The sequence below is a fragment of the Neorhizobium sp. BETTINA12A genome (assembly GCF_023006485.1).
Lineage (GTDB): Bacteria > Pseudomonadota > Alphaproteobacteria > Rhizobiales > Rhizobiaceae > Neorhizobium.
This window is the reverse complement of the sequence record NZ_JALBGW010000014.1, coordinates 1-56,360: the sequence shown is the minus strand read 5'-3', so window position 1 is coordinate 56,360 and position 56,360 is coordinate 1. Positions and strand designations below refer to the sequence as shown.

The 56,360-nt window shown below is 61.2% G+C and carries 55 protein-coding genes and 1 pseudogene (1 of these 56 running past the window's edge); 18 read left to right on the top strand and 38 right to left on the bottom strand.

What is annotated here, in order from left to right:
• On the bottom strand, positions 1–172 hold the beginning of the coding sequence (locus tag MOV61_RS06605) for an SDR family oxidoreductase (protein WP_247136008.1). 689 nt of this gene lie to the left of the window's left edge; the window shows 172 of its 861 coding nt (coding positions 1–172); the start codon lies at positions 170–172; its stop codon lies off the left edge, out of view.
• A 107-nt stretch (positions 173–279) separates the two neighbouring features.
• Here MOV61_RS06605 and MOV61_RS06600 point away from each other — a divergent pair, with 107 nt between their 5' ends.
• Positions 280–1,170, top strand: a complete 891-nt coding sequence (locus MOV61_RS06600; protein ID WP_247136007.1) for a LysR family transcriptional regulator — start codon at positions 280–282, stop codon at positions 1,168–1,170.
• A 97-nt stretch (positions 1,171–1,267) separates the two neighbouring features.
• Here MOV61_RS06600 and MOV61_RS06595 read toward each other — a convergent pair whose 3' ends face one another.
• The 5 genes and pseudogenes from MOV61_RS06595 to MOV61_RS06575 form a co-directional block, all read right to left on the bottom strand.
• Positions 1,268–1,693, bottom strand: coding sequence for a CBS domain-containing protein (locus MOV61_RS06595; protein WP_038543186.1), 426 nt, complete (start codon positions 1,691–1,693; stop codon positions 1,268–1,270).
• Positions 1,694–1,710: 17 nt separating this feature from the next.
• On the bottom strand, positions 1,711–2,175 hold the full coding sequence (locus tag MOV61_RS06590; RefSeq protein WP_247136006.1) for a YbhB/YbcL family Raf kinase inhibitor-like protein: 465 nt from the start codon (positions 2,173–2,175) through the stop codon (positions 1,711–1,713).
• A 14-nt stretch (positions 2,176–2,189) separates the two neighbouring features.
• Positions 2,190–2,324 (bottom strand): annotated as a pseudogene (locus MOV61_RS06585) (DUF2267 domain-containing protein); the annotation flags it as partial.
• Positions 2,325–2,426: 102 nt separating this feature from the next.
• On the bottom strand, positions 2,427–3,476 hold the full coding sequence (locus tag MOV61_RS06580) for an AI-2E family transporter (RefSeq protein WP_038543193.1): 1,050 nt from the start codon (positions 3,474–3,476) through the stop codon (positions 2,427–2,429).
• A gap of 151 nt (positions 3,477–3,627) precedes the next feature.
• Positions 3,628–4,155, bottom strand: coding sequence for a DUF4142 domain-containing protein (locus MOV61_RS06575; RefSeq protein WP_038543195.1), 528 nt, complete (start codon positions 4,153–4,155; stop codon positions 3,628–3,630).
• A 165-nt stretch (positions 4,156–4,320) separates the two neighbouring features.
• Between MOV61_RS06575 and MOV61_RS06570 the strand changes: the two genes are divergently transcribed.
• Entirely contained in the window at positions 4,321–4,539 is a 219-nt protein-coding gene (locus MOV61_RS06570; protein ID WP_247136005.1) for a hypothetical protein, read from the top strand.
• A 59-nt stretch (positions 4,540–4,598) separates the two neighbouring features.
• The gene (locus MOV61_RS06565; protein WP_258718803.1) at positions 4,599–5,651 is read left to right on the top strand and encodes a cytochrome c; all 1,053 of its coding nucleotides are present in this window, start codon (positions 4,599–4,601) and stop codon (positions 5,649–5,651) included.
• A gap of 206 nt (positions 5,652–5,857) precedes the next feature.
• On the opposite strand, the gene MOV61_RS06560 is transcribed toward MOV61_RS06565, so the two are convergent.
• From MOV61_RS06560 to MOV61_RS06550, 3 genes are all read right to left on the bottom strand, one after another.
• A complete protein-coding gene (locus MOV61_RS06560) occupies positions 5,858–6,160 on the bottom strand; it encodes a hypothetical protein (protein ID WP_247034537.1) in 303 nt (100 codons plus the stop codon).
• Positions 6,161–6,333: 173 nt separating this feature from the next.
• Entirely contained in the window at positions 6,334–6,777 is a 444-nt protein-coding gene (locus MOV61_RS06555; protein WP_247136003.1) for an SRPBCC family protein, read from the bottom strand.
• Positions 6,778–6,944: 167 nt separating this feature from the next.
• Entirely contained in the window at positions 6,945–7,835 is an 891-nt protein-coding gene (locus MOV61_RS06550) for a LysR family transcriptional regulator (protein WP_247136029.1), read from the bottom strand.
• A 190-nt stretch (positions 7,836–8,025) separates the two neighbouring features.
• On the opposite strand from MOV61_RS06550, the gene MOV61_RS06545 reads away from it, so the two are divergent.
• Positions 8,026–9,327 (top strand): MFS transporter, encoded by a 1,302-nt coding sequence (locus MOV61_RS06545; protein WP_247136028.1) that lies wholly within the window; start codon positions 8,026–8,028, stop codon positions 9,325–9,327.
• Positions 9,328–9,584: 257 nt separating this feature from the next.
• On the top strand, positions 9,585–11,264 hold the full coding sequence (locus MOV61_RS06540) for a Na/Pi cotransporter family protein (protein WP_247136002.1): 1,680 nt from the start codon (positions 9,585–9,587) through the stop codon (positions 11,262–11,264).
• Here MOV61_RS06540 and MOV61_RS06535 read toward each other — a convergent pair.
• The gene (locus tag MOV61_RS06535; protein WP_038549243.1) at positions 11,261–11,794 is read right to left on the bottom strand and encodes an NUDIX hydrolase; all 534 of its coding nucleotides are present in this window, start codon (positions 11,792–11,794) and stop codon (positions 11,261–11,263) included. The two genes, MOV61_RS06540 and MOV61_RS06535, sit on opposite strands and share 4 nt — an antisense overlap.
• Positions 11,795–11,885: 91 nt before the next feature.
• Here MOV61_RS06535 and MOV61_RS06530 point away from each other — a divergent pair, with 91 nt between their 5' ends.
• Complete coding sequence (locus MOV61_RS06530; RefSeq protein ID WP_038543225.1) at positions 11,886–12,530, top strand: DUF47 domain-containing protein; 645 nt, start codon at positions 11,886–11,888, stop codon at positions 12,528–12,530.
• Positions 12,530–13,534 carry an inorganic phosphate transporter gene (locus MOV61_RS06525; RefSeq protein ID WP_038543227.1) on the top strand — a complete coding sequence of 335 codons (1,005 nt, stop codon included), beginning with the start codon at positions 12,530–12,532 and terminating at the stop codon, positions 13,532–13,534. Before MOV61_RS06530 ends, MOV61_RS06525 begins: the two co-directional genes overlap by 1 nt.
• Before the next feature lie 16 nt (positions 13,535–13,550).
• Here the strand turns inward: MOV61_RS06525 and MOV61_RS06520 are convergent, their stop codons facing one another.
• Positions 13,551–17,384 (bottom strand): ATP-binding protein, encoded by a 3,834-nt coding sequence (locus MOV61_RS06520; RefSeq protein ID WP_247136001.1) that lies wholly within the window; start codon positions 17,382–17,384, stop codon positions 13,551–13,553.
• A 357-nt stretch (positions 17,385–17,741) separates the two neighbouring features.
• Here MOV61_RS06520 and MOV61_RS06515 point away from each other — a divergent pair, with 357 nt between their 5' ends.
• Positions 17,742–18,428: a fumarylacetoacetate hydrolase family protein gene (locus tag MOV61_RS06515; protein ID WP_247136000.1), complete on the top strand. Its 687-nt coding sequence runs from the start codon at positions 17,742–17,744 to the stop codon at positions 18,426–18,428.
• A gap of 24 nt (positions 18,429–18,452) precedes the next feature.
• On the top strand, positions 18,453–18,980 hold the full coding sequence (locus tag MOV61_RS06510) for a gamma carbonic anhydrase family protein (protein ID WP_247135999.1): 528 nt from the start codon (positions 18,453–18,455) through the stop codon (positions 18,978–18,980).
• Here MOV61_RS06510 and MOV61_RS06505 read toward each other — a convergent pair.
• Genes MOV61_RS06505 through MOV61_RS06495 form a run of 3 tightly spaced genes read right to left on the bottom strand, consistent with a single transcriptional unit; the run spans position 18,977 to position 21,139 of the window.
• On the bottom strand, positions 18,977–19,417 hold the full coding sequence (locus MOV61_RS06505; RefSeq protein WP_038549247.1) for a Fur family transcriptional regulator: 441 nt from the start codon (positions 19,415–19,417) through the stop codon (positions 18,977–18,979). The genes MOV61_RS06510 and MOV61_RS06505 overlap by 4 nt on opposite strands.
• On the bottom strand, positions 19,417–20,241 hold the full coding sequence (znuB, locus tag MOV61_RS06500; RefSeq protein WP_247136027.1) for a zinc ABC transporter permease subunit ZnuB: 825 nt from the start codon (positions 20,239–20,241) through the stop codon (positions 19,417–19,419). Before znuB ends, MOV61_RS06505 begins: the two co-directional genes overlap by 1 nt.
• On the bottom strand, positions 20,234–21,139 hold the full coding sequence (locus tag MOV61_RS06495; RefSeq protein ID WP_247135998.1) for a metal ABC transporter ATP-binding protein: 906 nt from the start codon (positions 21,137–21,139) through the stop codon (positions 20,234–20,236). Before MOV61_RS06495 ends, znuB begins: the two co-directional genes overlap by 8 nt.
• 95 nt (positions 21,140–21,234) lie before the next feature.
• Between MOV61_RS06495 and MOV61_RS06490 the strand changes: the two genes are divergently transcribed.
• Entirely contained in the window at positions 21,235–22,236 is a 1,002-nt protein-coding gene (locus MOV61_RS06490; protein ID WP_247135997.1) for a zinc ABC transporter substrate-binding protein, read from the top strand.
• 96 nt (positions 22,237–22,332) lie between these two features.
• On the opposite strand, the gene MOV61_RS06485 is transcribed toward MOV61_RS06490, so the two are convergent.
• The 10 genes from MOV61_RS06485 to MOV61_RS06440 form a co-directional block, all read right to left on the bottom strand.
• Positions 22,333–22,665, bottom strand: a complete 333-nt coding sequence (locus MOV61_RS06485; protein ID WP_247034551.1) for an RcnB family protein — start codon at positions 22,663–22,665, stop codon at positions 22,333–22,335.
• Between the two features lie 125 nt (positions 22,666–22,790).
• Positions 22,791–24,404 carry a glycoside hydrolase family 43 protein gene (locus tag MOV61_RS06480; RefSeq protein WP_247135996.1) on the bottom strand — a complete coding sequence of 538 codons (1,614 nt, stop codon included), beginning with the start codon at positions 24,402–24,404 and terminating at the stop codon, positions 22,791–22,793.
• A 178-nt stretch (positions 24,405–24,582) separates the two neighbouring features.
• Complete coding sequence (mgrA, locus tag MOV61_RS06475; protein WP_247135995.1) at positions 24,583–25,626, bottom strand: L-glyceraldehyde 3-phosphate reductase; 1,044 nt, start codon at positions 25,624–25,626, stop codon at positions 24,583–24,585.
• 68 nt (positions 25,627–25,694) lie between these two features.
• Positions 25,695–26,828, bottom strand: coding sequence for a Gfo/Idh/MocA family protein (locus MOV61_RS06470; RefSeq protein WP_247135994.1), 1,134 nt, complete (start codon positions 26,826–26,828; stop codon positions 25,695–25,697).
• Between the two features lie 23 nt (positions 26,829–26,851).
• Positions 26,852–27,613, bottom strand: coding sequence for a sugar phosphate isomerase/epimerase (locus MOV61_RS06465; protein WP_038543243.1), 762 nt, complete (start codon positions 27,611–27,613; stop codon positions 26,852–26,854).
• A gap of 24 nt (positions 27,614–27,637) precedes the next feature.
• Positions 27,638–30,070, bottom strand: coding sequence for a glycoside hydrolase family 2 protein (locus MOV61_RS06460; protein ID WP_247135993.1), 2,433 nt, complete (start codon positions 30,068–30,070; stop codon positions 27,638–27,640).
• Between the two features lie 259 nt (positions 30,071–30,329).
• Complete coding sequence (locus MOV61_RS06455) at positions 30,330–31,442, bottom strand: ABC transporter ATP-binding protein (protein WP_247135992.1); 1,113 nt, start codon at positions 31,440–31,442, stop codon at positions 30,330–30,332.
• 5 nt (positions 31,443–31,447) lie between these two features.
• The gene (locus MOV61_RS06450) at positions 31,448–32,377 is read right to left on the bottom strand and encodes a carbohydrate ABC transporter permease (RefSeq protein ID WP_247136026.1); all 930 of its coding nucleotides are present in this window, start codon (positions 32,375–32,377) and stop codon (positions 31,448–31,450) included.
• Between the two features lie 10 nt (positions 32,378–32,387).
• Positions 32,388–33,290 carry a carbohydrate ABC transporter permease gene (locus MOV61_RS06445; RefSeq protein WP_247034563.1) on the bottom strand — a complete coding sequence of 301 codons (903 nt, stop codon included), beginning with the start codon at positions 33,288–33,290 and terminating at the stop codon, positions 32,388–32,390.
• A gap of 99 nt (positions 33,291–33,389) precedes the next feature.
• Positions 33,390–34,625: an ABC transporter substrate-binding protein gene (locus MOV61_RS06440; RefSeq protein ID WP_038543251.1), complete on the bottom strand. Its 1,236-nt coding sequence runs from the start codon at positions 34,623–34,625 to the stop codon at positions 33,390–33,392.
• A 415-nt stretch (positions 34,626–35,040) separates the two neighbouring features.
• On the opposite strand from MOV61_RS06440, the gene MOV61_RS06435 reads away from it, so the two are divergent.
• Positions 35,041–36,093 (top strand): LacI family transcriptional regulator, encoded by a 1,053-nt coding sequence (locus tag MOV61_RS06435; protein ID WP_038543253.1) that lies wholly within the window; start codon positions 35,041–35,043, stop codon positions 36,091–36,093.
• A 52-nt stretch (positions 36,094–36,145) separates the two neighbouring features.
• Here the strand turns inward: MOV61_RS06435 and gndA are convergent, their stop codons facing one another.
• Positions 36,146–37,579, bottom strand: a complete 1,434-nt coding sequence (gene gndA / locus MOV61_RS06430; RefSeq protein ID WP_247135991.1) for an NADP-dependent phosphogluconate dehydrogenase — start codon at positions 37,577–37,579, stop codon at positions 36,146–36,148.
• Between the two features lie 184 nt (positions 37,580–37,763).
• Here gndA and MOV61_RS06425 point away from each other — a divergent pair, with 184 nt between their 5' ends.
• The 3 genes from MOV61_RS06425 (at position 37,764) to MOV61_RS06415 (ending at position 39,369) form a co-directional block, all read left to right on the top strand.
• On the top strand, positions 37,764–38,528 hold the full coding sequence (locus tag MOV61_RS06425; RefSeq protein WP_247135990.1) for a helix-turn-helix domain-containing protein: 765 nt from the start codon (positions 37,764–37,766) through the stop codon (positions 38,526–38,528).
• 67 nt (positions 38,529–38,595) lie between these two features.
• Entirely contained in the window at positions 38,596–39,003 is a 408-nt protein-coding gene (locus tag MOV61_RS06420; protein ID WP_038543259.1) for an SRPBCC family protein, read from the top strand.
• Between the two features lie 9 nt (positions 39,004–39,012).
• Positions 39,013–39,369, top strand: a complete 357-nt coding sequence (locus MOV61_RS06415) for a VOC family protein (RefSeq protein WP_038543260.1) — start codon at positions 39,013–39,015, stop codon at positions 39,367–39,369.
• A 3-nt stretch (positions 39,370–39,372) separates the two neighbouring features.
• Here the strand turns inward: MOV61_RS06415 and MOV61_RS06410 are convergent, their stop codons facing one another.
• The 8 genes from MOV61_RS06410 to MOV61_RS06375 all read right to left on the bottom strand — a co-directional run bounded on the left by MOV61_RS06410 (position 39,373) and on the right by MOV61_RS06375 (position 46,699).
• A complete protein-coding gene (locus MOV61_RS06410) occupies positions 39,373–40,086 on the bottom strand; it encodes a PAS domain-containing protein (RefSeq protein WP_038543262.1) in 714 nt (237 codons plus the stop codon).
• 169 nt (positions 40,087–40,255) lie between these two features.
• Positions 40,256–41,185: a lipid A biosynthesis lauroyl acyltransferase gene (locus tag MOV61_RS06405; protein WP_038543264.1), complete on the bottom strand. Its 930-nt coding sequence runs from the start codon at positions 41,183–41,185 to the stop codon at positions 40,256–40,258.
• Positions 41,186–41,195: 10 nt separating this feature from the next.
• Positions 41,196–42,224 carry a zinc-binding dehydrogenase gene (locus MOV61_RS06400; protein ID WP_038543266.1) on the bottom strand — a complete coding sequence of 343 codons (1,029 nt, stop codon included), beginning with the start codon at positions 42,222–42,224 and terminating at the stop codon, positions 41,196–41,198.
• Between the two features lie 59 nt (positions 42,225–42,283).
• A complete protein-coding gene (locus MOV61_RS06395; protein ID WP_247135989.1) occupies positions 42,284–43,570 on the bottom strand; it encodes a beta-ketoacyl-ACP synthase in 1,287 nt (428 codons plus the stop codon).
• Positions 43,571–43,581: 11 nt separating this feature from the next.
• Positions 43,582–44,781 (bottom strand): beta-ketoacyl-ACP synthase, encoded by a 1,200-nt coding sequence (locus tag MOV61_RS06390; protein WP_247135988.1) that lies wholly within the window; start codon positions 44,779–44,781, stop codon positions 43,582–43,584.
• A gap of 39 nt (positions 44,782–44,820) precedes the next feature.
• Positions 44,821–45,294, bottom strand: coding sequence for a 3-hydroxyacyl-ACP dehydratase FabZ family protein (locus MOV61_RS06385; protein ID WP_037082199.1), 474 nt, complete (start codon positions 45,292–45,294; stop codon positions 44,821–44,823).
• A gap of 31 nt (positions 45,295–45,325) precedes the next feature.
• Positions 45,326–45,610, bottom strand: a complete 285-nt coding sequence (locus MOV61_RS06380; protein ID WP_092662234.1) for an acyl carrier protein — start codon at positions 45,608–45,610, stop codon at positions 45,326–45,328.
• Between the two features lie 117 nt (positions 45,611–45,727).
• Positions 45,728–46,699 (bottom strand): nucleoside hydrolase, encoded by a 972-nt coding sequence (locus MOV61_RS06375; RefSeq protein WP_247135987.1) that lies wholly within the window; start codon positions 46,697–46,699, stop codon positions 45,728–45,730.
• 177 nt (positions 46,700–46,876) lie between these two features.
• Between MOV61_RS06375 and MOV61_RS06370 the strand changes: the two genes are divergently transcribed.
• Positions 46,877–47,662 carry a TSUP family transporter gene (locus MOV61_RS06370; RefSeq protein WP_247135986.1) on the top strand — a complete coding sequence of 262 codons (786 nt, stop codon included), beginning with the start codon at positions 46,877–46,879 and terminating at the stop codon, positions 47,660–47,662.
• On the opposite strand, the gene cobU is transcribed toward MOV61_RS06370, so the two are convergent.
• Positions 47,659–48,180: a bifunctional adenosylcobinamide kinase/adenosylcobinamide-phosphate guanylyltransferase gene (gene cobU, locus MOV61_RS06365; protein WP_247135985.1), complete on the bottom strand. Its 522-nt coding sequence runs from the start codon at positions 48,178–48,180 to the stop codon at positions 47,659–47,661. The two genes, MOV61_RS06370 and cobU, sit on opposite strands and share 4 nt — an antisense overlap.
• A 691-nt stretch (positions 48,181–48,871) precedes the next feature.
• Here cobU and MOV61_RS06360 point away from each other — a divergent pair.
• From MOV61_RS06360 to MOV61_RS06350, 3 genes are all read left to right on the top strand, one after another.
• Entirely contained in the window at positions 48,872–49,867 is a 996-nt protein-coding gene (locus tag MOV61_RS06360) for an ABC transporter substrate-binding protein (RefSeq protein WP_247135984.1), read from the top strand.
• 120 nt (positions 49,868–49,987) lie between these two features.
• Positions 49,988–51,001, top strand: coding sequence for a betaine--homocysteine S-methyltransferase (gene bmt, locus MOV61_RS06355; RefSeq protein WP_247135983.1), 1,014 nt, complete (start codon positions 49,988–49,990; stop codon positions 50,999–51,001).
• Positions 51,002–51,026: 25 nt separating this feature from the next.
• Positions 51,027–51,371 (top strand): hypothetical protein, encoded by a 345-nt coding sequence (locus tag MOV61_RS06350; protein ID WP_038543281.1) that lies wholly within the window; start codon positions 51,027–51,029, stop codon positions 51,369–51,371.
• A gap of 10 nt (positions 51,372–51,381) precedes the next feature.
• Here the strand turns inward: MOV61_RS06350 and MOV61_RS06345 are convergent, their stop codons facing one another.
• The 4 genes from MOV61_RS06345 to MOV61_RS06330 form a co-directional block, all read right to left on the bottom strand.
• On the bottom strand, positions 51,382–53,457 hold the full coding sequence (locus tag MOV61_RS06345) for a von Willebrand factor type A domain-containing protein (protein ID WP_408962358.1): 2,076 nt from the start codon (positions 53,455–53,457) through the stop codon (positions 51,382–51,384).
• Positions 53,454–53,981 carry an RNA polymerase sigma factor gene (locus MOV61_RS06340; RefSeq protein ID WP_247038688.1) on the bottom strand — a complete coding sequence of 176 codons (528 nt, stop codon included), beginning with the start codon at positions 53,979–53,981 and terminating at the stop codon, positions 53,454–53,456. Before MOV61_RS06340 ends, MOV61_RS06345 begins: the two co-directional genes overlap by 4 nt.
• Positions 53,982–54,067: 86 nt before the next feature.
• Complete coding sequence (locus MOV61_RS06335) at positions 54,068–54,745, bottom strand: ferredoxin (protein WP_247135981.1); 678 nt, start codon at positions 54,743–54,745, stop codon at positions 54,068–54,070.
• A gap of 101 nt (positions 54,746–54,846) precedes the next feature.
• Positions 54,847–56,360: trimethylamine methyltransferase family protein (locus MOV61_RS06330; protein WP_247135980.1), on the bottom strand; the 1,514-nt coding region annotated here is incomplete at its 5' end.

Genomic DNA, 56,360 nt, shown 5'->3' with positions numbered 1-56,360 from the left:
TGCGCAATGAGTCGATGTCGAGGAAGTCGCCCTGCACGACGCTGACGCCCGCCGGGAAAACCGCTTTCGATGGGTCGCGGACAAGAGCACGTACATCGGCGCCGCGCTCGACGAGGTGTTCGACGACTTGGCGGCCGATATTGCCTGTAGCGCCGGTAACAAGAATGGTCATGGGATTTATCTCCGGGTTGGTATTGCTTGACACCCCGAATATGTGTGGTTCATTGATGACCCGATAGACCGGCAATTTGGACACACTGTCTCACAGGTGGAACAGCAATGGATCTCGTCGCGCTTGCCGATTTTAATCTCGTTGCCCGCCATGGCGGCTTCGGCAAAGCGGCAAGGGCCACCGGCCGGCCGAAGGCGACCCTCTCGCGGCGTGTCGCCGAGCTGGAAAGCGGTCTCGATCTGCGGCTGTTTGAACGGGGTGTGCGTAACCTGAAGCTCACCGAAGAAGGACGGGCGCTTTTCGAGCGGACGGGGGCGTTGCTCGCAGAACTGGACGAGACGGCTTCGGCGATTGCCTCGGGCGGTCAGAGACCCAAAGGGAGATTGCGGATCAGCGCACCTTTACATTTTTCGCAGACCGCAATGGGAAGGATCGCCGCGGGCTTTGCCCTTAAGTATCCGGAGGTGAGGCTTGAGGTGACGAGTGAGGACCGGCCTGTGGACATGATCGAGGAAGGCTACGATCTGGTCATCCGGGTCAATCCAGATCCGGATGAAAGCCTGGTCGGACGAGCATTTCTCCGCGACCGGCTGGTTGTGGTGGCGAGCCCCGCTCTACCCCGCCCGAACCGAGACCACCCTGCTCCCGCCGTTGCACGCGGCCCAGGCGAACCGCAAACATGGCAGGTGAAGACACCCGGTGGCCGCTCGACGATTAGAATCGAGCCGGTGCTCACTTTGTCTACGCTCATCACGATCCGGGACGCGGTGCGAGCCGGCGTCGGTGCAGCACGTCTTCCCATTTCGTTGGTGAGCCACGACCTGGCTGACGGCACACTGGTACATTGGGGGGATATCGACGGTCCCGAGATCGCTCTATGGACTCTCTACCCGTCTCGGCGCCTGCTCAGCGCACGAGTATCGGCGTTCTTGGACTTTCTAAAACAGGTCTTTCCAAATGGGACGCCGGACGAACTGGCGGCCTATATCGGCAGGTGACGACAAAACACGCTTTTGAGAGCCGGCAAAGGCGAGCGCGGAGGACCTGCGGCTGCCGGTTTAGTCCCGATGCGCTACGCCGATTCTGCGTTCCTTGTCAGTGCGCGTGAGCGCCGCCCGGACGGGAGACCTTCTTCAATCCAGCTCCCGCGGCGGCGGTGTCCGCCAGGGCGGCATCACCGAGCGAGATGACCCCCGTCAGGCGTTTGTCGCGGTTGACGACGGGAAGACGGCGGACCTGAACCTTGCCCATGTTGCGCGCCACGTCGTCGACATCATCGTCTTCGAAACAGTACTTTACGTCACGCGTCATCACCTCCCGGATCTTGGCATCGCCTCCAAGCCCGTCGGCAAGCCCGCGGATGACCAGATCCCGGTCCGTGACCGTTCCAACGAGCTTGTCGTTGTCACCGACGGGCAAAAAGCCGATCTGCCTGTCGGCCATGCACCTGGCGATTTCGGCGACGGTCTGGTGGGGACTGGCGATCTCGACATCGCGCGACATGATCTCTGACACTTTCATGGTCTTTCCTCGTTCGTTTAGTGGACGTCGAATGTTCCGGTGAGACTGGTCTCCGAGAGGATGTGGTGGCGCGCCTCGTTCCACATCGCCTCCACCCCAGCGGGATCCGGCACCTTGAGGTTTGGGACGTCGAGTGCGGCAAGACGGAACCGGTAATGGTGCAGGCCGTGGCCTTTCGGCGGCTGCGGGCCGTCGTAACGGGCGTTGCCGAAGTCGTTCTCGGAGAAACGCGGACCGCCGCCGGGCGCCGTATCCGCGCTCTGGCCCAGCCGGTTCCAGTCCTTGGGAATATTGAAGACACCGCAATGGCGGAAGATCCCGTTCGGTGCGTCCGGGTCCTCCACGATCAGCGCGAAGCTTTTAACCTCCTCGGGCGCACCGCCCCATTTCAAGGGCGGCATCAGGTTTCCCCCAAGGCGGGTATACTTGTCCGGCAAGCGTTCGCCTTCGGCGAAAGCGGGGCTGGTGAGGGTCATGGTCATTGGTCGATCCTCCCGAGCGTGTGACGAGCCGCCCCCACCACATGCCAGGCGAGATGCCGGTCAGGTCCCTGATCGGCCATCAGATCGTCCAGCCATATATGGGTGGTTTGCAACGTCTTGTCGAAAACGGCTATACCCGAAGCACTCATGGTTTCACCTCCATGATGATGGTTCGAATCCCCCAAACCACTCAGGACGACAGATGTTCCGGAGGCTGTCGTTAAATTGCCCGGCGCGGGTCGTTGACCTCATCAGGCATCCGATGTGCCCTCTTCCTCGACGAATATTCCCCATGCGGCAATGAAGAGGGCGGCAACCAGCGGTCCGATGACGAAACCGTTGATGCCCACAAGCGAAATGCCGCCGACGGTGGAAATCAGGACCACATAGTCGGGAAGCTTGGTCTCCCTGCCGACCAGGGGCGGCCTCAAAAGATTGTCCACAAGGCCGATGACCAGGGCGCCGACAGCAACCAGCACGATGGCCCTCAGCCAAAAGCCGGCGAGCGCCAGGTAGATGGCCGCGGGCATCCAGATCAAAGCGGCGCCGACTGCCGGCAGCAGCGACAGGAAACTCATCAGAACGCCCCACAGCAGGGCCGGCTCCACGCCGAGGAACCAGAACGCAACGCCGCCGATCGAGCCCTGGATGATGGCAATGATGATATTGCCCCGCACCGTCGCATGAATGACCGCGGTGAATTTGGAGGCGAAGCGAAGGGTATGCGCGTCGCTGAGGGGGAGCGCTTTTCTGACGGCGCGGGCAAGCAGCTGGCCGTCCCGGAACACGAAGAACAGCAGATAGAGCATCACGCCGAAAGTGACGAAGAACTGCAAGGTGTTCTGGCCAAAGCTCAAGGCGCGTCCCGCAAAGAAACCTCCGCCCTGCATCAGCGCCGGGGAGATACGATCCTGCAATGCACCGAAGCCATCCAGCTCGATCCGTTCGAGCCAACTGCGGACGAACAAGGGGAGCGTCTCCTGGAGCTCCTGGAAAAACCTTCGCACATCGATCTCGCCGTTGTCGATACGTTGGTAGAGGAGGTTCCCCTGTTGGACGAGCGAGCTGAGGACGACCAGCCCGGGAATGATGACGACGCAAAGGCAGATCAGCACGGAGAGCGCTGCAGCGGCATTTTTCCGCCCGCCCAGCAGCGCTTCCATACGCAGGTGAAGAGGAAAGAAGATGATGGCGAGGACGACGGCCCATAATATCGCCGAGTAGAACGGCAGGACGACGGCGACGAACGCAATGGTCACAAGGACCAGAAGCACATAAAAACTGATGCGCTGAAGGGGCATGCGACCTTTCCGCTTCGAGACTGCGCCGATGGTAGCACAGATGCAGCCGCAGCGCTCGGCTCCCGGTTCTTACCCTCCTGTCGAATTTGCGTCCACGGTTTCACGACCGCCGCATAAGCGGCAGCCGTCGTCTGAAGCCGTGCAATAGCCGCTACTTGTTCAAGTCCTTGGCCATCTGCAGATGATGTTCGAGCGCAGGCGTGGTCTTTGCAGCCCATGCCTTCAGGTCGGCATTCTCGCCTTCCTTGCCATATCGCTTGAACAGGTCGACGGCATCTTTGTGGGCGTCTTCCTGGTCCGAATGATATTGCTTGGTGAACTTTGCGCCTTGGAGGCCCTTGAGCTTGTTGAGTGATCTCCCTTGCGCCCTGGTCATCGCGGTTGGCAGTTTGGCTTTCACCTTGCCGCCGTCGACGAGCTGTTTCAGTTCCGTCGTCGTCTTCTGGTGGTCCTGAATCATCTGCTGCGCGAACGTCTTCGTGGGCGCATCGGCCCGTTCGGCGGCCAGCTTGCTGGACTCGATCTCGAACATGTCGCTCGTAGCAGCTTCCGTCACGAAATCCTGGGTCTTCGGAGCAACGCCCACGAGCGAATTGACGCCTGATTTTTCTGCCGCCGACTGAGCGAACGCCGATGTCGTTACCATTGCCATGGCAGCCATGAGTGCGATCTTCTTCATGAAACTCTCCTTTCCATCAACAAATTCCGATTTCGCATCAACGCGAACAACGCATTCCTCCTGTTGTTCCAACACCTGCGGAAAATCTCGTTTCGATCCCGGAAAGGCTGAATGCCATGGCACAAAACGGCCTCTTGAGTGTTTGAATGCTCAATGGAGGCTGAAATGAGCACTGAAAAGCAGACGACCGGCCTGAACGACAGGCCCAAGGACGCACCGATCGGCCAGACCGCCGAAGGTTTGCCCGATGACAGCGGGCGCCCTGTCGAAGTGGACGACGAAACGATCGAAAGAACGCGCCGCAAGCTCTCGGACAATCCTCGCGAAAAACTTCTGAAGGACGTGCGGGAACAGGAAGACGCTTCGCGGCTGGGGTCCGAATGAGCTCATCCTCCGCCGTCCAAATAGGCCGACCCAGGCTTATCGCCGTTACCCGATGGAACATGCGCGGCGGGACAGGCGATATACGGTGGGCCTCGTTAATAGCAGCGGCCCTCGGAGTGGTGATCTCCATATTTCTCGGACTTTGGTGGGTGACGGCCGCAGTGCCCCGCTTTGACCCTCACGATCCGGCGTTGCGGAGCGGGAATGCGGCGCACGGGCGGCTGGTATTTGCTGCAGGCAACTGCGCCGCCTGCCACGCGACGCCGGGCCAGTCGGACCCGCTGGAACTGGGCGGCGGTCTGGCGCTCGCCTCTCCCTTCGGAACCTTCAGGGTTCCCAATATTTCCTCTGATGCCACCGACGGTATAGGCTCGTGGTCGGTCGCCGATTTGGCGAACGCGCTGATCGCCGGCGTCTCCCCGGCAGGCCAGCATTATTATCCGGCCTTCCCTTATTCCAGCTATACCGGCATGCGCCTCGAGGATGTCGAGGATCTCTATGCCTATCTCAAAACCCTGCCCGCGGTTTCAGGCCGCCCGCCACCGCACGACCTGCCTCCCCTTTTCCGTTTCCGTCGCGGCCTGGGTCTGTGGAAGCTGTTGTTTTTCGAGGACGGTCGGAGCGAGGCGCGGCTGAACGGCGATCCGGTCCACGACCGCGGCGCCTATTTGGTAGAAACCCTCGGCCACTGCGCCGAATGCCATTCCGCCCGCAATGCGCTCGGGGCGATTAAGCCCGAGACGCGGTTCGCCGGAGGTGTCGATCCGGAGGGCACCGGTTTCGTTCCGGCGGCCACCAAAGCGGGCTCCACCTCAACCAAACGCGATGTCTTCGGCCGAGCGTTCGATATCCTGCCGACGATGCCTTTTGGGGCGCCCTCTCCCGGCCAGCATGAAATCAAGCTCTGCGGCGAACGGTCCGAACCGGTCGATGACCCGCTGGGCTTCCTGGGCGCTCAAGCCATAGGTTTTTACGAGATCCTGCCGCGTATATTTCGCTCTGGCAGCCTTTCCGTGCCGGTTCGGATTTGTCGCCGCCTCCGGCAGGCGATCAGATGGCTCTTCGAAGATCGACGGGACAGGATTGGCTGCGGACGACACTGCAGGATGTGAGGCGGGAACGGGTTCTTTCGGTGGCTGCTGCATGACTTTCTTCTCTTTCGAAAGTCAACAAGACAGAGCTGAGATAGTTCCAGACCAATATTCGCCGGGCTCGATCGCAGAGCGGCGTACCCATCGGCATGCGCAATGCCGATGGCGGCCGTAGCTTGTCTGTACGTGATGCTGGAAGGCGGTCGAAAAGGCCGCTGTGCCTCGACTTACTTCACGCAGCCGGCGGATGCATTGTTTTGATTTGGCCTGGAATTGTCCTTGGCTGCCTGTGCAGGGTCGCACTTGTTCGGCGGCTGGCGTGTGTCGCTCTTGGTGCTGCCCGTTTGAGTCTGGTCGAGAGGTCCGCCCGTGCCGGCGGTCGGTCCGCCAGTGTCTCCCGTATTGCCCGGTCCGTCGATGGCTCCCGTGGCGCCACCTGCGGCATTGCCGGGGCTCGGTGTCGTTTGAGCGGTCGCGCTGCCGGCCGTGAAAAGAGTGACGATGATGGCTGTGGCTATGAGCTTGGTCATGTGAGGTCTCTCGGTTGCTGCTCGAACCGAACCAAGACCGTGGCTTCCGGTTCCAGCAAACAAGAGCCACATTTCCGGAAGCAGGACGGTTTTAGTCGACAACAAAGCCGAGGCCGGATCGCGAAAAATCGTTGACGCGATCCGGTCACGGCCGATTATTCGATCCTGATACCTTATTCGTTGATCTCAGGCTCGACGACCTTTGCAAGGTTCCGCAGCGACTCCTGCCAACCGAGATAACAAGCCTCGGGCGGGATGACGTCCGGCACCCCTGCCTGGGTAATATTGACCTCGGTCCCGACCGAAACCTTCTTCAGCGTCACCGTGACTTCCATCTCGCCGGGCAGGTTGGGATCGTCGAATTTGTCGACGTAGCGGAGGCGCTCGCCGGGAACGAGTTCCAGATATTCGCCGCCGAAGGCATGGCTGTTGCCCGTCGTAAAGTTCCTGAAGGACATTTTGAACTTTCCGCCGACCGTCGGTTCAAAGTGATGGACGGTGCACAAAAAGCCGTTGGGCGGAAGCCATTTGGCGAGTGCGTCAGCCTCGATGAACGCCCGATAGACCTTCTCCGGGCTGGTGGCCAGAACGCGATGCAGGGTTATGGTATTCGGCATGGTCGTGATCCTTTATGAATTGCCGTGGACGACTCTAAGGACGAACGGAATTTTGCCAATCCGACATCGGATCGATTTTTTTGGCGCAGGAATTATCCGGGTGTTCCGGCTGCAGGGTTGGGCCAAGCTCGCCTGCCAGGGCAGGTTATCGCCGCCACGGCGGGCTGTCACCTGAATGCTTCGAAGATCAATCCTCGCAGCCAGCGGTGAGCAGGGTCCGCGTCCATGCGCGGATGCCAGGTCTGCGCGATCGAAAAACCGGGCGTCGCCACCGGCAGGTCGAACATCTGGGTCTGGTCTGTACCCCCCGCCTGGCAGTACGAGCGCGGCACCAACCCGACAAGATCGGATGCCGCCGCAACGGCAAGCACTGCCGGATAGCTCGGCACCACGAGGCTGATCTTTCGCGAGAGGCCCAGTTCGGCCAGCGCTTCATCGACCGGCCCGGTAAAATGTCCTCGTCTGGAGGAGATCACATGTCCGCACGCTGCATATCGCTCGGCGGTTATCGGCGTGGTTTTGAAAAGAGGGTGCCCTAGCCTCGCCACGCCGACAAAGACGTCCTCGAACAGGGTTTGGCCGCGCAGCTCCGCGCCATCACCGGAAATAACGCCGATATCCAGGTCAATCGCGGCATCTCTCAGAGGCTGGATTTCCTTGTTCGGCTTCGGCACGAAGCGCAGCCGTATGCCCGGCGCGGCATCCGCGACCGCAACACTGAGGCGAGCGGCGTTCAGGAGCACGAATGCTTCGTTGGCACGGATCGTGAAGTCGCGTTGGAATTCCCGGATGTCGATGTCCTGCTGGGGACTCAACACGGTCTGGACCGCCATCGTCAGCGACCGCACCTGCTCGGCAATCGCTTCGGCATGCGGCGTCGCGACCATTGCCCGCCCCGCTGGGACAAGAATGGGATCACGCAATGCCGTCCTCAACCTCGACAGTGTCCGGCTCATCGCCGATGTGCTCAGCCCCAGCCTGCGTGCTGCACCCGACACGCTCCGCTCGCGAAGCAATGCATCCAAGGCTAGCAGCAGGTTGAAGTCGAGATCAGGCACGGCGTCGAACGTAGCAGATATGGCGTTTGACGCAAGAGTGAGTTGCATGCGTTGCGTCTGGTGCAAATGTGAGCCTGCGGATATCGATGAGGAAAGCTCAACGAACAGGTGTTTCCCCATGTCCGTAACCTCACCCGCAAACCTTGCCCACGACGGCTTGACGTCACCACGAAGATACTTGGCGGTCGCAGTGCTTTTGACGACGCTCGTGCTCGTCGTGCTGGACGGAGCGATCGCCAATGTCGCGCTGCCGTCGATCGCGGCCTCGCTCGGGGCCGATGCCAGCGACACCGTCTGGGTCGTATCAAGTTATCAACTTGCCGTGCTTGTCGCACTTCTGCCCTGTGGGGCATTGGGCGAAATCCATGGCCCTCGGCGTGTGTTCCTGATCGGCGTCGCTCTCTTCACGGTGGCTTCCGCAGCATGCGCTCTTGCCGGAAATCTTCCCGTTCTCGTGGCTTCCCGATTTGCGCAAGGGCTGGGTGCAGGCGCGATCATGGCCCTGGGCATGATGAACCTGCGCTTTGCCGTGCCGCACCGGCTGTTCGGAACCATTATCGGCCTCAATGCGATGATCATCGCGATTTCTTCCGCCGCAGGGCCAGGTGTTGCCGGAGCAATCCTTTCCGTCGCCGATTGGCCCTGGTTATTTGCCGTCAATGTGCCGCTGGGCCTCATCGTCCTTTTGTGTGGCGGCTTTCTGGGTCACCTGCCAGGGGTGAAGCGGCACCTGAATGCTGCCGTATTGATCGCCAACACGCTGATGTTCATATTGTTCTTCTCCGGTGCGGACCGGATAGCCAGCGAGCCGGTCAGCGGCTCGATCCTGATCGTCGGTTCCATCCTGTGCCTATGGGCGCTGCTGCGCCTTGAACGCAAGAACGAGACGCCGATTGTTCCGACCGACCTTTTGGCCAGGCCAGCCTTCCGGCTTGCGATCATCGCATCGGTGTCGTGTTTTACCGGCCAGATGCTCAGCTATGTCGCCCTGCCGTTCTACCTTCAGCACACCCTGCATATGACACCGGTGCTGGCGGGCCTTTATATGATACCTTGGCCCGCCGCGACGATCGTCGCCGCGCCGATTTCAGGGTGGCTGGCCAATCGCGTCAAGACGGCGTGGCTCTGCGCTTCCGGCGGCGGGTTGTTGGCCGCAGGTCTCCTCATCGCCGGTCTCTCTCCTCCCGATCCAAGAGGAATTGCCTTTTTGGCCGGCACCGTCCTCGCGGGAATCGGTTTCGGTCTGTTCCAGACGCCGAATAACCGAACCCTGCTTCTGTCAGCACCGAAAACGCGCAGCGGTGCCGCGGGCGCCATGCAAGGCACGGCACGACTACTCGGCCAAACCTTTGGCGGTATCTCCATGTCGATCATTTTCCAGACCATGCCTCTATCGAGCGCACCGAATATCGCGCTCGTTCTGGCCGGCATCTGCGCGATTGTCTCCGGCCTGGTCAGCCTGAGCCGCGTCCGCTTCGAGGTGGTTGAATAAGGCACCGAGTGCTTACAAAAGGAGAATGCAGCGTTGAACGGTGAGCGACCGCAATGGGTCGCAGGTGGAAGATCGCCCGCCTTCGAAATGTGCCAGGAACAGGCTTAGTCGGGCAGTCCCGCAGGGGGCGGCCCCGACCGGTCAAACAGCCAGATCAGAGCCTTGAAAAAGCAATAGAATCCGGCGACTATATTAGCTGGCTAATATCTGGCGGCACTTGTCCGGCTTTCCCATCCGACTGATTTTACGAGAATGCCATGCCCTTCATCATTGCGATCGTTACCCTTGCCGGACATATAGCGCTTCTTCTCTGGGGGACGCGGATGGTGCAGACGGGCATCCAGCGTGCTTTCGGGCCGAGCCTCCGGTCGTTTCTCGGTCGCGCACTGAACAATCGGATGAAAGCCTTTTTGTCCGGAATGGGCGTCACGGCAATTCTCCAGAGCAGCACGGCGACCGGACTGATGGCATCGGGGTTCGCGGCCGAGGGGCTGGTTGCTCTTGTCCCCGCGCTTGCGGTCATGCTGGGCGCCAATGTCGGCAGTACGCTCATCGTCCAGGTTCTGTCCTTTGACGTCGCCGCCGCATCGCCGGCTCTGATATTGCTGGGCGTCCTGATGTTCCGCCGCACGCAAAATCCGCAGGTCCATGATCTTGGCCGCGTATTTATCGGCCTCGGCTTCATGCTGCTTGCCCTGCATCAACTGCTCGAAGTACTGACGCAATATGCCGGCACACCGGCCTTCTCTGCGGTTCTTTCAGCCATATCGACCACCCCCCTCCTCAGCCTTCTGCTTGCCGCCGCACTGACCTGGGCAGCCCATTCGAGCGTTGCGGTGGTCCTGCTCGTCATGTCGCTTTCGGCCCAAGGGCTGATCGATCCCTATCAGGCTTTCGCGCTGACCCTCGGCGCCAATCTCGGGACGGCGATCAATCCGGTCGTCGAGGGACAGTCCGGCAACGATCTTTCGGCCAAGCGGCTTCCGATCGGCAACCTGATCACCCGGATCATGGGCGTTCTGGCGGCGCTTGCACTCCTCTCCCCGATTACCTCCCTGTTGGTACAGATCGAGAGCGATGGCGCTCGGTTGGTCGCCAATTTCCACACCGCCTTCAATCTCGTGGTCGCGGTCGTCTTCATGCCGCTCCTCACGCCCTTTGCAAATGCGCTCGTCCGGCTGATGCCGCAGCGGATAGACGAGAGCGATCCCGGCCAGCCGCGATATCTCGATCCATCCGCCAAGGAAACGCCGGTCGTGGCGCTGCAGGCGGCGGCGCGGGAAGTCCTGCGGCTGGTCGACGTGCTGGAGGAGATGCTGGCGGGAACGAAGTCCGCGCTGACGAGCACCGATCGCCGCGCCCTGTCGCAGTTGCGAGAAAAGGACAATGTCCTCGACCGCCTGAACACGGCAGTCAAACGGTATCTCACGTCCATCGATCCCGAAGAGTTCAGCGACAGCGACCGGAGACGGCTTGACGAAATTCTGCTGTTCTCGACCGGCCTGGAGCACGCAGGCGACGTCCTCGACCAGAACGTGCTTCCCCATCTTGCCAAAAGGTTGCGCCGAGGCATGACCTTTTCAAAAGAGGGGCAGCTTGAGCTCAACAGTCTGCTGGACCGTCTCTCCACCAATCTGCGCACCGCCGCCGCCCTGTTCATGTCTCAGGACGAGCGCGTCGCGCGCATGCTCGCCGACGAAAAGATCGTCTTCCGACGGGCGGAACGCGATGGGACCAACGCTCATTTCAAGCGGCTGCGCAATGGCGATGTCGATACGGCGGAGAGCACCTCCCTGCACCTGGACCTGTTGCGGGATTTCAAGCAGATCAATTCGCATCTCGTTGCAGCCACGGCCTATCCGGTCTTGGAACGGCAAGGCGAACTGCTGCAGAGCAGGACCATCCACCAGAGCGCCGCCGACCCGGTTCAGAATTAGCCGCGATTGCGCTTCTTGCGGCCCTGCGGCTTAAATTCCACGAGCAGCGACTTCAATTCGATCTCGCGAACGCGTCGTGCCGCTTCGTCGGGGCTGACCCATTCGAGAACGCGTTGCCCCTGTTCCTTGAAGCCACTTCGGACCTCCGTGACTTCGATCTGGAACACGTCCACAATACACGGAGCCACATTGCCGTCGTCGAGTTCTTTCAGATAGGTATAGTGGCCGACCGGCTTCTTTTTCGCCGCCCCGCTCACGCCTGCTTCTTCCCAGGCTTCGGTCGCCGCCGCTTCGAACGGCTTTTTCCCCTTCATCGGCCATCCTTTGGGGATAACCCAGCGTCCAGCCTCTCGCGACGTGATCACCAGGACTTCGATGCCAGACCCGTCCTTCCGATACCGAAAGCACAAGGCGCCATATTGTTGGCGAAACGCCCCGGCGAACAGCCTGTCGGGAACGACCGCAAGCTGCTTGAGCAGCGTCTGTGACTTGTCCGGCCGAGGCTTCGTGGTCTTCTTTGCAGATTTCATGTCGGTCAAACTGTCGATTTTGCTTGTTGCTTCAATTGCCTGAGCGTGTTTATGACACATTTATGACAGTCAGCCGGGAAGGTCGCATGGCATGATGAGTATTTTTCGTAAGCTGATGCCACGAGAAGACAAATTCTTCGAAATGTTTTCAAAGCATTCGAAGACCGTCGTCGCAGCGGCCCACGCGCTTGATCAACTCCTCAAAGGCAATGAGGTCGAGAAAAACTGCGAGCTGATCGTCACATTGGAGAATGAGGCCGACGATATCACTCGGGACGTTCTTCTTGCCGTCCGGCGGAGCTTCATCACCCCCTTCGATCGCGGCGACATCAAGGATCTGATCCAGTCTATGGATGACGCGATCGACATGATGCACAAGACGGTCAAGACGATCCGGTTGTTCGAGCAGGCCGGCTTCGACCCGCTCATGCAGCAGATGGGTGGCGAAATCGTCAAGGCGGCGAACCTCATTTCGGAAGCGATCCCCCTTCTTAACAAGGTCGGCTCCAACGCCCACCGTCTTGCAGCCATCGCCGAGGAGGTTACCCGCGTTGAAGGCCGGTCGGACGACCTTCATGACCAGGGTTTGAAGGACCTGTACCGACGTCACGGGGCGAGCGGTAACGCGATGGCCTACATGATCGGTAGCGAGATCTACGGCGAACTGGAAAAGGTCGTCGACCGTTTCGAGGATGTCGCCAACGAGATCAGCGGCATTGTCATCGAGAACGTTTGATGGATACCTCTCTCGCCTTGCCACTTCTCTTCGGCCTGATCGCCGTCGCTCTGTTCTTCGATTTTCTCAATGGCCTTCATGACGCGGCCAATTCGATCGCGACGATCGTCTCGACCCGCGTCCTGCGACCGCAATATGCGGTTGCCTGGGCGGCCTTCTTCAATTTCATCGCTTTCCTTTTCTTCGGCCTGCATGTGGCGGAAACGCTCGGCACAGGCATTATCGATCCTGCGATCGTTTCGCCGCAGGTGATCTTTGCCGCCCTCATGGGAGCGATCATCTGGAATATTGTCACCTGGATCTTCGGAATTCCGTCCAGTTCGTCGCATGCGCTTGTCGGCGGTCTGGTGGGAGCCGGCCTGGCAAAAGTTGGTTTCAGCTCGATTGTCTGGAGCGGTCTCGGGAAGACGGTCGGAGCGATTTTCCTATCGCCGGCCATCGGCTTCCTGCTTGCCTTGCTGCTTGTGCTCCTGATTTCCTGGCTTTTCGTCCGGCAAACGCCGTTCGCGGTGGATCGGACATTTCGCACGATGCAGTTCATCTCCGCTTCGCTTTACTCCCTCGGCCACGGCGGCAATGACGCACAGAAAACGATGGGCATCATCGCAGTGCTTCTGTTCAGCCAGGGATATCTCGGTTCCACGTTCTACGTGCCCTTCTGGGTGGTGATCTCCTGCCAGTCGGCAATGGCTCTCGGCACGCTCTTCGGGGGGTGGCGGATCGTCCACACCATGGGCTCGAAGATCACCAGGCTCAACCCGATGCAAGGTTTCTGCGCCGAGACTGGCGGAGCGCTGACACTGTTCGGAGCGACCTGGCTCGGCATTCCCGTCTCGACGACACATACGATCACCGGAGCGATCGTCGGCGTCGGCGCCGCAAGGCGGGTTTCGGCGGTACGCTGGGGTCTCGCCGGCAACATCGTGATCGCCTGGATCGTGACGATGCCGGCAACTGCCGCGATATCGGCGGCGTTCTACAGCCTCGCGAACCTGCTGCAATAATCGCACCTGGCCCGCGTTATTCGCGGGCATCCGGGATCGTTGCCCGAAGAGCCTCCGAAAGCTGCCGCAGACTGTAGGGTTTTGGCAAAATCTCCACGCCTTCCGCGGTCGCAGCGCTCTTGAGCACGTCCGCATAACCCGATGTGAGCAGGATCGGCAGTTTTGGATGCCTTTGCTTGACCTCCTTGGCGAGATCGACACCATTGATGCCGCCAGGCATCATGATGTCGGAAAACATCAAGTCCGGCTCGGCATCGGACGCGAGCACGCTCAACGCGGCGGCGGCCCCATCGACGCGGGTCACGGAATAGCCAAGTTGGTCGAGCATGTCGTTGACCAGCATAGCGACGCTGTCGTCGTCTTCCACGACCAAGATTTTTCCGGCGACGCTCCTGTCGGCGTCCCCCTGGGCTCGGGACGAATGGTTGCCGGTCGCCCCCAATGACGCTTCGATCGACCGGGGAAGCCAGAGGTCTACAGCTGTTCCGACGCCCGGTTCGCTGTTGATCTCGACCGATCCGCCGGAGGCCTCGACGAAACCATAAACTTGCGCAAGACCCAATCCCGATCCCTTGCCGATGTCCTTCGTGGTGAAAAACGGTTCGAACACCCGCTTGAGAACCTCGGGCTGCATTCCCATCCCGCTATCGGCAACGGTGATCTTCACCACGTCGCCCCTTTGCCCCGACGCATCGACGACGGAGTTGGACGCGCTGATGATGATCGTCCCGCCATCTGGCATCGCATCGCGCGCATTGACGCAAAGGTTCAGGAGGACGAGCTCGAGTTCGGCCGGATCGGCCTGTACCGGCCACACTCCCATATCGACGTCGACATCGATGCTGATGTCTCCGCTAAGGGTCCTGTCGAGAAGTTCGCGCATCTCGGAAACCTGGTGGCGAAGATCGATCGGCTGCGGTTTCAATGGCTGCCGCCGGGCAAAGGTCAGCAATTGCCTGGTGAGCGACGCTCCGCGATTGACCGCCTGTAGCATGCCGCTTTTGATGCGCTCCCGCCGCGCCGGATCGTCGCGTTTGTCGAGGACATCCAATCCACCGGAGATCACCATCAGGAGGTTGTTGAAATCATGCGCGACCCCGCCGGTGAGCTGGCCGATCACTTCCATCTTCTGGGCCTGGCGCAGCGTTTCCTGCGTTTTTCTCAGCTCGTCGTCGCGTCTTCTCTGCTCGGTGACGTCACGGGCGCTGGAATAGAGCTTGTCATCGACGACGACAGCCACCCAGGAGAGCCAGCGATGGTCACCCTCGCGGGTCCGGCATCGGTTTTCGAAGTGAAGCACGGGCATGCCGCTTTGCGCCGCCTGAAACGCAGTTTCGCTGGCGACGACGTCGTCCGGATGAAGGAGCGCCCGCAACGGCGTGCCCAGGAGCTCCTCCTCTTTCAAACCAAGGGTCTTCTCCCAGGCGGGATTGGTCTTTTCGAATAGGCCGGTCTGAAAATCGATCACCGACAGCAGGTCCGGGCTATATTTCCACGTCCGTCCCCGCTCTCGCGAATGTTCCAGGACGCGGCGCTCCAGATCCCCATTCAGCTCTTCCAGGCGCGCAGCATTTTCCTTCAGAAGCGCCTCGCGCCGATCGCGCGACAGCCTGATGGACGCAGAAATTCGCCCGACCAGTTCCCGAGCTGAAAAGGGCTTCACAAGATAGTCATCGGCACCGGCACGAATCCCCTCCAGCCTCGCCTCTTCGCCGGCTCGGGCGGAAAGCAGGATGAGGGGCAGATCCCGGAGATTGTCGTCGGCCCGTATCCTCGACAGCAGGCCAAACCCGTCGAGCCCCGGCATCATCACGTCGGAAACGATGAGGTCGGGTCGCCTGAGGCGCGCTGCGTTAAGCGCCGCCTCGCCATCAGCCACCGTCTCGACCGTAAAGCCGGATGTCGACAGCAGCCGCTCCACATAGGCACGCATATCGGCATTGTCGTCCGCCAGAAGGACATGCCCCGTCGGAGCGAGCGTTTCGGCCATCTCCCTGCTCGCAGCTGGCAATATCGAAGCGGCCCCCGTGGCATCGCCCGCCGCAAGCCATGACATCGCTTCGTCGACGAAAGCCTGGCGTCTACCGGTATTGCTCTCGACCGGCTGGGACATTCGCATCTGCTCCGAAGGGATGTGCGCCTTTCCGAACGGTATCGAGATCGAGAAGGACGTGCCTTCGCCAAGCCGGCTTTCGGCTCGGATTTCCCCACCCTGAAGATGCACCAGTTCCTGCACCAGCGCGAGCCCGATGCCGGAGCCCTCGAATGATCTTCCTTTGGCGCCCTCGATGCGGTGAAAACGCTCGAACAGGCGCGGCAACTCCTCGGCCGCAATCCCCGTACCGGTGTCGCGTATTTCGATTTCGACCCGTTCCCCGTCGTCCGACAACCTCACGCTGATGCGTATCTCGCCCTCGAACGTGAATTTGAACGCGTTGGAAAGCAGGTTCAGGACGATCTTCTCCCACAGATCCCGGTCGAGATAGACCGGCTGGGGCAAGTCCGCGACTTCGATAACCAATCTCAGCCCGGCTTGTTCGATCGCGGATCGGAAATTCGATGCCAGTTCTGCGGTCAGGCTGCCGATATCGATCGGTTCGAAGGAGGCCTGCACACGCTGCGCCTCGATCCTCGAAAAGTCCAAGAGCGTATTGACCAGTTTCAACAGCCGTTGACCATTGCGCTGGGCAACAACAATTCGCTGCCTGTCATCGACAGAAAGCCCGTCCGGCTGCTGAAGCACGTCGGCGAGCGGCCCCAGCATCAGCGTCAACGGTGTACGGAACTCATGGCTGACGTTCGAAAAGAACATGGTCTTGCTGCGATCGATTTCCGCCAGCGCTTCGGCCCGCCGCCGCTCGTCGGTACGTGCCCGCACTGCGCTGACCGCGGCGGAAATAGCGGTCGCAAGCAGTTCGTAGAAGCCCATATAGCTATCGTCGAAAGGCAGGCGTGGCGAGGCGCCGGCCACCACGAAGACCGGAGGCAGATCCAGGCCGGGGACGGCGATGGGAAGAAGGAGCGCCCGATCGGGAGGCTCATCATAAGACCCCGCACCCTCGAAGAATTCGGAAAGACCGTTGACCCCCAGAGGGCCGCCTGTCGTCAGTGCCCTTTCCATCGGCCATGGGGCATTCGAGTGCGCGTCGATTGTGGCCATCGATGCGATACGTCGAGACGGCAGACCATACTGCGCTGCAAGCCCATAACTGCTCCCATCCGAAGACAAATGGTAGAGAAGAACAAGCGGCAGATCGAATTCGAACTGTGCAAGGACTTCAACGACGCGTCGCGACAGGTCGTCCATGTCTTCCGCCAAAGCCAGACTGGCGTTCAAATCCCGGAGTGCGCGGGTTCGCCGTTCCGACAGCATGGTCGCCGTCGTCTCCGTCACCGGATGGAACAAGCCGCCGATCTCGCCGGTCTCGTCCCGGATCGGCGAAAGCGAGAAGGTAAAGAACGTTTCCTCAAGATAGCCGTTGCGGGTCAGAAACATCCGCTGGTTTTCGAGGAATGACGTATCTCCCTGGCGCGCCTGACGAAATGGCTCGCCGATCGCCGGCCAGGCGCTTGACCAGGTGACGCTGTAATCCTCCCCGAGCGCGCGGGGATGAGCCGAGCCGCACACGGTGCGATACCCGTCGTTGTAGATCTGGGTGTTTTCGGCGCCCCAGATCACGTTGATCGGAAAATTCGAGGCGAGACAAAGACTGACGGTTGTCCTGAGGCTTTGAGGCCATCGACCGATCGGCCCCAGCGGTGTGTCGCTCCAGTCCTTTGTTCGGACGAGCTCGGCCATTTCGCCACCGCCCGCCAGGAAGTCGCCGGTGAGTATCTGCTGTGTCGACAACCAGTTAGCCCCATTCTGGCACCGGCTCGGGAACCTGACGCTCGATACAATGAGCCCCGCAGCTCAGCCGTTGTAATATCCAACTGTGTTCGTGAGGCCCGCTTGGATGCCGCGGATCCGGGGCACTATTATTGACGAGTTTGGCCGCCGAAAGACCCGGCCGGTTTATTCAACGAATCACTGAAATAATCTAGCATGAACTATCAAGGGTTGAAATTGCGCTTCACTAAACCTCCCTCCGCCGGGCGCAAGCTTTTCCTGCGGTCTTGAAAAAGTGCTAGGATTAATCGGCGAATTGGGAGACAAAGGGCACCGTCTTTATCGACCCGTGCCCACAGTTTTCTCAGGATGTCTTCCATGCTCGCGACCGTGATCCCCATGCCCGAAACCGTTCTTCTGCCGGTCGAGGGAGTGGCGGAGCGCTTTCCGGTGCGCCGGGTCTATTGCGTCGGCCGCAACTATGCCGACCACGCGATCGAGATGGGCGGCGACCCGACCCGCGAGCCGCCGTTCTTTTTCCAGAAGAATGCCGACAACATCTATAACGGCGAGACCTTCCCCTACCCGCCGCTCTCCTCCAGCGTCCACCACGAAGTGGAACTGGTCGTGGCGCTGTCCGGCGGCGGTGCCGATATTTCGGTCGGAGACGCGCTGTCCAACGTCTACGGGTATGCCGTCGGCATCGACTTCACCCGCCGCGACCTGCAGGATGTCGCCAAGAAGATGAGCCGTCCGTGGGAGGCCGCCAAGGCCTTCGAGAAATCGGCCCCCGTCTCCGCCCTCGTCCCGGCCGAAAAGATCGGTCATCCGCAAGCAGGCGCGGTCTGGCTCGACGTCAACGGCGCGCGAAAACAGTCCGGCGACCTCAATCAACTGATCTGGAAACTGCCGGAGATCATCGCCGAACTGTCGAAACTGTTCGTCCTCGCCCCCGGCGACGTGATCATGACCGGCACGCCGGCGGGCGTCGGCGCCGTGGTGCGTGGCGACAAGGTCACCTGCGGCATCGACGGCGTCGGAACGCTGTCGCTGACGGTCGCCTGACGAAACCGCGACCGGGAGGAAACCATGCCGATCTACGCACTCGGAGAATTCGAACCGAAAACGCCCGGCCCCGACCGTTTCTGGCTTGCCCCGGACGCGACCATCATCGGCAAGGTCGACCTCGGCGAGGATGTCGGCATCTGGTTCGGCTCGGTGCTGCGCGGCGACAACGAGCCGATCATCGTCGGCAAAGGCTCGAACATCCAGGAAGGCGTGATGATCCATACCGATCCGCGTTATCCGGTAACGATCGGCGAAAACTGCACGATCGGCCACCATGCAATCATCCATGGCTGCGTGATCGGCGACAATTCATTGGTTGGTATGGGTGCGACGATCCTGAACGGCGCGAAGATCGGCAGGAACTGCCTGGTCGGTGCCAATGCCCTGGTCACCGAGGGCAAGGAGTTTCCCGACAACTCCCTCATCGTCGGGTCGCCTGCGAAAGTCACTCGGACGCTCGACGACGAGGCGGTCGAGAAGCTGAAACAGTCGGCGGTCCGCTACGTCGCCAACTGGAAGCGGTTCGCCCGCGACCTTCGGCTTCTTTAGGCGGCGCAGGCGCCGCACAGCCCGCGGATCTCAATGGTCGTCTTGGCAGGCTTGAAGTTTTTGCTCTTTGCCCAGTCGCTTAAGCGATGATCGACCTCGTGGTCGTGAAATTCCGAGACATGGCCGCAGCTTTCGCAGATCGCAAATGCGACCGTGCCGTGCCCATGGCCATGCCCCTTGCCGCAGCATTCGCTTTCTGGGTGGGCGCAGGCGACGAAGGCGTTGAGGCTTTCGAGCCGATGCACCATGCCGAATTCCAAAAGCTTGTCGAGCGCCCGGTAGACCTGCAGCGGCGCACGAAACCCGTGGTCGCGCAGCCGGTCGAGGATCGTATAGGCGCTCATCGGCGCATCGGCGCGGTCTAGAACGTCGAAGACGAGCGACTGGTTCTTGGTCAGCGCCGGAGCGGATGTCGGTGTCGAAACTGGTGCGTTCATTATCGCACTCCTTGGTTGCCAGCCTTTTCGGCCGTGTTTTTACCCGCTGCGGGAAGCAGGCTTACAATGAAAAGTAAGAGCGCCGCGACCACAATGGAAGGGCCGGACGGCGTATCGTAGTGCAGTGAGCCGAACAGGCCGCCGACCACGGCGAGCGCGCCGATCAGCGAGGCGAGCACTGCCATCAGCTCCGGGCTTGCCGAGAACCGCCGCGCAGTTGCGGCCGGAATGATCAGAAGCGCGGTGATCAGCATGATGCCGACGATCTTCATCGCGATGGCGATGACGAGCGCCATCAGAAGCATGAAGAGCAGCCGCGTCTGCGCCGGCTTCATACCCTCAGCTTCTGCCACATCCTCACTGACCGTGGACGCGATCAGCGGCCGCCAGAGCCAGGCGAGCGCCGCCAGCACCAGTACCCCGCCGCCCCAGATCAGCGCGATATCGGTGCGCGTCACGGCCAGGATATCGCCGAACAGGAAGGCGATGAGGTCGATCCTGACCCAGGTCATGAACGCGACAAGCACGAGGCCGATCGCCAAAGCCGAATGGGAGAGAATGCCAAGCAGCGCATCCGCCGAGAGCGATTGCCGCCGCTGAAGCGCCAGAAGCAGCAGCGAGACGACGACCGCAACGCCGAAGACGGCGATCAGCAGGTTGATCTGGAAGAACAGCGACAGCGCCACCCCGAGCAGCGCCGAATGCGCCATCGTGTCGCCGAAATAGGCCATCCGCCGCCAGACCACAAAACAGCCGAGCGGACCGGCTGTCAGCGCAACGCCGATGCCGGCAATGAGGGCGCGGGTAAAGAAGTCGTCAAGCACGATCGTCTCCCTTCGCCTCGGCATGATCGCCATGGTGGTGGTGATGCGAATGGTCGTGATCATCCGCGCCGGCGTCGGCGTCCCCATGATGGTGTCCGTCATCGGGATGGCAGTGATCGGTGACCGAACCGTCGCCATGCATGACCCGGCCGTCCGGCAGATGGGTGTGATCGTGGTGATGGCTGTAGACCGCCAGCGAACGCGAATTGCCGAAGAGTTTCAGGTAATCGGCGCTCTGGCTCACCACTTCCGGTGTACCGCGGCAGCAGACATGGCCGTTGAGGCAGATGACGGTGTCGGTGCCGGCCATCACCATATGCAGGTCGTGCGAGATCATCAGGATACCGCAGCCGGTCGTCGTCCGGATCGAGCGGATCAGGTCGTAAAGCGCACTCTCGCCGGCAAAATCGACGCCCTGCACCGGCTCGTCGAGCACCATCAGATCCGGCTTGCGAGCGATCGCCCGGGCCAGCAGCGCCCGCTGGAACTCCCCGCCGGAGAGATGCCGGACCTCGGCGTCGATGAGATGGGAGATGCCGGTCGAGGCCAGCGCCGCCAGAAGATCGGTGTCATCAAGCGGGCCGGTCAGCCGCATCAGCCGACGCACGGAAAGCGGCATCGTCCAGTCGATCGCCAGTTTCTGCGGCACATACCCAACGCGCAGGCCGGGCAATCTCGAGACCGATCCTTCGTCCGGGCGCAGCACCCCGATCGCAAGCTTTGCTGTCGTCGACTTGCCGGCGCCATTCGGACCGATCAGCGTGACCACCTCGCCGCGCCGGATCGAGAAATCGACGCCCCGCACCAGCCAGCGGCCATCGCGGCGAATGCCGGCATTGGCAAGCGATACCAATTGGCTTTCGGTTCTTGGGGCGCGAGGCCGATTGGACATCAGCATGTTTTTCCGGATTCCCTGTTGTCAGTGGCTATGACACACGTTATAGCATAACGCAATTGATGTAATAACATTACTATGGAATACAAGGACGCAGCATGAAACTGGCTTCGATCTTCCTCCTCTCCGCCGCGGCATTTTTCGTGGGTGCAGGCCAAGGCTTGGCGACACCGGACGTGGTGGTTTCGATCAAGCCGATCCACTCGCTCGTCGCCTCGATTATGAAGGGTGTCGGCGAGCCGAAACTGATCGTCGATGGCGCCGCCTCGCCCCATACATTCTCGCTGAAACCCTCCAATGCCGCGGCCATCGAAAGCGCCGACGTGATCTTCTGGATCGGCCCCGGTATCGAGGCCTTCCTTGAAAAGCCGCTGGATGCGCTGGCGGCCTCGGCAACGGTGATCGAGCTGGAGGATGCACCCGGATTGCAAAAACTGCCCTTGCGCGAGAGCGGCGCCTTCGAGGCACACGATCACGGACATGAGGCCGAGGACGCACATGAACATGGCGACCATGAGCACGGTGATGACGACCATGCCGCCGAAAACCATGCCGAACACGAGCACGACGGGCATGGCGGTTTCGACACGCATCTCTGGCTCGACCCGATGAATGCCAAGGCGATGGCTGCGGAAATCGAAAAGACGCTGGTCGGCGCCGACCCGGCGAATGCCGCCACTTATCAGGCGAATGGCGCTGCGCTGATGAAGGATCTCGACACGCTTGATAGCGAGCTCAAGGCCACGATCGCGCCGGTCAAGGACAAGCCCTTCATCGTCTTCCATGATGCTTATCAATATTTCGAGCATCGTTATGGGGTGAGCGTCGCGGGTTCGATCACCGTCAGCCCCGAGACCATGCCCGGCGCCGAACGCGTCGGCCAGATCCAGAAGAAGGTGAAGGAACTCGGCGCCACCTGCGTCTTCGCAGAACCCCAGTTCGAGCCGAAGCTGGTGGCAGTGGTGACGGAAGGCACGCCTGCCCGTTCAGGAACACTCGACCCGGAAGCAGCGACGCTGAAGCCCGGTCCCGGCCTTTATTTCGAGCTGATGCGTGGGCTCGCGAGCTCCATGAAGAATTGCCTGTCGCAGGGGACGTAAGGTCGGGCCACGAAAAGTGCGACCGCCGATACGCGTAGCGGCGAACGTGCGAGGCCTGCGGGAGGGAAGGCAAATACCCCCGCAGGCCGATCTTTCTCAGCGAGCCACGATGAAACTCGAGATCACGCCGCTCGCAATGCCGACCAGCAGGAAATCGTTGTCGACCTTGACCCAGTGATAACCGCGCGGCGGAGCCGACAGGCGGTAACGGCGATAGTCGCGGATTTCCGCCATGCGGCGACGCTCGGCAGTCGTCATGCGATGGCCCCTGGACCAGCGCGGCTTTACGACCACGACCTTCTTCTGAATCGTCACCGTGCGAGTCACGGTCTTGGTCCGCTCCGGAGGCGAATGACGATCCTGCGCCTGGGCCGCAAGTGGAGCGGCAAGCACGGTTGCGGAAAGAAGAATTGCAAAGAACTTTTTCATTGGGTGTTTCCTCGTGTTGACCACGCTCGGAAACTAGGACCCAAACGATGAACCGTAGCTGAATTGACGCATTACGTTTTCGTAATGAAATTAATGCGTTCCGCTGACTTCCTGATATTTAGAATTTACTGAACTAGCGCCTCATAAACGAAATAGTCGAAATCCGCAGCCTTCGCCCGTCCCGACGTGTCGAAGGCGAAGAGGCCAACAAATGCGCCGGTGAAGGAGCCGTGTTCGCCGCGGCCACCCTCGTCAGAGATGACGCCGGCATCGAGCACCGGACCAAGTTCCTGCCAATCGTTGGAGCCGCCGGCGCGCCAGAAGAATTGCAGGTCGTGGTCGCGGATCTCCATGGTGAGATGTACCGGGCCGTCGGGTACGGAAACGCCGCTCCCTGCCGGAAAGCTCATGCGCCCATGCGGGAAGTCGCCCGGGCAGGAGAAGATCGTCACCACACGGCCAAGCTTCTCGTGCAGGGTCACCACCAGCGAATGGAACTTGTGGCGATTGTAATAGTGCGTCAGGCCCGCGACCTGCTGATACGTCTCGGGTGAGAAGTCGACCACCGTCTCGGCGCGGAAGGAATGGTGTTCCTGCCGGCGGGCGACGAGCGATTGTTCGAACCAGGATCCGATGCTTTCGCGGCCGAAAAGACGCAAGTGACCGGGACGCTCGGTCAGGCTGAACAACCGTTCCGGATGAGGCGTACGCAGCCACTGGAATTCCAGCGGCAGGACCTTGTCGTCGAATGAGCACTCCATGCGGACAGGCTGTTCAATATGCGTGACGTTGCCCGGTGCCGGCACGTCGACATCGGGCACGACGCCGCCCTGGGCGAGATAGAGCCAGTCGTCCTCCCAGATGCATTTCTGGATCGCCGTTTCGCGGCCGAGCGTGCAGCGGCGTTGTGGGGCCAGCGGCCGGCCGCAGAGATGGGTATGGTACGCTTCGCCTTCCGGCGTTTCGACGTACTGGCCATGGCCGGCTCGCTGCAGAACGGCTTTCGGATGGTCTTTCGAGGTGATGAGATGCGTCTGCGGATGCATCTCATACGGCCCGTCGATCGAACGCGCGCGCGCCATGGTGACGGCATGGTCGTACCCTGTGCCACCCTCGGCAGTCGTCAGATAGTACCAGCCGTTGCGCTTGAACACATGCGGGCCCTCGACTAGGCCGAGCGGGCTGCCGGCGAATATGTTTTTGATCGGACCCTTGAGCGCCCTCGTCTCGAAATCCCACTCCTGCAGCAGGATGCCGTCAAAGGCCGGATGTTTCGGCGCGCCGCCGTAACTCTCGGTGCGGTGGTTCCATTGCATGTTGAGGAACCACTTGCGGCCGTCGTCGTCATGGAAGAGCGTCGGATCGAACCCGGAGGAGTTCACATAGACCGGATCGGACCATTCGCCCTCAATGGTTGGCGAGGTGACGATGTAGTTGTGGGCGTCCTTGAAATTGCCATCGAAGCGTTTGACGTCCGTATAGACCAGGAAAAACAGCCCGTCGGAATAGGAAAGGCAGGGCGCCCAGATGCCGCAGCTGTCGGGATTGCCGCGCATATCGAGTTGGCTTGCCCGCTCCAGCGGCCGGCGCTTGAGCGTCCAGTTCACCAGGTCGCGCGAATGATGGATCTGCACGCCCGGATACCATTCGAAGGTGGAGGTGGCGATATAGTAATCCTCGCCGACGCGGCAGATGGACGGATCAGGATTGAAGCCCGGCAGGATGGGGTTGTGGATCATGTTCTCCTCGCAAAATAGAAACTGTGTCCTTGCCCCTCGTCCGGCTGCCGCCACCTTCTCCCCGCTTGCGGGGAGAAGGACTTCGGAGCGCCGGCCGTGCCACATCTCCCTTCTCCCCATCAGAACGGGGAGAAGGTCACTGCAAGGGGATGAGGGGCAGCTCGAAGCCGCCCTTCCCTTACCGCGCCGGCCCTGCCCGCTCGGCCGATTTGGCCCAGAGGTTGATGTCGGCATCCTTTGCATAGGTGTCGATCTCGGCGAGTTCAGCCGCCGTGAACTCCAGATTGTCCAGCGACTTGACGCAGTCCTCGACCTGTTCCGGACGGCTGGCGCCGATCAGCGCCGTGGTCACGCGGCCGCCGCGCAGGACCCATGCGAGCGCCATCTGCGCCAGCGTCTGGCCCCGCTTTTCGGCGATTGCGTTGAGCGCCTTGAGGTTGGCGATGTTTCGGTCGTTCAGGAAGGCAGGCCGCAGCGACTTGCCCTGCGCAGCACGGCTGTCTTCCGGAATGCCGCCGAGATATTTCGAGGTCAGCATGCCTTGCGCCAGCGGCGAAAAGACGATCGAGCCGATGCCGAGGTCTTCCAGAGTATCGAGCAGCCCATCTTCCTCGACCCAGCGGTTGATCATCGAATAGCTCGGCTGGTGGATGAGAACAGGCGTGCCGAGTTCCTTCAGGATCGTGGTTGCTTCCTGGGTGCGCTTCGAATTGTAAGACGAGATACCGACATAAAGCGCCCTGCCCGAGCGGACGATGTGATCGAGCGCGCCGCATGTCTCTTCGAGGGGCGTATCCGGGTCGAAGCGATGCGAATAGAAGATGTCGACATAGTCGAGACCCATCCGCTTCAGGCTCTGGTCGCAGGAAGAGATCAGGTATTTGCGGCTGCCCCATTCGCCATAAGGACCCGGCCACATGTTGTAGCCGGCCTTCGACGAGATGATCAGTTCGTCGCGATACCCCTTGAAATCCTCGCGCAGGATTTGGCCGAAGGCGGTTTCGGCGCTGCCGGGCAGCGGGCCATAGTTGTTGGCGAGATCGAAATGGGTGATGCCAAGATCGAAGGCCTTGCGAGTGATCGCGACCTTGCGTTCATGCGGCGTGTCGTCGCCGAAATTGTGCCAGAGGCCGAGCGAGATCGCCGGGAGTTTTAGTCCCGAACGGCCGCAGCGGTTGTATTTCATGGTTTCGTAGCGGTTGGACGCTGGTTGCCAGGTCATGGTCGTTTCCTCCGAATGAAATGCGGCGCGCCCATGTCTCAAGCGGTGCGCGCCGCATTCATAGCCGATCAGCGCAGAAGCGCCAGCGCCTCGTCGATGCCGAGCGCCGCCGGCTGGGTGCAGGTGGTCGAAAGCTCGATGAACCGCCCTTCCTCGCCGGATTTCAGGATCGAGGTCATCACGTCGACGCCGTGGAGCGTGCGCTCCAGCGAGCAGCGCGCATCGCGGCCTTCGATCAGCGCCATCGCCATGTCCGCGAGACCAGCTGTGCGGTAGTTGGCTCGTGGTCCCTGCGGATGTTCCTGGTTGTTGATTCCGAACGGATGATCCCAAGGGTCCAGCGGCTGGATATCCTTGTTGCGTCCGCTCGCCTCGACAGTGCCGCCGAAAAAGTTCGGATCGGGCACGAAGATCGAGCCCTCGGTGCCGTAAAGCTCCATATTGGCGTGGCGGTGCGACCAGACATCCCAGCTTGCCGACAGCGTGATCGTCGCGCCGTTGACGAATTCGAGCAGCGCATGGATGTTGGTCGGCGTCTCGACCGGGATCACCTGGCCCTTCAGCGGTTCGCTAGTGACGAGGCGGGTCGGGTTCGCCATCGATGTCAGTGCCCCGACCCGCTTCACCGGACCGAGGAAGTTGATGAGGTTGGCGATGTAATAGGGTCCGAGATCGAGGATCGGCCCACCGCCTTCGAGGAAGAAGAAGCCGGGATTGGGATGCCACATCTCCATGCCCGGGCTCATCACGTGGCAGGTGCCCGACGTGATGCGCCCGACGCCGCCTTCGTCGATATATTTGCGGGCGAGTTGGTGCGCACCGCCGAGGAAAGTGTCCGGCGCGCAACCGACCGACAGACCCTTCTCCTTGGCGAGCGCCTGCAGCGCCTTGCCTTCCTCCAGCGTGATGACCAGCGGCTTTTCCGAGTAGACGTGCTTGCCGGCTTCGAGGATCGCCTTGGAGACGGCGAAATGCGCCGCCGGTATGGTCAGGTTGACGATCACGTCGAGCTCGTCATTGGCAAGCATCTGCTCGATCGACTGTGCCTTGACGCCGTATTCCTCGGCGCGCATTTCGGCCGCATGCTCGTTGAGATCCGCGCAGGCGAGAACCTTCAGGCCTTTGAAGAGCGGCGACAGTTTGAAGTAAGTGGTAGAAATATTGCCGCATCCCATGATGCCGACGCCAAGTTCCTTGGGCATGGAAAACTCCGGAATTCCTGTGATCAATAGGTCTTGAAGGAAGCGATCGACCGCGTCAGCAACCGATCGAGATCCTTCGGGTTATCGTGTTCGAGGACGTAATGTTTTGCGGACGTCTTTTTGAGCGCCGCCATCAGGTCCTTCCACGGAACGGTGCCGTGGCCGACATCGGCCCAGCCGTCCTCATCCGCGTTTTCGCCGGCCGGCGCGATGTCCTTGACATGGACGGCGGTAATGCGTTTGGCGTAGCTCTCGATCCAGGCGAACGGATCGGCGCCGCCGCGGATCACCCAGGCGATATCCGCTTCCCAGGCAAGGTCAGGACCACCGGCGAGGATCTGCTCCTGCGGGGTCGAGCCGTCCGGCAGCGTCTTGAACTCGAAGTCGTGGTTATGCCAGCCGAACGTATAACCGGCATCCCAATAGCGTTTGCCGACGTTCTGCAAGCGCTGACCGAAGGCGAACCAGCCGGCGGCATCGGTTGGGCGCTGGTCGGCGACGAGATGCGGGCAATAGATCGCCTCGACGCCGAGCGTCCTGGCAATCAGCAGCGCCTGTTCCGGCTCCTTTTCGAGAAGGTCAATACCGAAGTGACCGGTCGGCATGGTCAGGCCGTTGGCATCGAGATCACCCTTGAGCGTCTTCAGGCCTGCTTCGTCAAGCGTCGCATAGATGCCGCCATAACCTTCGACTTCCGTATAGCCGGCCTGCGCAACCTTCTTCAGGACATCCGAGAGCGGCGGAAAGTTGCGTGCGCAATAAAGCTGAAAACCGAGTTTCGTCATGGTGTTCCTCCCTTGATAGAGACCTCAGCCTGCCGCCTGGCAGGAATAGAGGTCGTAGATGCGGAATTGCGGGATCGCGTCCGTCGGGACGGCGGGCGTGAAGCGAATGCTGCGGCTCTCGCCGGCGGCGAGATCGAAAGCGTTATCGGAATAACGGCCGGGCGTGCCGCTCTCGATCAGCACGAAAAGGGCGAGGCTCTCGGCCTTGACGACGAGATCAAAACCTCCGTCTCCGGATGGAGACGCGGCAAGCTCAAGCCCTGCCGGTTCGAGTTCCAGGGCCTTGTAAGTGCCCGGCACATGATGCCCCTCGCCGGCCATGCCGTTCGACGCGGTAAAGCTCCAGGCGAGGATCCCGCCCTCGGGAATATCTGCGGTCGGTAACGTCAGCACGGTCACGGCCGCATCCGACGTACAGACGGATTCCACACGCCGAAGCGAACTGCGTTCGCCCTGGAGCGTCAGGAGCGAAAGGTTGAGCGTCGCCGTCACATCCTCCGCCGTGTCGTTGACGAGCGAGAAGCGGATTTCCCGGGCGTCATCGGACGGGATCGCCGCAACCGTAACCGGCTGGAAGAAGCGCTTCGCCATATAGTGCAGCACTTTCCAGCTGCCGCCATAGTCGAGGCTGGACCAGGAGGCGACCGGCCAGGTGTCGTTGAGCTGCCAGTAAAGCGCACCCATCGTATGCGGCTTCAGCGACCGCCAGAAATCCACGGCGGTCTTGATCGCCAATCCCTGTTGCACCTGACTGAGATAGACGAAATTGGCAAAATCCGTCGGAAAGCGGAAGTTGCGGAACATCGTGCCGGCGATGCGCTCGTTGCCACCGACATTCTTCTGGTGATGCTCCATGACTGGCGAAGCGATATTCATGTCCTTGGCCGCGGCATAGGTCTCGATGACCGGCAGCGACGTATAGGACTGGAAGCCGAATTCCGAGCAGAAGCGCGGGCGGACAGAGCGGTAATTGTCGAATGGCTTGTTCTCGTGCCAGACGGACCAGTAATGCATGTCGCCCGAACCGTCCGCGTGCCAGGCGTCGCCGTAATCGAGATAACCGGAAGCAGGGCTGGACGGCCACCAGATGGCATCGGGCGCGGCCTTGTCGAGCGCCTGTTCGATGACCCGGTTCAACCGGTCGTAGGAGACGAGGTAGCGGTCGCGGTTCTCGCGGGATTCCGGAAACCATGTCAGCGCGCCGACCAGTTCGTTATCGCCACACCAGAGCACGATGGAGGGATGCGAGATCAACCTGCGGGCCTGGTACTCGACTTCCGCCGCAACGTTTTCGAGGAAATCGGGCGTCGATGGATAGAGATTGCAGGCGAACTGAAAGTCCTGCCAAACCATTAGGCCGAAGCGGTCGCAGAGATCGTAGAACCAGTCCGCTTCATAAAAGCCGCCGCCCCAGACACGGATCATGTTCATGTGAGCATCGACCGCGGAGCGCAGCAGGTCCTCGGTCTTCTCCCGGCTCGATAAGGAAAACAGCGCGTCGGCCGGGATCCAGTTGGCGCCGCGGCAGAAGATCTCGCGGCCATTGACGCGGAAGGCGAAACGGCTGCCGGCCTCGTCCGGGTCGGTTAGCAGCTCAACGGTCCTGAGGCCGATCTGGCGGGTGATGGCTTCGGTGGGGGTGCCGACCGTCAATTCGTAGAGCGCCTGTTCTCCGCTGCCGAAGGGCCACCAGAGCTTCGGGTCGTCGATGTGAAAGAGGTGAGTGACCGTCGTTTCGCCGGCACGCACGCCGCAATCGAGCCGGACCCGTTCGTCTCCGAATGAAAAGAACACAGGCAGCACGCCCTGCCCTTCGGCATAAAGCGTGACCGTCACGATGAGATCGACCGCGCCCGCCTCATGTCTCTGGCTGGTGACGATGTTTTCGATACGGGCGGTTTCGAGCCTCTGCAGCGCGATTTCGCCGTAAAGCCCGAGCGGCGCCAGCGCGACATTCCAATCCCAGCCGAAATGGCATTGCGGTTTGCGCAGCATATTGCCGTTCGGGATCGGCGAATTGGTCGTGGAATAGGGAATGTAGAAGGGCTGCCGCGCCTGGCGCTCCGCCCCTTCGGCGATGCTGGAATGGAAAAGGATGCGGACCGTGTTCTCGCCAGCCTTCAGCGCCTTCGACACGTCCGGCCGGTAACGGCGAAAACAGTTGTCTGCCTGAAGCACCGGGACGTCGTTGACGAAGACGGTCGCGACCGTATCGAGGTAGGTGATGTCGAGATACCAGGAGCCCGCGGGATCATCGAGGGTGAAGCGCCGCTCGACCGTCCAATCTTCGTTGGCAACCCATTGCACCTCATTCTCGTTGCGGCCGAAATACGGATCGGGAATGATGCCGGCCGACTTCAGCGCAGTGTGAACGTCGCCCGGGATCGGCATCTGGGTGCGATGCGTTCCGTCGGCAGAGGCGAGCTGCCAGGAGCCGGAGAGGTCGATCGTGGTCATTGCACCGGTCCGCAAAATTCAGGGCGTGCCGATCCCCCCCCCCTCTGTCCTGCCGGACATCTCCCCCACGGGTGGGGAGATTGGCTGGGGGCCTGCTCACCAGTCCCGCTATAAGCGCCGGGGATGGCGAGACGTTGCAGCGAGTCGATCTCCCCCCTTGTGGGGGAGATGTCCGGCAGGACAGAGGGGGGTATTACCTGCCGCGACGACAATTGCCCCAAGGGCAATCGGCCCATATGCAACTGACTGCACGCAAACATCAGATCCGCTCTTCCGTTCCCGCGTCGAACAGCGAAGCCATGCTCATGTCGAAGGCGAGGCGCACCTTGGCGCCGACGGCGTAACGCCGTGCGCCGCCGATGCGAACAGACATCACGTGGCCGGCATGTTTCAGCCATAGTAGGTTGTCAGCGCCCATCGGCTCTTCGATATCGACCACCGCCTCATGGATTTCGCCGCCGTTGATATCGCCATCCACCTTGATATGCTCCGGACGGGCGCCCAGGATGACCTGGCGTCCGGGTTTCAGCGGTTCGGATGCATCATAGCCATCCAGGGAGAAACTGACGCCATTGGTCTTGAAGACGGTACGACCGCCCTCCTCCGCCAGTTCTCCTTTCAGAAAATTCATCGACGGGGAACCGATGAATCCGGCGACAAAGCGGTTCCTCGGCCGGTTGTAGATCGTCACCGGATCGTCGAGCTGCTGAATGACGCCGCTCTTCATGATGGCGATACGGTCGGCAAGCGTCAGCGCCTCGATCTGATCGTGGGTGACGTAGATCATCGTGTTCTTGAGCGCCTGATGCAGCCGCTTGATCTCGACGCGCAATTCGGAGCGCAGTTTTGCGTCGAGGTTCGACAGCGGCTCGTCGAACAGGAAGACGTCGACGTCGCGCACCAGCGCCCGGCCGATCGCGACGCGCTGGCGCTGGCCGCCAGAGAGTTCCGAGGGCTTGCGCTTCAAGAGCGGCTCGATCTGCAGAATGCCGGAAGCGCGTGCCACGCGGCGGTCGATCTCGTCCCTCGGAACCTTGGCAACGCGCAGGCCGAACGAGAGGTTCTTCTCAACCGTCATCTGCGGATAGAGCGCGTAGGACTGGAACACCATGCCGATGCCGCGGTCCTTGGGCTCTTCCCAGGTGACGTTCTTGTCCTTGATGAAAATCTGCCCTTCGGTCGGTTCCAGAAGCCCGGCGATGCAGTTCAGCAGCGTGGACTTGCCGCAGCCCGACGAGCCGAGCAGTACCAGGAACTCGCCGTCATGGATGTCAAGGTTGAGGTTTTCCAGCACCTTGACCGAGCCGAAGGACAGCGACAGTTCTCGGATGGAAACGCTGCTCTGAGTGCGCGTGGAAACATTGTTGAGCATCAGGCTTATCCTTTGACTGCGCCGGCCGCGATGCCGCGGACGAAAAGCCGGCCGGAAACGAAATAGACGATCAGTGGAACCGCACCCGTCAGCAGCGTCGCCGCCATGTTGACGTTGTATTCCTTCACGCCCTGGACGGAATTGACGATGTTGTTGAGCTGTACGGTCATCGGATAGGTATCCGGGCGGGTGAACACCACGCCGAACAGGAAGTCGTTCCAGATGCCGGTGGTCTGCAGGATCATCGAGACGACGAAGATCGGCAGCGACATGGGCAGCATGATCCGCAAATAGATCTGCCAGAACCCTGCCCCGTCGATGCGCGCCGCCTTGAAAAGTTCTTCCGGCAGCGAGACGAAATAGTTGCGGAACAGCAGCGTCTGGATCGGCATACCGAAGATCGAATGCACCAGGATGAGGCCGTAGAGCGTGCCGTAGAGGCCCATTTCGCGCAACACGATGACGATCGGATAGATCATCACCTGATAGGGGATGAAGGCGCCGACGATCAGGATCGTGAAAAAGATCTCCGAACCCTTGAACCGCCAGTTGGCAAGCGCGTAGCCGTTCACCGAGGCGATCGCGATCGACACGATCACCGATGGCACGGTGATCCGAACCGAGTTCCAGAAGCCGCGCGAAAGACCGTCGCAGTTCAAGCCCGTGCAAGCCTGCGCCCAGGCCTTCACCCAGGGCTCAAAGGTGATCTCCATCGGCGGCGAAAAGATATTGCCGAGACGGATTTCAGGCATGCCCTTCAGCGACGTGACGACCATCACGTAGAGAGGCACGAGGTAATAAAGTGCAGCCAGGCCAAGCGCACCGTAGACGATGATATTGCGCGACGAGAGAACCTTGCGGGGGCGTTTTCCCTGCGGACCGGCTTCCAGCCGGGAACCGGCCGGCCCGGAGATGGCGGCCCCAGAAATGGGCATCGTGAGCGATTTATCCACGCTTGCGTCCTCCGAATTCGAGATAGGCCCAGGGAACGATGATAATGGCGACGGCGAGCAGCATCATCGTGGATGCGGCAAAGCCCTGGCCGAGGTTCTGGGCGAAGAACATGTAGTCGTAGACGTATTTGGCAGGCACGTCGGAGGCTATGCCGGGTCCGCCGCTCGTCTGCGCCACGACAAGGTCGTAGATCCTGACGATGCCGCTGGCGATGATGACCAGGGTAGTGACGAAGACCGGCCTCATCATCGGGATGATGATGAAGAGGTAGGTCTTCCACATGGGGATGCCGTCGACGCGTGCGGCCTTCCAGATGTCCTCGTCGATGCCGCGAAGCCCCGCAAGCATCAGGCACATGACAAGCCCCGTCCCCTGCCAGAGTGCAGCGATCAGGATGCCGTAGATGACGATATCGGAATTGTAGAGTGGATCGAACGCGAAGCTCGTCCAGCCAAGCGAGCGTATGACCGATTGCACGCCAAATTCAGGATTGAGGATCCACTGCCAGACAAGGCCGGTGACGATGAAGGACAGCGCGAACGGATAGAGGAAGATCGTCCGGAACGTGTTTTCGAACCGGATCTTCTGATCCATCAACGCGGCCAGCAGGAAGCCGATAGTCAGGCTAAAAATCAGCGACAGGCACCCGTAGGTCGCCAGATTCTGGATCGAGACGATCCAGCGCGGCGTATCCCAGAGCCGCTCATACTGTTCCAGGCCGACGAAGGACAGGCGTGGCAGGAGCTTGGAATTTGTGAAGGAATAAACGACGGTCCAGATCGTGCCGCCGAGGAAGATCACCACGGCCGTCAGCATCATCGGGATCGAGGCAATCTTCGAATTGAGATTGCGGAATAACTGATTGGGTCGGCCGGGCTGAGTGTGCGCCGCCATGGTCAACTCCTCTGGATGGCAAAGGCTGCTGGAAGCGAGCCACCACCGGCCCCGCCCCTTTCGGACGCGGAGCCGGCTGTTGGATCGCTGTCTGTCGGATCAACCGGCCTTGGAGAAAATAGCCACGAAGCGCTTCTGGGCTTCCTCGGCAGTGATCGAGGTATTGGCGAAGAACTGCGACATCAGGTCTTCCAGCTGCTTCTGCGTATCCTGCGTGATGAGCTGGTCGGTGCTGGTGACGACATTGCCCTTGGCAAGGATCTCGAGGCCCTTCTTCATGCAGTCGTTGGCGGCCGCAAGATCGACGTCGCCACGCACCGGCAGCGAGCCCTTCTTGAGGTTGAAGGCAACCTGCGTCTTGGCATCGAGAAGCGTCGAGGCAAGTACTTCCTGCGCTTTCGTCTTCGCCGCATCCTTGAGGACCGGGAAGTAGAAGGCGTCACCGGCGGTCGAGATGATCTCGTTCACGCCGAGGCCCGGCAGGCAGGTGTAGTCGACACCGGCTTTTTTGCCGGCCAGCTGGAATTCGCCCTGCGCCCAGTCGCCCATGATCTGGCCGCCGGCCTTGCCGGTGATCACCATGTTGGTCGCCTGGTTCCAGTCCTGGACGTTGGTGCCCTTCGACATCTTGCGGGCGTCGTCGGCGGCCTTGAAGACTTTGGCCATTTCCGGACCGGCCGCAACCTTTGCGTCCTTGTCGCCATAGACCTTCTGGTAGATCTCCTTGCCGCCGATCGCGACCGTCAGCACGCTGAACAGGCCGGTCGACTGCCAGGCCTGACCGCCGATTGCGAGCGGCACGATGCCTGCCTTTTCAAGCGCCGGGGCTGCTGCGACATATTCGTCCCAGTTCTTCGGAACCGCAACGCCCGCCTTCTTGAAGGCGTCGTTGGAAAGCCACAGCCATTGCCAGGAATGGATGTTGAGCGGCACGCAATAGATCTTGCCTTCGAAAGTGCAGGATTTCAGCAGGCCCGCAGGGCGGACGATCTTGTCCCAACCTTCCTTCTTGGCGAGATCGGTGAAGTCGCGCATCAGGCCGGCCTGGACCAGTTCTTCGGCCTGGCGGCCGTGGTTGAACTGGGTGGCCGCCATCGGATCGCCGCCGGTGATACGGCTGATCATGATCGGACGGGCGGTACCGCCGGAACCTGCAATCGCGCCGTCAACCCATTTGTTGCCGGTTGCGTTGAAAGCCTTGGCGAGTTCCGCGACAGCGGCAGCCTCGCCCCCGGACGTCCACCAATGGGTGACTTCGAGATCGGTGGCGTGAGCCGCACCAAGCGGCAGCATCACGGTTGCGGCAAGAACAGCCGCCATAGAACGAATATTCATGAGTCTCCTCCCTCACTGAAACGTTGCCGTAAAAACGTAGGGCAATCCCGGATATCGCGCAACCGGTTTTGTCGGAAAAAATTTGTTGGCGCAGGGAATGCAACCTGAAGAAGATGCCACCGTATTTCGACGGTCAGCGAATTTGTTCTTCAAGTGGGACGAATAGCCACGTAATAGGCGTCAATTCGCCGATATCAGGCAGCCTACCTTTCGCGCCTGCAAAAATTTCTTTCGCATCTGCGTTGTGCAACTCAGAGGAAGGTGGTTCCTGTATCGGGCAAAATTCCTCTCGACATTTTACCTGTATCGTTTCAGTTATAATTTTCGTGTTGGAGGACAGGGAGGTGTCGCGACGTTTCCAGGCAAGCTTGGGCCCTTTATAGTGGCCACCTGACTCGGGCAGCGACGGCAAATCATGGATGACAGCGGAAGATCTAGGACGGGCGGAACGCAGACGGCGGTCCGTGAACGTCCTACCTTGAAAACAATCGCCTATATGACGGGCCTCGGCATCACCACCGTTTCACGTGCGTTGAAAGATGCGCCGGATATCGGCGCCGACACCAAAGAACGCGTCCGCCTTGTTGCCAACCAGCTCGGCTATCAACCGAACCGCGCCGGAGTGCGCCTCAGAACCGGCAAGACCAACGTCATCGCCCTCGTGCTCAGCATCGACGAGGAGCTGATGGGCTTCACCAGCCAGATGGTGCACGGCATTTCCGAAGTGCTGGGCGGCACGCAATATCACCTCGTGGTGACGCCGCATTCCTTTCAGAAGGACCCGATGGTGCCGGTACGCTATATCCTCGACACCGGCTCGGCGGACGGGGTGATCATCTCGCGTATCGAGCCCGACGACGCGCGGGTGCGGCTGATGACAGAGCGGAATCTGCCCTTCGTCACCCACGGCCGCACCGACATGGGGATCGTCCATCCCTATCACGACTACGACAACGAGGCTTACGCCTATAAGGCCGTTCAGAAATTGGTAGGGAAAGGCCGTCGGAGGATTGCGTTCCTGTCGCCGGGAAGCCGCTTCTCATTCTACGTCCACAGTCGCGTCGGCTTCGAACGCGGGCTTGCCGATTTCGGTGCCACCGAAGTGCCGATGGGCCGGGTGACCAGCGAGACGCCGCTTGAAGAAACCCGCGCCTATGCGGAACGGATGATGCGCGCAGCCGAGCCGCCGGATGGCATCGTTTCGATCAGCGGATCGGCGACGATCGCACTGGTGGCCGGTCTCGAGGCTGCCGGCAAGAAACTGGGCCACGATGTCGATATGGTATCGAAACAGTCGGCCGACTTTCTCAACTGGATTCGCCCGGAGATCTATACGGTCAGCGAGGATGTCCGCCAAGCCGGGCGCGAGCTTGCCAAGGCCCTGATGGCGCGCATCGATGGCGTCGGCCCGGAACTGCTGCAGAGTGTCGCAAAGCCCGTCTGGTCGAAGATGGCGCCGAAGGACTGAAACGAAAACGCCCGCCGGATTGGCGGGCGTTTTGCGTTGCGCGGATCAATGATCAGGCAAATTCGCTAAGGCCGCTGCCCCATGGGCCGTGATGCTTGTCGACGCCGTCGAGGCGGTCGAAGCCATGGGCGCCGAAGAAGTCGCGCTGCGCCTGGATGAGGTTCGCCGTGCCACGGCCGCGACGATAGGCGTCGAAATAGGAGAGCGCCGAGGCGAGCGCCGGAACCGGCAGGCCGGAGAGAGAGGCGTAAGAAACGACGCGACGCAACGGAGCGTCGGTATCCTTGACCATCTGCGCAAAGGCCGGCGTGACGATCAGGTTGGCGACATGCGGATCCTTGGTAAAGGCCGAGGTGATCTCGTCGAGGAAGGCCGAGCGGATGATGCAGCCGGCGCGCCAGATCTTGGCGATCGTCGGCATCGGCAGGTTCCAGTTATATTCGGCGGACGCTGCCGACATCACGGCGAAACCCTGCGCATAGGCGGCGATCTTGGCGGCGAGCAGTGCGCTTTCGAGGTCGGCGATGAAGGCAGCCTTATCCTTCGGCGCTTCCGCGACCTTCGGGAGGCCAAAAATCTTTTCGGCAGCCAGGCGTTCCGTTCTCTGGGACGAGAGGACACGGCCGGCGACGGCAGCCTCGATGGCGGTCGCAGCAACGCCCATGTTCTGGGCTTCGATGACCGACCACTTGCCGGTGCCCTTCTGGCCGGCGGCATCGACGATGATGTCGACCATCGGCTTTCCGGTAATCGGATCGGCTGCCTTCAGCACCGTCTGGCTGATCTCGATCAGGTAGGAGTTCAGGCGGCCCTCGTTCCACTTGCCGAACACGTCGCCGATTTCGGAGGCGCTCATGCCGAGGCCGTCCCGCAGGATGCCGTAGATTTCGGCGATCATCTGCATGTCGGCATATTCGATGCCGTTATGGATGGTCTTGACGAAATGGCCGGCGCCGTTTTCGCCGAGCCAGGCGACGCAGGGCTCGGCGTTGAACTTCGCGGAGATCGAGGTCAGCACCTTTTCGACGCGCTTCCAGCTTTCCTCGGTGCCGCCGACCATGATCGACGGCCCGTGGCGCGCACCCTCTTCACCGCCGGAAACGCCCATGCCGATGAAGGTCAGGCCGCTGTCCTTCAGATTGTCGAAGCGGCGCATCGTGTCGCGGAAATTGGCATTGCCGGCATCGATCATGATGTCACCGGCCGAAAGGTAAGGCTTCAGAAGCTCCATCTGCTGATCGACCGGATCGCCGGCCTTGATCATGATGATGATCGGCCGCGGCGGACGGATGGCGGCGACGAATTCTTCGAGCGTCTCGCAGGGGACAAGCTGGCCCTGCAGTTCGCCGGCTTCGGCGTAGAACTTGCGGGTCGCTTCCGGAGATCGGTTGAAGACGGCGATCTTATTGCCTTTTTCGGCAATGTTGAGCGAGAGGTTAGAGCCCATGACGCCGAGCCCGATAAGGCCGATTTCTGCCTGTTCCACGGATGTGCCTCCATATTGAGATTCGAGGGTGTTGTCGCATTCATATAGGGAAACGGCAAGGCGATGGCGACGCTAAACGATTAAATTTCCATGACACTCTGTCTTCGTCGCGGCGACGCAGCCACCGTTTTCTCCGCGGCGGACGGCGTCTTGCGGCTGCCAAATTCGGATGCCACAAGGAGGTATGAATACGCCCAAAGATACGCCGATACTGTCAATGCGCGCCGGCACTTACCGAGAGCGACCGGCGCACGGGACGCTTTCGAGGCTGTTTTGCCGTGTCTGGTCGCATCGCCTGCCGCAGGAGTTCGAGGGACAGATTGCTGTCGTGCCGGACGGCTGCTGCGACCTGATCTGGGCTGGCGGTCAACTGATGGTGATCGGCCCTGACCGCACTGCCGCCTTCCCTGCCCTCGCCCCCGGTGAATCCATCCTCGGCCTGCGCTTCAGGCCGGGTACTGCCCTGCATTGGCTCGACGTGCCGCTCCGCGAGTTGGTCGGACAAGCCGTGCCGCTCCGCGAGCTCCGGGACGACGTCCGGGCGATGGAAGATCGGCTTGCCGAAGCAAACTGCCCGATCGTAAGGCGGCGGCTGTTCGATGCTTGGGCGGCAGGAGAGGCATCACTGGCCGCCGAGCCTCAAAACGCGATGGGAATGCTCTTCGATGGGCTCGGCAGCGGCGTGCTGCATGGCTCGTTGGCGACGCAGGCACTCGGCGAAAGGACCCTGCGCCGCCAGAGCCACGATCACTTCGGATATGGGCCGAAAACTCTCGAGCGCATTCTTCGCCTCCAGCGCTTTCTTCGCATGGTCCGCCAGCCCGCATCCGGAAATCTCGCCATTCTCGCGCTTGAGGCCGGTTACGCTGATCAGGCGCACATGACGCGCGATGTGAAGGAGCTGACGACCTTTACACCTTGGGAAATCCGCAGACAGATCTGCAGCTGATTGTCCGTTTTGTTCAAGAACCGTCGTTTCTCTTCGGATAGACCGAGGGGAAACTGAGGAGGCTACCATGACCACCCTGCCCGCCCGTATAATTCATATCGGCATCGAGAGACCTTGGCAGCACGTCTACGCCTTCGCGAGCCAGCCTGAAAACATGCCGCTCTGGGCATCCGGCCTTGCCGCCGGGCTTACCCGTGACGGTGACCACTGGATCGGCGACGGCGGACCGGTCGGCCTGGTGCGCGTGCGGTTCTCGCCCGACAATCCATTCGGCATCCTCGACCACACGGTGACGATGGAAAACGGTCTCGTGGTCGAGAACCCGTTGCGCGTCGTGGCGAACGGTGATGGAGCGGAAATCATGTTCACGCTGTTGCAGCGCCCGGACCTCGACGACTCGGCTTTCGAGGCCGATGCCGCCCATGTGCGGAAGGATCTCAGGGCGCTGAAAAACCTGCTGGAAGAAAGGAAATAGGAGGGCCCGATGGGAACCAAGGGAGCGGATCGCAAGATCGACTATATCGAGTTCAACGTGAAGGACGTCGAAGCCGCCAAGGCTTTTTACGGCTCGGCCTTCGGCTGGACTTTCACGGACTATGGACCGGACTACTGCGAGTTTCAGGACGGAAGGCTGACGGGCGGTTTTGCGAAGTCGACGGACGTAACAGCCAAAGGCGGCCCACTCGTCATTCTTTTCGCGGACGACCTGGAAAATGCCCTTGAGCGGGTCGGTAAAGCCGGTGGCCGGATCGTCAAGCCGATCTTCTCGTTCCCCGGGGGGCGGCGTTTCCATTTCGCCGATCCGGAGGGCTACGAGCTGGCTATCTGGTCAGACAGATAGAGGTCAGGCCGCGGGACGCCGGCGGCGGTCGGCTGTTTCCTGCATGACCAGGAGCGCGCCGATCAGTTGTGAAGAGCCAGAAACACAGGGAGACATGCGGCAACGGACGACGACCGTCTGGCCGTCGGTCTGATCGGCGTAAGTCAATGATATGCTCTCGCCCGCAAAGCAGCGATCCAGGTTCGGCTTGAAATCGTTCTTGAAACGGTGAAGGCCGACGAATTCAGCAAAATGCCGGCCGATCAGCGCGTCGCGATCGAGATCAAGACGGCGTGCGTTGGTCTCGTTGGAGTAGAAGATCCGATATCCGGGCGCGATCACCACGATACGGTCGGAAATCCGATTGAGCAGAGCGTCGTCGAGAAAACCGTCTGCCGTCGCATCGGCGATCACACCATGATCGAGCGATTCCGGCTCCGGACGGCGATTGGCCGACAGACCGGTCTCCTGAACGACGTAGCGTTCCACCAGCATCTGCAGCAGATGACCGTTGCGACGAACGCAGCCGCGATCGTCGGCCTCTTCGTTCAGGAGGTCGAGTGCGAAGCGGAATTGCGCCTGGATGCTGGCCGGATCCTTGCTCTGGCTCGAAAAGACCGCGAGCAGAAGCGGATCGAGTTCACGATCGAGCGAAGTGGTTGCGTTATCGTCATTGCGCTCGACGGCCTGCCGTAGATCGGCATATTTTGACCAAAACAGATCGATCAACGCTTCCAAAATGCCCTCCCCCTCGTGCCGGAGATTATCGCCGATCGTTCCTCAAGATCGGCGCCTCCAATATCCAATGCGATTCAGATTAATTTATTCCTCAAAAGCAGACCCGATTTATAGCCGGTGACTTAAAGTAAAATTGCAGTAATGCGGTCAGAAAAATCTCAAAATCTGCTTAGAGATAGCGCTTGATATGCCACCGGTCGTGGTACCAGAGCCACTGTTCGGGATATTCGCGAACCCAGCTTTCCACCTTGTCGTTGAGGAGCTGCCCGGTCGCCTGGAGATCGAGTTTGCCGTTGGCGTCCCGCGGCAGTTCTACCTTCGGTTCGATCTCGAGCCGGAAACGATTGCCCGGCAGTCGGATGCAGCGAGCCGGATAGACTTCGGCATCGAACTGCCGAACCAGCTTTGCGAGCAATGGGCTCGTCTGGACGGGCTGCCCGAAAAAGCTGGTCTTGAGGCCCTTGCGGAATTTCTGATCCACCAGAACGCCGACACCGCCGCCCGTTTCGAGCTTACGCGCCAGAGCAAACGAAGAGCCCGCATGCGATGGCACCAGCTGGCCCATGCGGGCGCTACGGAAGGCGAACACCTTGTCGGCGATATAGGGATTGTTCGGCGGCCGGAACAGCACCGTCACTTCGAGGCCGAAGGCATTGCCGGCGACCGGCAGCAGTTCGAAATTGCCTGTATGGGCCGTGAAGACGATGAACGGACGCGGATTGTCACGAAGATCGGCGAAGATCGGAATGCCGGAGACTTCCACCCTGCCCGGCTTCTCCTGTTCCGGATCGAAATCGAACAGCCGGTCGAGGAACACGTATTCGGCGGCGAGCCGGCCCATATGGCCCCAGCTCGCTATGGCGATCTGCTCAAGTTCCTCGTCGGTCTTTTCCGGATAGGCGTTGCGCAGATTGACAAGCATCAGCTTGTGGCGGCCGAGCTTTGGCCCGATGCGCCGCGCCATCCGGTCGGCGAACCGGATGCCCGGATCCGCCGGAAAAATCTTCAGGAAATTCAAGAGCCCGAACGCGCTCTGCGCCACCAGCCATTGCTGGAAGTGGAGTAGCGCCAGAGCGATCCGGGTAAGGAACATCTTCAAAGGAGACGCCTCAGTCCATCCGGAGCACGATTTTGCCGAACACCTGGCGAGTTTCCATCCGCTCCAGCGCCTTGTCGATCTCGGCGAAGGTGACTTCCGTGTCGATCACCGGATGAACAATGCCCTGAGCCATCTTCTGCATGGCATTCGCCATGTTCTCCATGCGGCAGCCGAATGAGCCGAACAGCTTCAGCTGCTGCTGGAACAGCATCATCAGGTTCATGTCGGTCGAGATGCCGGACGTGGAGCCACAGGTGACGAGGCGGCCGCCACGCTTCATGCACAGCATCGAGCCGGCCCAGGTATCCTTGCCGACATGTTCGAAGACGACGTCGACGCCCTTCTTCTTGGTGAGCTTGCGCACGACGCCTTCAAACCGGTCGGTGCGGTAGTTGATGACGTGATCGGCGCCGAGCGCCTTGGCCCGTTCGATCTTGTCGTCCGAACCGACCGTGGTGATCACCGTGCAGCCGATCTTCTTGGCGAGCTGGATCGCCGCCGTGCCGATGCCGGAGCCGCCGGCATGGACCAGAATGGTTTCGCCCGGCTGCAGCTTGGCATTGTCGAACAACATGTGCTCGACGGTCCCGAAGGTGACCGGTGCCAGCGCTGCGGCAATCGCATCGACGCCCGGGGGTGCCGGCACGAGCAGGCGGGCCGGCAAATTGGCCTTTTCCTGCGCGAAACCGTCAAGGTGGAAGCCGTGCACGCCGGACACGTGTTCGCAGAGATTGTCGCGCTTCTCGCGGCAGGGCTTGCAGAGGCCGCAGGTGCGCGCGCCGTAGATCGACACGAGCTGGCCGGGCAGGACGTTCGAAACGCCCGGCCCGATCGCCTCGACGACGCCGGAGGCTTCCGCTCCGATCGTCAGCGGCATCTTGCGCTTGGCGAACGCCATGCCGCGCCAGCCCCAGACGTCGATATGGTTAAGCGCGACGGCCTTGACCCGCAGCGTTACCTCGCCTGGGCCTGGGGCCTCGGGCTCGGGAATGTCCACGGCTTCGAGCTTCCGGTCATCGATCAGTTGCAGAGCGCGCATAATAGGTCTTCCTTCGCCCGGAGGCGTCCCAATTCGTCAAACGTGATTGGCGACGGTCTCTAAGCCGGTTCCAGCGCCATGACAAGGCTGGCGTTCTGTCCGCCGAAGCCGAATGAGTTGGAAAGGACCGCTGTCGGCTGTCCATCCCGCTTTTTGTTCGGCACGACATCGAGCACGATCGTCGGATCGGGGTTGGTATAGTTGATGGTCGGCGGCAGGGTTCCGGTCAGCATCGTCTGGATCGAGAAGACGGCTTCGACGGCGCCGGCCGCAGTCAACGTATGGCCGATCATCGACTTGTTGGAGGAAACCGGGATTTCCTTCAACCGGTCGCCGAAGACGGCGAGCATAGCGCCATATTCCATCTTGTCGTTTTCCGGCGTCGAGGTGCCGTGCGCATTGATATAGCCGATGCTGCCCTCATCCATGCCGGCGTCTGCCAGCGCCGCGCGGATCGTCGCAATTGCCGGGCCGCCGTCAGGCGAAGAACGGGTGCGGTGGAAATGGTCGGCCTTTTCGCCGCAGCCCTTCATGATGCCGAGCACCTTGGCGCCGCGGGCGATGGCCGATTCGAGCGATTCGAGCACCAGCGTCGCCGCGCCTTCGGCGATGACGAACCCGTCGCGGTCCTTGCTGAACGGCTTTGACGCCTTTTCCGGCGGATCATTCTGAGTGGAGAGTGCGGAGAGGAGCGAGAAGCGGATCAGTGCTTCGGCGCTGACCGAACCGTCGGTCGCAACCACCAGCGAGCGATCGGTGCGGCCCTGACGGATCGCTTCGACGCCGAGCTGGATGGCGGTGACACCGGAGGCACAGGCCGTCGAGAGGGTCACGGGCAGGCCGCGCGTGCCGAACTTGTCGGCGAGGCGTTCGGAGATCGACCCGAATTGCACGGCTTCGAGGAAGACCGGATCGGGACGTTCGCGCATGGCGGCGAGGAAACGGTCATAGGCGTCGCCTTCGGCCTTCGACGGCGGAGCGCGGTCGGCAAGCGCGAAACGATCGCTCCATTCCGGCTCGACCGGCGGTGCGGCAAGAAAGAGCGGTCCGTCGAAATCGCCGGAAAGACCCGACTGCGCAAGCGCTTCGACCGTCGTCTCGCGGGCAAAAGCGAAGGAACGTTCGACAGAGTTTTCGGCCGGAACGGCAATGAAATCCACCGTGCCTGCGATCCGGGTGGAAAGGCCCTCGGTCGGGAAGCGGGTCACCTTGTGGATGCCGGAGGTGCCGGAGGTCAGCGCCGCCCAGTTGTCGGCAAGGCCCTGGCCGAGCGAGGTAATGACGCCCATGCCGGTGATCGCGATGATCGGACGGCCGAGATGATCCTTGAAGCGGTTGTCGCTCATCAAAATCTCCTTTACGCGGCCGAGAGGACTGCAAGGCCCTCGCCGCGCGTATAACCGACCGTCGTCACCACGGCATGTTTCGCGGGCCCAGCCATCGGCTTCTCGTTTTCGGCATCGAATGTGGGTACTGTGGCTGCGCCGTCCAAGGTCAGTGCCGCAAGCGCCAGACCCAGTGGGAACTGCGCCTCCATGCCGTGGCCGGTGACGCCGCCAAACCCGCGGATCGCCGCTCCGGGGAATTCGATCTCCAGCAACGCCTTTTCCCGCGACGCAAGATCGACGACGCCGCTCGCGCCCGAAAACACGACCGTATCGGCCTTGGAAATGCCTGAGGCAGGGGCGGCGAGACGGGTGATGCGCTTTTCGAGGCGGCCCTCGTCACGATTGCCGCGATCGCCCTCGATCGCGTCGATGACGGCGTAGATATGGGCGCCGCGCGTTTCTGCGTGGGCGCGCGATTCGAGCACCAGGAAGGCCCCGACCGTGCCCATGATCATGCCGCCGCCATTGTCGGCCGAGCGTGACCAGAGAGGATGCCAGCCACCCGTCGCATGCGCACGAATACCCTCGACAAGAAGGATGATGTCGGCGCGTTCGGCGACGAAGGCGCCGCCGACCAGACTGTGGGTCGATTGGCCGGCCTTGATGCGGTGGAAGGCGGTCTCGACGGCGGAAATGCCGGCCGCCTCTTCGCCCATGAAGGTGCGCGACGAACCGGTGACCTTGTGGACGATCGAGATATTGCCGGCGACCAGGTTGGAAAGCTGCGCCAGAAACAGCGTCGGGCGAAGCTCGGTCGTCAGCTTCTCGTTCAAAAGCATTTCGCGGTCGTTGCGCTTCAGCGCTTCGTCGACGATCAGCGAATCGACCTTGATGTCGCGCTCGCCGCCGCCGGCGGCCACGATCATGTCCATGGAAGCGCAGGCTTCCGCATCCGTCTTCAGGCCAGCGTCGTCGAGCGCAAGGCCTGCGGAAAACACGCCGAGCCGCTGCCAGTTCTCCATCTGGCGCTGGTCGCCACGCTTGGCGATCTGCGCCGACCAGTCGATCTCGGGCATCGGATGCACCGGATACGGCGCGAAACGATCGGTCTCGACTTTCGGGGCACCCGCTTGCAGCGACGACAGGAGCTCGATATGCGGCTCCTTGCCCACGCCCTGGCTGGTGACGATCCCGATACCAGTGATCACGACATCATTGTCAGACTTCATAATGTCCTCTTTGACCCACCGGGTTGAACGGGCAGGCTTTTATGCGCTTGCGGCAATCGCATCCATCAGGCCGACCTCTTCCGCGCGCTTGCGGATGACCGGCGCCAGCGGGATTTCGCTGAACGGCATGGTGCGCAGTTTGAGCTGTGCGTCGCAGACCTTCTTGCCGTTACACGTGATCTTTGCCTTGGTCACCGCGTAACCGGACCCCTCATGCTCCAGAAACGCCTCGATGTCGAGAACCGCGTCGGGCTCCACAAAGGCGCGCATCTTGGCGCCGTCGACCGACATCAGGAACGGCATGGCGGCGAAATCGGTGGCGGCAAGCACTAGGAAACCGGAGGCCTGCGCCATGGTCTCGATCAGGAGCACGCCAGGTACCAGCGGCATTCCGGGAAAATGGCCTTCGAAGACAGGGCTTTTGGAAGGCACGACAGACCGCGCCTTCAACACTTTGGCCCCAAGATCGACCGCTTCGACGCGGTCGATCATCTGGAAATATTCGAGCAGCATGAGTTTGCCGGCCCGGGATGATCGGTGACGATCAGCCCTTGGCCGCCTTCAGCTCGTCGATCTTGGCACACAGGTTCTTCAGGACGAAGTACTCTTCGGTCGAAACCTTGCCCTCGTTGACTTCCTGGGTCCACTGTTCCAGCGGAATCTTGATCCCGAATTCCTTGTCGATGGCGAACACGATATCCAGGAAGTCCAGGCTATCGATGCCCAGGTCATCGATCGTGTGGCTTTCCGGCGTGATCGTCTCGCGATCGATTTCGCTGGTCTCAGCGATGATGTCGGCAACTTTATCGAATGTAGCTGTCACGCCCATGTCCTTTGTCGAATATCCAAATCAAGGTTCCACATAGGGAAATCGATCACAAATGCCAATGGCCTCGTGTTCCCGCGTGAAAATTTGCACCGGAACTGTTGCCTAAACAGCAATCGCCTAGGCACCGGAAGCTCGGCTCTCGACCAGCGCGGTGCGGATCACCTCCAGAACCTCGCCCGATCGGACGTCGGTGCACACCCACTGGCTCGGCTGACCGTCCCAGGCGGTGCCGACGAACTTGCGGCCGCTGTCGGGGGCCTGGATCGTTTCGCCGTCGGCAATGCCGCCGCAGACGACCCGCACCGCGCCGCTGCGGAGAATGAAGAGGTCCGGCCGCACCAGATAGACGCAAGCCGTGCTGTCATGTACCGCCATGCCGGAAATGCCGACCCGGCTCTTGTAGAACTCGATGTAATATTGCGACAGGTCGGAGAGCAGCTGCACCGATTTTTCGCCCGACTTGGCCATGTCGGCAAGATACTCCCCCGTCATGATCGTCTTCAGCGTCACATCGAGCCCGACGATGGTGACCTTCCAGGGCGTGGTGAAGATGATGTCGGCGGCTTCCGGATCGCCATGGATATTGGCTTCCGCTGCCGGCGTGACATTGCCGTTCACATCGAAGGCGCCGCCCATGACGATGACTTCCTTGACGAGGCCGGCAAAATCCGGATCGGCCTGCAGCGCCAGCGCCAGGTTTGTCATGCGGCCGACGGCGATCAGCGTCACTTCGCCCGGATTGTCGCGGACGGTATCGATGATGAACTGGTAGGCGGGACGCGGGTCGAGCGGCCAGTCTATCGTGTCCGGCAGGCCGATATTGCCGAGACCGTCAAGGCCGTGCACGACGGAAGCGGCGCGATCGTCGCTTCGCAACGGATCGATCGTCCTGTCGGCGCCTCTGGCGATCGGCGCGGAAATTCCCCATTCCTGATGCAGGAACTGCGCATTGCGAGTGGTCAGATCAAGTGACACATTGCCGAAAACGGTCGTGACGCCAATCAGGTCGACTTCAGGATGCCGGTGCAGAAAGAGCAGCGCCATCGCGTCGTCAACGCCGGGGTCCGTATCGAAAATGACCTTGTGCATGTGCTTTCCTCGTTCGGCTCTTCGAAAGCCGCGCACAATAACGCCAAACCAATGATGCGCAATCCCGGAAGCAACATGGCTGGAGTTCCGCTGGAGATGGTTGCGGTCAACGCGGTTCGATGCGAGAAGCACGCCGCACCCGTCCGGATGCGCCTCCCCTGACAGAGTCTCCTCCCCTTGACCGACCTTGCATTCCAATTCCTCTTCCTGCTGTTTCTTGCCGCGATTTTTGCTGGTTTCGTCGATTCGATCGCCGGCGGTGGTGGGCTCATCACCATTCCGGTCATGCTGATCGCCGGCATCCCGCCGCTCGAATCGCTTGCTACGAACAAACTGCAGTCGCAGTTCGGATCGGCATCCGCGACGATTGCCTATGCGCGGCGAGGTCACGTGAACTTAAAGAGTCAGTTGCCGATGGCGGCGATGTCGCTGATCGGCGGGGCCGTCGGCGCCGCGCTCGCGTCGTTGGTGCCGGCGGGTTGGCTTGCCGCGGCAATCCCGTTCCTGCTGATCGCCATCGCGCTGTTCTTCGCCATCAAGCCCAGTCTCAACGATATCGACAGTCACCGCCGGGTGACGCCTTTGGTGTTCGGGGTGACGATCGTCCCGTTGGTCGGCCTGTATGACGGCATCTTCGGGCCTGGTGCCGGCTCTTTCTACATGCTGGGTTTCGTACTGCTCGCCGGCTTTGGCATGCTGAAGGCGACCGCCCACACCAAGCTCATCAATCTCGGCTCGAATTTCGGCTCGTTCCTGGTCTTTGCGGCAACCGGGTCCGTACTTTGGAAGATTGGCCTGATCATGGGCGTCGGCCAGTTCCTCGGCGCCCAGGTCGGCTCACGGCTGGCGATGAAGAACGGCGCCAAGCTGATCAAGCCGCTGCTCGTCATCTCCTGCCTGGCGCTCGCCCTGAAGCTGCTCGCCGATCCGGCCCATCCCGTCCGCGTCTGGCTCGGCTTCTAGCCCTTCATCCTCAGCGGCAGACCGGCGGCGACGAAGAAGACCTCGTCGGCAGATGCCGCGATCCGCTGATGCAGCCTTCCGGCATGGTCTCTGAACTCCCGCGCCATTCTGTTGTCCGGCACGATGCCGAGGCCGACCTCGTTGGAGACGACGATCAGTTTCGCTGAGAGGCTTTCGAACTGCCGCACGAATGCGGCGGCGGCAGTGTCGATATCGCGCTCGTCCATCATCAGGTTGGTGAGCCAGAGCGTCAGGCAATCGACGAGGATGACCCTCCCCGGCGCATCGATGTCGGTCAGTCGCTCCACCAGATCGAGCGGCACTTCGTGCGTGGTCCAGCCGTCTCCGCGATCGACGCGATGCCGGGCGATGCGCTCGCGCATCTCGTTGTCATAGGCACGACCAGTGGCAACGTAATGCCGTTCCAGGCCGCTCTCTTGGGCAAGCCTTTCCGAAAACCCGGATTTGCCTGAGCGGGCGCCGCCGAGGACAAGGGTGACGTGACCGTTGCGTGTCATGGAGAAAATGGCCTGAACCAGAGGGGACCGGACGATTCGTAGACAGGAGGCGTCCGGCCCTGTTGGTGATGATGTCTCTGGATTAGCATTGCGGTCAAATGGTGCCGTCAGAAAGCACGGGTGTCAACCGATACCCGCTTGCCGTATTCAAGCCTCACCGACGAAAGGCCTCGGCTGACCGGGCTCGGCCAGCCGATTTTGACCGCAAATCCACGCAGGTGCCAAAAGGCCCACGAGCCAACATGACAATCGTGAATTCTACAACAATCGGAAGATGAAGCGTCCGCGGGCCAATAAAGCAGGCCCGCCATCGGACAGCGAGGGCAACCGGTACGCACTACCTGATCCGGCGCCAGGCGCGAGCTAACCGCCCGCATTAAAAGCAATAACGCGACATTCTTACCGGATGGTTAGTGAACTCCGGAAGTCACGCGATTTTCTCATTTTCCTTGCGGTTCCCTAAAAATGGGCCGTGGATAAATGATCCCAGGTCGCGCGTGTTGATTTCTGATCCCGAAACCCTACCGTGATTTGAGTTGACATATAAATGCGCAGTATCTGTGAAAAGCTGCCGCAAATGCGGATGTGGTAGATCCTTCGCAGGGCTGCTTGAAACTGCCTCCATCGGTTGATCACCATCTTGCGCTCTGCTGAAGTCAACACTGAAAGGAAACGGCCGGGAGGTCTCAAAATGAAAAAAATCCTCGCTTCCACGGTCTTCGCCGCTGGTCTTTATGCTTTCGCAGGGTCAGCCTCGGCGGACTGCGGTTCAGTCTCGATCGCCGAAATGAACTGGGCCTCAGCCGGCATCGCCGCCAATCTCGACAAGATCATCCTGGAACAGGGTTTCGGCTGCACCGTCGAACTCGTCGCGGGTGACACGCTTCCGACTTTCACATCCATGAACGAAAGGAGCCAGCCGGACCTCGCACCGGAATTCTGGATCAACTCCGTCCGCACGTCCCTCGACAAGGCCGTTGCCGAAGGCCGCCTGGTGATCGGCGCCGAAATCCTGTCGGATGGAGCCGTCGAGGGCTGGTGGATCCCGAAATTCCTTGCCGACTCGCATCCGGACATCAAGACGGTCGCGCAGGCGCTCGCCCATCCGGATCTCTTTCCGGCTCCGCAGAAGTCGGCCAGAGGCGTCGTCTACAACTGCCCGTCCGGATGGAGTTGTCAGATTTCGACCGCGAATCTTTTCAGGGCTCTCGGCGGCAAAGAGAAGAATTTCGACCTGATCGACACCGGCACGGCGGCAGGCCTCGACCAATCGATCGCCGCCGCCTTCGAGAAGAAGACCGGCTGGCTCGGTTATTACTGGGCGCCAACCGCCTTCCTCGGCAAATACGAGATGGTGAAGCTCTCCTTCGGCGTGCCGCACGACAAGGCCGATTGGGACGCCTGCACCGCCGTCCCCAACTGCCTGAACCCCAAGGTGAACTCTTATCCGACCTCGCAGGCCTTCACCCTGGTGACCAAGCAGTTTGCTCAAAAGGCCGAGGTTGCGATGGACTATATCAAGAGGCGCAAGTGGAGCAATGCGACGGTCAACGGCGTGCTCGCCTGGCAGGAGGCCAACAAGAGCACCAACGAGGCTGCCGCCAAACATTTCCTCGAAACCAGTCCGGACATCTGGACCAAATGGCTGGCCCCCGACATCGCCGATAAGATCAAGGCGTCGCTCTGAGCCGGCCATTCGGGCGGGCGCTGCTGGAGCCGCCGGCGTCGCGAAGAGGCGCGCGTGGCCGCGGCTTGAAATCATATAAAGACTTCTTTATATGATTGATCGCTATTGCAAGGAGCGCCCATGCCGACCGCCAATGCACTGACCGAACTTCTGGCCGAGAAGGGCGTGCTGCTGGCTGACGGCGCGACCGGCACCAATCTCTTCGCCATGGGCCTGGAAGCCGGTGAAGCGCCGGAACTGTGGAACGAGGCCGCGCCTGAGAAGATCGAGAAGCTGCATCAGGATTTCGTCGACGCAGGCGCCGATATCATCCTCACCAATTCCTTCGGTGGCACGCGCCAGCGGCTGAAGCTGCACAAGGCGGAAGGCCGGGTGCACGAACTCAACAGGCTTGCCGCCGAGATCGCCCGCAAGGTGGCAGACAAAGCGGGCCGCAAGGTGATCGTCGCCGGTTCGGTCGGTCCGACCGGCGAACTGTTCGTACCGCTCGGCGCCATGACCTATGAGGATGCAGTCGCCGCCTTCGCGGAACAGATCGAGGGCCTGAAGACCGGCGGCGCCGATATCGCCTGGATCGAGACCATGTCCGCGCCGGAGGAAATCCGCGCAGCGGCCGAAGCGGCCGTCCAGGTCGGCTTGCCCTATACCTACACCGGCTCTTTCGACACGGCCGGCAGGACGATGATGGGCCTCGACCCCAAGCAGATCCACAGCGTAGCAAAGGATGTCGGCGAAGGCCCGGTCGCGGCTGGCGCCAATTGCGGCGTCGGCGCCTCCGATATCCTGTCCAGCCTGCTCGACATGACAGCGGCCGATCCTGACGCTGTCACCATCGTCAAAGGCAATTGCGGCATTCCGGAATTTCGTGGCTCGGAAATCTTCTATTCCGGCACGCCGCCGCTGATGGCCGAATATGCGCGGCTTGCCCGCGATGCCGGCGCAAGGATCATCGGCGGATGCTGCGGCACGTCCTGCGAACACTTGGCCGCGATGCGCTCGGCGCTCGACGATCACACCCCCCGGCCGCGGCCGACGATCGAGGAAATCGTCGACAAGATCGGTCCGCTGCGCAATAAGACCGCCAGCGAATCGGGCGGAGAATCCGGCCGGGAAAGACGTCGCCGCCGCGGCTGACGCGTGAGGGCTGAAAGATAGAGACATGGCAAACATATCGCCGATCGGCAGCCGGGAAACGGTAGCGGAAAGCCTTGCGAGTTTCTCAACCGAGAACCAATCCTGGCTGGCCCTGCTGATGGACAATCCGACATCCGACGATCTGCTGCTCGACGGCCTGCATCTCTATCTCGACCAGGCTTCGGAAGCGAAGTTCCTGAACTCCCTGAAACTGCAGAAGTGCGGCGAGTGGATCGGCGGCACCGCCCCTGCCCGGCTGCAGATTCGGCTGATGGAAGCGGCGAAATCGAGCCAGCATCCGGCCTATGCCGCCTTTCGCGACGGGTTGACCCGCTCCGGCGGACTGGAGCGGGCCTATCCCAAGGTTTGATTGAGACGGCCTAGCGGCGGTCGAGGGTCTCGGCGAGCCGCACCAGATCGAGGAACCCGCCGCGATATCCGAACGCATCCTCGCCGCGGGCATTACGCGCCATGTCGAGGATCAAGCGGTAGGGATAAGCGTCGAGCGCATCGGTGCCGCGCAGTTTTTGCCCGAAGGCTGCCACCGCTGTCGAGAACCGGACATCTTGAGGTGCTGACGCGAAGTCGCGCACCGCATTCATCTCGGTGACCGGCGTGGTGATCAGCTTGCTGCTATCGCCATCCGGCTGCTTGTAGCGGATTTTGACGAAGGCCATTTCGTCGGAGACAGCAACCGGCGCGGATGGTGCGGCCGGGCCGTAGCGCAGCGGATCGTTGAGTGCCGAGGCACTGCCCTTCGGCGTCACCTCGTAAATTGCCGTCACCGCATGACCGGAGCCGATATCGCCGGCATCCACCCGGTCATTGTTGAAATCCTCACGCTTCAGCGCCCGAGTCTCATAGCCGACCAAACGATATTCCGAGATCTGCTGCGGATTGAACTCCACCTGGATTTTTACATCCTTGGCGATCGGGAAAAGCGTCGAACCAGCCTCTTCGACCAGCGCCTTCTGCGCCTCGGCCAGCGTGTCGATATAAGCGGCGGTGCCGTTGCCGTTCTGGGCGAGCGTCTGCATCAGGCTGTCGTTAAGATTGCCTTCGCCGAAACCCAGAACCGACAGGAAGATACCGTCCTTGCGGCGCTGCTCGATGAGGCGCTTGAGGTCTTCGTCGCTGGAAGCGCCGACATTGAAATCGCCGTCAGTCGCGAGCATCACCCGGTTGACGCCGCCCTGGATAAAAGCCCGGCGCGCCAGCCGATAGGCCGCATCGATGCCTTCAGCCCCGGCCGTCGAACCGCCCGGCCGTAGATTGTCGATCGCGGCGAGGATCTTGTCCCGTTCGCGAGCGGAGGTCGGCTCCAGCACCGTTCCGGCATTGCCGGCATAAGTGACGATCGACACCTTGTCCTCCGGCTTCAATTTGCTCACCAGCAGGCGGAAGGCACTTTTGAGCAAAGGCAGCTTGTCGGGCGCGTTCATCGAGCCGGAGACGTCGATCAGGAAAACGAGATTGGCGGCAGGCTGCGAGGCCGGCGCGGTTTCGAACCCCTTGATCGCCACATGCATCAGCCGCGTTCCCGTATTCCACGGAGTGGGCGTGACGGTGACGGTGGTGCGAAAGGGCTCGTCCGCCGTCTGCGGTCGCGGCCAGTCATAGGGGAAATAGTTGATCATCTCCTCGACCCGCACGCTGTCGGGATTGGGCAATCGTCCTTCCATCAGCGAGCGACGCACGAAGGCGTAAGATGCCGTGTCGACATCGACCGAGAAGGTCGAAACCGGATCGGTCGCGACGTTTTTCACCGGATTGGTATCCGCATTGGCGAAGCGATCGCGGCTTTCTTCAAGCGGCGGCAGGATTTCGCGCTCAGTTGGCGCATAACGGGGAGCAGCGGCCATCGGTGCTGCGCGCTCGGCCATCACCGGGGGCGCCGGCATGGGAGCAACCGATGGGCTGGGCGCAGCGCTCCGCTTGGCCGCACCGCCATTTGCCTCCTGCTTGTTCAGCTGGCGGGCAATATCCGCGGAGCTAAAATCCCTCTGCTTCGAGGATTGAACCGACGGTGCGGCATAGACCTTACGATCGGCTTCCTGCTGCGGTTCGGCCGGCTTCGCGACCGATGGTACCGGCACTCTCTCCGCCACGGGCTTCGGTGCGTCCATGACGTGCGGCAGCGCGACCTGCCCTGAGCTCGGCAGGTTGCCGCGCGTCAGTTCGAATGTCAGCAGGGCAGCCGTCGGAATGATCAGCATCGTCGCAAGTGCGGAGCCTGCGAGATAACGGTGTTGGGTAACCATGCGGATGCTCCAGATCCTATTGAGAACAGAGCTTTGACGCTGCCGCCAGGAACTTCCTTTGCTGCGCGCCGCATTTTTTTCCGTCTCGTCGAAGGCCTGCATGGCGGCGGCAAGCGCGCGGGCGCGAGCCGCATCGGAAGCGCGAGGCGCCGGGGCCAAATTGCCGAGCTGGTCGAATTCGTCCGTCATGGTCAAACCGCCTCCTTCTTCAGAAGGTCCTTCAATCGTTTACGCGCCTCGTGCAGATGCCAGGAGACCGTGTTTTCGCTGCAGTCGAGAATGCCCGCCGCAGCCGCATGGGACAGACCCTCGCTATGGACCAGCAGGACCGCATCCCGCTGTTTTTCCGGCAGGCGGCGCACCGCCGCCCATAGCCAGTCGCCGCGATCGTCCTCCTCCGGCTGCAGATGCGAAAAGAAGATCGGGTCGTTTGCAAGCCGGTCCTGGTCCCGTCGCCGGCGGGAGGACTGGCGCTGATGGTCGCGCACCGCGTTCAGCGTCAGCGTGTAGAGCCAGGTGCGGAACGCCGACTGTCCTTTGAAGCTGCGGATCGCCTTGCCCAGCCGGATGCAGACGTCCTGGGCGATGTCTTCCGCATCGCTTTCCGTGCCGCACCAGCGCCAGGCGACGGCATGAATGAAATCGTAATGCGCTTCGACGAGCGCTGAGAACGCATTGCGGTCGCCTTGGCATGCCTTATCGAGGATTTCCGCGCTCACTTGCCCGCCCGCTTTTCCGTCGCTTAAGAGCTTAGACGTTTCGTTCAGGAAATTCCTTGGGGTATCCCAAGAAAAAATTTTTAAGCTCACTGCACCAGCGCTTCCATATGGAACCGGAGCTGCCCCGGCGGGTAGCGATATTGCAGGCCAACCGGACAGGAGTTGCGGGCCGCACAGCCGGAAATCATGCAGACCGCCTTGCCCGCGTCACTTGCAAGATAGGCGTGACATCGAGGAATATCGAAGCCCGACAAGCCGACCGCGTTGACGGGACAGGCTGACAGGCAGGGCTTTTCTGCGCAGCTCTCGCAAGGATGCTCGGCCTCATCAGGCGAAATCTCTATCGCATACGGAAAACCCAGAGCGCCTCGATAACCGTGCCAGAGCCCGAACTGCGGATGGATAAGGATGCCGAGCGGCGAAGACTTCAGACCTTCAGCCCTCATCGCCCATTGCTGGAACGGCTGCCAGGGCGGATCGGAGGGGAAATAGGCAGCGGCTCCGAGCCGTTCGGCGAACGGCCGGATCAGAAACTTCGACCAGGTGTCGAGGGGATCGGGACCGTCATGGCCTTTTCGCCATTCCGTGAACGACGGCCAGATCGAACCGCCGACATTGCCGAGCAATACGACGGACCTGGCAAGCGTGCCGTCGCCCAGTAACGGCCCCTCGCCCGGTCCAAAATTCACCACGCCGCGGATCAGGATGCCGTGGGGTTCGAGCCCCGCGGCAATCTCGTCGAGAACCGGTGAAGGCGACCTCACCGAGGCCCCTGGTATCGGTAATGCGGTCGCCAGACCCCTTCCTGGATAAAATCGGCGACCAGCCGGGCACCGCCTTGCTCCCTGGCGGCATCGGGCTCTCTTCAGGTGAAGGCGTCGGGCATCGAATCCTTGCGATCCTTGATGAACGCCAGCAGCGCCTCGTCGATCGCGGGATCGAGCGGCGGTGCTTCGTAGCTGTCGAGCCAGGAGCGGCAGAGCGCGTTGGCGCGCTGCTCGATCCGCTTTTCGCCCTCGATTTCCCACTGTTCGAAGGAATTGTTGTCCATCAGCGCCGAACGATAGAAGGCCGTCTGGAAATGTGCCTGGGTATGGGCGCAGCCGAGATAATGGCTGCCGGGGCCGACTTCGCGGATCGCGTCCAGCGCCTGGCCTTCTTCGGACAGATCGACGCCCTGCGCCATCTTCTGCATCATGCCGAGCTGGTCCTGGTCGATCATAAATTTCTCATAGGACGACACGAGGCCACCCTCCAGCCAACCGGCGGCATGCAGCACGAAGTTGGTGCCGGCGAGCAGCGTCGTGTTCAGCGTATTGGCCGATTCGTGCGCCGCCTGGGCATCGGGCACCTTCGAGCCACAGAGCGAACCGCCGGTGCGGAACGGCAGGCCGAGGCGGCGGGCGAGCTGCGCCGCACCATAAGAGACCAGCGACGGTTCCGGGGTCCCGAATGTCGGCGCGCCGGACTGCATCGAGATCGACGCCGCGAACGTGCCGAACAGCACCGGCGAGCCCTTGCGGATCAGCTGCGTCAGCGCAGCACCGGCCAGTACTTCGGCAAGGATCTGCGTCAGCGTGCCGGTCACCGTCACCGGGCTCATGGCACCCGAGAGAATGAACGGCGAGACGACCGATGCCTGGTTATGCCGCGCATAAACCTTCAGCGCACCAAGCATGGTCCCGTCGAACACCATTGGAGAATTGGCGTTGATAAGGTTCAGGGTGACGCAATTGTTCTCGACGAACTCGTCGCCGAATACCAGTTTCGCCATGGCAACCGTGTCTTCGGCGCGTTCCGGCGCGGTGACCGATCCCATGAACGGCTTGTCGGAATATTTGATATGGCTGTAGACCATATCGAGATGCCGCTTGTTGACCGGCACATCGACCGGCTCGCAGACCGTGCCGCCCGACGAATGCATCGATGGCGCCATATAGGCGAGCTTCACGAAATTGCGGAAATCCTCGATCGTCGCGTAACGGCGCTTGCCGTCGAGGTCGCGCACGAAGGGAGGTCCGTAGACCGGCGCGAACACGGTCGCCTTGCCGCCAATCTGGACATTGCGCTCCGGATTGCGAGCATGCCAGGTGAATTCGCTCGGTGCTGTCTTCAGCAGTTCGCGGCAGAGGCCCTTGGGGAAATGCACCCGGTGGCCCCGAACGTCGGCACCCGCCTTTGCCCAGAGTTCGAGCGCCTCCTCATCCTCGCGAAATTCGATGCCGATCTCTTCGAGGATGAGATCCGCATTGCGCTCGATGAGGGTAAGGCCCTCCTCGTCCAGCACCTCGTAGACGCCGATTTTGCGGGTGATATAGGGCAAGGAAAGACCGGGACCGTTGCCTGCGCGGGCCGCGCGGCGGCCTGCCGCTCCCCGCT

What these genes read in the sequence shown, in the direction of transcription:
- MOV61_RS06510 (WP_247135999.1), top strand. Translation starts at nt 18,453, where the DNA reads ATGCCGATCTACGCACTCGGAGAATTCGAACCGAAAACGCCCGGCCCC.
- MOV61_RS06530 (WP_038543225.1), top strand. Translation starts at nt 11,886, where the DNA reads ATGATGAGTATTTTTCGTAAGCTGATGCCACGAGAAGACAAATTCTTC.
- MOV61_RS06435 (WP_038543253.1), top strand. Translation starts at nt 35,041, where the DNA reads ATGGATGACAGCGGAAGATCTAGGACGGGCGGAACGCAGACGGCGGTC.
- MOV61_RS06525 (WP_038543227.1), top strand. Translation starts at nt 12,530, where the DNA reads ATGGATACCTCTCTCGCCTTGCCACTTCTCTTCGGCCTGATCGCCGTC.
- MOV61_RS06555 (WP_247136003.1), bottom strand. Translation starts at nt 6,777, where the DNA reads ATGCCGAATACCATAACCCTGCATCGCGTTCTGGCCACCAGCCCGGAG.
- MOV61_RS06450 (WP_247136026.1), bottom strand. Translation starts at nt 32,377, where the DNA reads ATGCCCATTTCTGGGGCCGCCATCTCCGGGCCGGCCGGTTCCCGGCTG.
- MOV61_RS06490 (WP_247135997.1), top strand. Translation starts at nt 21,235, where the DNA reads ATGAAACTGGCTTCGATCTTCCTCCTCTCCGCCGCGGCATTTTTCGTG.
- MOV61_RS06425 (WP_247135990.1), top strand. Translation starts at nt 37,764, where the DNA reads ATGAATACGCCCAAAGATACGCCGATACTGTCAATGCGCGCCGGCACT.
- MOV61_RS06465 (WP_038543243.1), bottom strand. Translation starts at nt 27,613, where the DNA reads ATGACGAAACTCGGTTTTCAGCTTTATTGCGCACGCAACTTTCCGCCG.
- MOV61_RS06360 (WP_247135984.1), top strand. Translation starts at nt 48,872, where the DNA reads ATGAAAAAAATCCTCGCTTCCACGGTCTTCGCCGCTGGTCTTTATGCT.
- MOV61_RS06440 (WP_038543251.1), bottom strand. Translation starts at nt 34,625, where the DNA reads ATGAATATTCGTTCTATGGCGGCTGTTCTTGCCGCAACCGTGATGCTG.
- MOV61_RS06445 (WP_247034563.1), bottom strand. Translation starts at nt 33,290, where the DNA reads ATGGCGGCGCACACTCAGCCCGGCCGACCCAATCAGTTATTCCGCAAT.
- MOV61_RS06400 (WP_038543266.1), bottom strand. Translation starts at nt 42,224, where the DNA reads ATGCGCGCTCTGCAACTGATCGATGACCGGAAGCTCGAAGCCGTGGAC.
- MOV61_RS06495 (WP_247135998.1), bottom strand. Translation starts at nt 21,139, where the DNA reads ATGCTGATGTCCAATCGGCCTCGCGCCCCAAGAACCGAAAGCCAATTG.
- MOV61_RS06590 (WP_247136006.1), bottom strand. Translation starts at nt 2,175, where the DNA reads ATGACCATGACCCTCACCAGCCCCGCTTTCGCCGAAGGCGAACGCTTG.
- MOV61_RS06600 (WP_247136007.1), top strand. Translation starts at nt 280, where the DNA reads ATGGATCTCGTCGCGCTTGCCGATTTTAATCTCGTTGCCCGCCATGGC.
- cobU (WP_247135985.1), bottom strand. Translation starts at nt 48,180, where the DNA reads ATGACACGCAACGGTCACGTCACCCTTGTCCTCGGCGGCGCCCGCTCA.
- MOV61_RS06570 (WP_247136005.1), top strand. Translation starts at nt 4,321, where the DNA reads ATGAGCACTGAAAAGCAGACGACCGGCCTGAACGACAGGCCCAAGGAC.
- MOV61_RS06485 (WP_247034551.1), bottom strand. Translation starts at nt 22,665, where the DNA reads ATGAAAAAGTTCTTTGCAATTCTTCTTTCCGCAACCGTGCTTGCCGCT.
- MOV61_RS06480 (WP_247135996.1), bottom strand. Translation starts at nt 24,404, where the DNA reads ATGATCCACAACCCCATCCTGCCGGGCTTCAATCCTGATCCGTCCATC.
- bmt (WP_247135983.1), top strand. Translation starts at nt 49,988, where the DNA reads ATGCCGACCGCCAATGCACTGACCGAACTTCTGGCCGAGAAGGGCGTG.
- MOV61_RS06455 (WP_247135992.1), bottom strand. Translation starts at nt 31,442, where the DNA reads ATGCTCAACAATGTTTCCACGCGCACTCAGAGCAGCGTTTCCATCCGA.
- MOV61_RS06470 (WP_247135994.1), bottom strand. Translation starts at nt 26,828, where the DNA reads ATGCCCAAGGAACTTGGCGTCGGCATCATGGGATGCGGCAATATTTCT.
- MOV61_RS06515 (WP_247136000.1), top strand. Translation starts at nt 17,742, where the DNA reads ATGCTCGCGACCGTGATCCCCATGCCCGAAACCGTTCTTCTGCCGGTC.
- MOV61_RS06565 (WP_258718803.1), top strand. Translation starts at nt 4,599, where the DNA reads ATGCGCGGCGGGACAGGCGATATACGGTGGGCCTCGTTAATAGCAGCG.
- MOV61_RS06385 (WP_037082199.1), bottom strand. Translation starts at nt 45,294, where the DNA reads ATGCTGCTCGAATATTTCCAGATGATCGACCGCGTCGAAGCGGTCGAT.
- MOV61_RS06380 (WP_092662234.1), bottom strand. Translation starts at nt 45,610, where the DNA reads ATGGGCGTGACAGCTACATTCGATAAAGTTGCCGACATCATCGCTGAG.
- MOV61_RS06595 (WP_038543186.1), bottom strand. Translation starts at nt 1,693, where the DNA reads ATGAAAGTGTCAGAGATCATGTCGCGCGATGTCGAGATCGCCAGTCCC.
- MOV61_RS06460 (WP_247135993.1), bottom strand. Translation starts at nt 30,070, where the DNA reads ATGACCACGATCGACCTCTCCGGCTCCTGGCAGCTCGCCTCTGCCGAC.
- MOV61_RS06390 (WP_247135988.1), bottom strand. Translation starts at nt 44,781, where the DNA reads ATGAAGTCTGACAATGATGTCGTGATCACTGGTATCGGGATCGTCACC.
- MOV61_RS06580 (WP_038543193.1), bottom strand. Translation starts at nt 3,476, where the DNA reads ATGCCCCTTCAGCGCATCAGTTTTTATGTGCTTCTGGTCCTTGTGACC.
- MOV61_RS06420 (WP_038543259.1), top strand. Translation starts at nt 38,596, where the DNA reads ATGACCACCCTGCCCGCCCGTATAATTCATATCGGCATCGAGAGACCT.
- MOV61_RS06540 (WP_247136002.1), top strand. Translation starts at nt 9,585, where the DNA reads ATGCCCTTCATCATTGCGATCGTTACCCTTGCCGGACATATAGCGCTT.
- MOV61_RS06415 (WP_038543260.1), top strand. Translation starts at nt 39,013, where the DNA reads ATGGGAACCAAGGGAGCGGATCGCAAGATCGACTATATCGAGTTCAAC.
- MOV61_RS06395 (WP_247135989.1), bottom strand. Translation starts at nt 43,570, where the DNA reads ATGAGCGACAACCGCTTCAAGGATCATCTCGGCCGTCCGATCATCGCG.
- MOV61_RS06575 (WP_038543195.1), bottom strand. Translation starts at nt 4,155, where the DNA reads ATGAAGAAGATCGCACTCATGGCTGCCATGGCAATGGTAACGACATCG.
- MOV61_RS06505 (WP_038549247.1), bottom strand. Translation starts at nt 19,417, where the DNA reads ATGAACGCACCAGTTTCGACACCGACATCCGCTCCGGCGCTGACCAAG.
- mgrA (WP_247135995.1), bottom strand. Translation starts at nt 25,626, where the DNA reads ATGACCTGGCAACCAGCGTCCAACCGCTACGAAACCATGAAATACAAC.
- MOV61_RS06560 (WP_247034537.1), bottom strand. Translation starts at nt 6,160, where the DNA reads ATGACCAAGCTCATAGCCACAGCCATCATCGTCACTCTTTTCACGGCC.
- MOV61_RS06535 (WP_038549243.1), bottom strand. Translation starts at nt 11,794, where the DNA reads ATGAAATCTGCAAAGAAGACCACGAAGCCTCGGCCGGACAAGTCACAG.
- MOV61_RS06350 (WP_038543281.1), top strand. Translation starts at nt 51,027, where the DNA reads ATGGCAAACATATCGCCGATCGGCAGCCGGGAAACGGTAGCGGAAAGC.
- MOV61_RS06375 (WP_247135987.1), bottom strand. Translation starts at nt 46,699, where the DNA reads ATGCACAAGGTCATTTTCGATACGGACCCCGGCGTTGACGACGCGATG.